Raw genomic sequence first — 47,311 nt, forward strand, 5'->3', positions numbered from 1 at the left:
TTTGAAAGACCGTATGCAAATGGCTGTTTTTGATGATCCCGAAATTGGAAAACCTGCCATTACACATTATAAGGTTTTAGAACGTTTTGGTTATGTGACTTTGGTTTCCTGTATTTTGGAAACGGGAAGGACACACCAAATTAGAGCCCACATGAAGCATATTGGGCATCCGTTGTTTAATGATGAACGTTACGGTGGTCATTTAATTTTAAAAGGAACTACATTTACGAAATACAAGCAGTTTGTTGAAAATTGTTTTAAAGCCTTACCAAGACAGGCTTTACACGCCAAAACACTTGGCTTTGTGCATCCAAATTCCGGAGAAATGATGCGTTTTGATACAGAGCTTCCGGATGATTTTAAGGAATGTATTGAAAAATGGCGTAATTATTCGAGGTCGCATCACGCAGAAGAGGAGGAGTAATTTTTATTCATTTATAAATAAACAAAAATCCCGTTTTGAGAGTTTTCAGAACGGGATTTTTTAGGTTTAGTATTTTTTATTCTTTGGGGCTAACGGTAAAATTCTGAACATTTTCTTTGATGTATTTTTCTTTTCCCTCCACTTTTTCGGCTGTTACATTTTTTAGCGAAATGTTACGAACGGGTAATTCTTTTTCTCCTTTGATTCTGGAAATAAATTGTACATCTTTGGCTTTTACATTTTTCAGATAAACATTAGCTATTGGTGTTAATTTGCGCTCAATAGTTGGAACTAAATCTCTCCATTGGTACAATACATCGGTTTCGATTCCTAGGATTCCTAAGTCAATTTTCCCCGAAGTAACATTTTGTATATAGATATTATTGACAAAACCGCCGCGGCGTTCGTTGGTTTTTATGAATAAAAGGTGGTTCAATTTAGCTCCGTCCACAACATTACATTTTTCAACAAAAACATTTTCAATTCCACCTGATAATTCACTTCCAAGTGCTACCAACTGATGTCCGTTTTTTACATTTAGATTTCGGATAATGATATTTTTTGAGGGCGTTTTTAAGCGCCAGGCATCTTGATTTCTACCTGATTTAATCGAAATAGCGTCATCGCCTTGATCCAGAATGCAATTTTCAATCAAAACGTTTTGTGACATTTCGGGGTCAATTCCGTCATTGTTATGACCATGTGCAAAAACTTTGATTCCTCTTATCACAATATCTTTTGAAAGATAGGGATGAACCGTCCAAAAAGGACTGTTGGTAATCGTAATGTTTTCCATCAAAATGTTTTCGCAACGGTTAAACTGAACAAATTGCGGACGAAAATTGGCCTTTCCGTTTACCATTTGGCGTTCTTCTACTGGTTTGTAATAAGAAGCCATCATGTATAAATTTTTTAAATTTTCCATATGTTCTTTAGGTCTGGAAAACCATTTTTTCCAAATATCCATTTTAGCTTTTATTTCTCCCTGACCTGTAATGGCAACATTTTTACATTGGTAAGCATAAATCAAAGGGGAATAATTATAGCATTCCATTCCTTCCCAAGTGGTGTGAACGGCAGGTAAATAATCATTTGGATCTTCAGAAAAAAGCAACAATGCTCCTTTGTTTAGATGTAGATTGACATTACTTTTAAAATGAATTTTTCCGCAAAGCCATTCGCCTTCAGGGATAATTACATTTCCTCCGCCTTGTTTATTAGCCTCGTCAATGGCTTTAGCAATCGCCTGACTGGTTTTTTCTTGGTTGCCTTTTAGGGCTCCAAAATCGGTGATGATAAAATTGGGGCATTTGCTAAAATCCGGTATGTTAATTTTAGTGGTGCCAAAGGGAGCTTTTACTTTTATTCGCTTAATTGCTATTTTAGAAGAATCAGTTTTAAAAGAAAAAAGACAAAGGGAAAGTATTAAAGTACTGTAAATAAAAATTTTTTTCATCCGGGAGTTTTTAGGTTAATTATATTGTAAATAAAATGATTGCTGTTCAATTGTAACTCCATTTTTTGTGAAGCAATACAAAAATATAAAAGCATTTTTTCAAAAGTATCCTGATATAAACCCAGACACCCCGCCTAAATTATTCTAAGCAGGGTGTTTTTCGGATTTGTAATCTAATTTAAGAAGCAGGTTCTAAATGCGTACTGATGGCAATTCTGTTCCAGGCATTGATGGTAATTACCGCCATGATAATTTGTGCAATTTGCTTTTGATCGAAAAATTGTTCAGCTTTTGCATAGGTTTCTTCAGATAATCCTTTGTTAGTAATTAAGGTGATTTCTTCTGTAATAGCCAGAATTACTTTTTCTTCTTCCGTGAATAACTGGGTTTCACGCCAGGCGTTTAAAAGAAAAATGCGTTGGGTGGTTTCTCCGTATTTAAGCGCGTCTTTAGTATGCATGTCTATACAAAAAGCGCATCCATTGATTTGAGAAGCACGAATTTTGATGAGTTCTTTCTGGATTTTAGACAATTGTGTTGTTGCTAAATAACCTTCTAAAGCATACATTGCTTTAAAAGCTTGTGGTTCTGTTTCGTTAATGTTTACTCGCATAATTGTTGTTTTATATTTTGAACAAAGCAAAGTTCAGTATTAAGAAACAGTAAAAACTTAAACTGGTTTAAGAACGGTTCTTTTTTCTGATTTCGCTTAAATATTCCGGGGAAAAACCGAGGAATGAAGCTATCAGATATTGCGGGATACGTTGGACAAATTCGGGGTGATTTTTACAAAGATGTTCGTAAAATTCTTCTTTAGTAAAGTCATATAAATATTTTATCCTCATTTGCGAAGCAGCATAAGCGCGTTGATAGATAAATCTGAAATAACGTTCCATTTTAGGGAATTGTTCGAGTAATTTTTCCTGAGCATTACGGTCTAAAACCAAAATTTCCGAGTTTTCTACGGCTTGGATGTAAAACGAAGTGGTTAATCCGTGTTCGAAAGCTATATTATCTGTAATCCACCAATTTTCAATAGCAAATTCGGTTGTTTGTTCGGTTCCTTTGTTATTGATAAAAAATTTTCTCAAGCAACCTTTTGATACAAAAAAATGTTGTTTACAGACGTTGCCTTCCAAAAGCAGATTCTCTTTTTTATTCACTTTAATTATTTTGAAATAATGCTTCATTGCATTGAAATTTTCATCGCTGATTAAAGTGAATTTATGGATATGTTTTTTTAAAACTTCATGCATGATAAATTCCTTTTTTGGGTATTAAAGTCAAAAAATCTTTGCTTCAATCACAAAGGTAAGAAAGCTGTTTTTTATGTGTATTCTAATTGTGAACGAATACTCGATAGTTGAAAAGTTAAAGTTGTGTTTTTTACATTTGTTTTAATAAATAAGCACTGTTGTTGTTAATTTGTGTTGTTGTGTCGATTAAAGAAGTGTAAAATTGAGTTTTTTTAATTTTGGCTAATTTGAAGATTATTTAGAGTATGAACAAATTAGCGACAATATTCATAAAATGCATCCTGACTTAAGGGTTGATTTTTGTTAAAATTAGTATAAAATATTTGAAAGGAATTCGGTATATTTAATATCATAAAAATTGGGGCTTATGAGTGAGTATAAGGATGAATCAAATCCCGATTATCGGGATTTAGTCACTAAGATAAAAGAACAGGAGCAACAAATAGAAGTATTACAAAAAGATTTAGATACCAAAAATGATTTTTTAAATGAAATAAGAAACACTACTCAAACTTCTTCCTTTTTAATTTATTCCCTGACTATTAATGCTAAAGGCGATTTTTATTTTCCTTACATTAATAATCAGGATGATGCAATTTTTGGTTTGAATTTAAAAGAATTGAAGGATACTACTGAGATTTTGGATCATATTCATTCAGATGATCGTTTGACTCTTGTAAATAATCTTCGTCATACACTAAATAGTTTGACACCGGTACAATTAGAATACCGCTATTTTCATCCCCAAAAAGGCTGTGTTTGGCATGAAATTAATGCTGTTCCGGCTATAAATAAAGATGGAAGTATCAGTATTCATGGTATGATTACCGATATTACTTCCCGAATACAGGCCGAACAAAAAATGAAACGTGCCAAACGCTTGTATCTTTTTATAAGCAGAATTAATCAGATAATTGTTCGTTCTCAAAATCAAAATCAGCTTTTTAACGAAGTTTGTTCCGCTGCGGTTGAAGAAGGTAAATTTAAAATGGCCTGGATTGGTGTCATAGATTTTGCTGCTAATTCAGTCATTCCGGTAAGTTTTGCGGGAGAAGACAATGGTTATTTGAATATTTTAAGGACAGTTAGTTTACAACTGGATCAAAAAGGAGGAACAGGACCGGCAGGTACAGCACTGCGGCAGGAGCGTTATTATATTTGTAATTCTATTGCCGACGATCCGATTATGGAACCATGGAGAGCGGAAGCTTTAAAAAGAGGTTTTCAGTCGTTGATGGCTATTCCCATTAAGAAATTTGATATAACAGTAGGTGTTTTTGTGATTTATGCCGCCGAGACAAACTATTTTGATGAAGAAGAAATTGGTTTATTGAAAAAGGCAACCGCCGATGTGACTTTTGCTTTGGAATTGTTCGAAAAAGAAGCACGAAGAAAACAGGCAGAAGAAGCCGTTGCCGATAGTGAAAAAAGATTCCATACCTTAACGGAAGTCTCTCCGGTGGGGATTTTCAGAACCGATTTAACCGGAGCAACAACCTATGTCAATCAGCGTTGGACTGAAATTGTAGGGCTTGATTTTAATGAATCTGTAGGGAATGGCTGGTATTTTGTAATTCATCCGGATGATCGGGTGAAATTTTATGAAGAATGGGGAAAAGTTACCGGTCAAAGAATTCGGTCTATCTTGGAATACCGTTTTGTTAAAGAGGATGGCAGTGTGGTTTGGGTAATTGGTCAGGCAACTCCTGAAACCAATTCTGAGAATCAAATTGTCGGGTTTGTGGGAACCATTACTGATATTACCGAAAGAAAGCAGGCCGAAGATAAATTTGTTCAAACCAATAAAAAGATGGAGGCCATTATTGAAGCCATTCCGGATATGATGTTTGAGATTGATTTCTCAGGCAAAATTTTTAATTATCATTCGTCGGATAATGATTTGTTATTAGTGCCGCCTTCGGTATTTATAGGGAAAAATTTGGTAGAAGTTTTACCTCCTGAAGCCGCATCGGTTTGTCTTTTGGCATTGAAAGAAGCTAATAATAAAGGAATTTCAAGAGGAATGCAATACAGTTTGATTTTACCCAATGACGAAGAACATTGGTTTGAATTATCAATCGCCCCAATGAAAGAAGGACAAACCTTCGAAAGTCATTTTATTGTAATTTCCAGAGATATTACCGAACAAAAAAAAATCGAAGAAGATTTACATAGAAATAAGGAAAGATACCGCGGATTACTCGATAATCTGGAAGCCGGAATTGTGGTTCATGATGCAGCAGGAACTATTATGATGTGCAATAGCCAATCGGCTAAATTGTTAGGCTATAGTGCGGAAAAATTGATTTCGAGTAAATCAGACAGCCTGAAATGGAATTTTGTTAATGAGGATTTTACTCCTATGAAAAAAGAGAATTATCCTGTAAATCAAATTATTCAGACCAAAAAACCACTTAAAAATTTTCCTTTAGGTATTGAAAGAAAATCAGATGAAACGGTTGTTTGGGTTTTGGTCAGTGGATTTCCGATGCTGGACAATCAGGGAAATATTCAGGAAGTAGTGATTAGTTTTATTGATGTTTCTGAGCAAAAAGAAATGAATCTTGAAATTCAAAAATCGAAGGAAATTGCGGAAACTGCTAATAAATCTAAAACCGAATTTCTGGCCAATATGAGTCATGAAATCAGAACACCTTTAAATGGGATTATCGGTTTTACGTCGTTGTTGATGGAGTCGCAATTAGACCGGAAACAGCAGGAATATACCCGTACTATTAATGAATCAGCGGCAACACTGATGGATATTGTAAATGATATTTTGGATTTTTCCAAAATTGAAGCCGGAAAATTAGATTTGAAAATTGAGGAGATTGATATTTTTGCCTTAATCAATCAGGTGATTTCTTTGTTCAAATACCAGGCGAGTCAAAAGCAAATTGGTTTAGAATTGCATATCGATACTAATGTGCCACAGTTCCTTTCTGCCGATCCGTTGCGACTGAAACAAATTATTATCAATTTGGTAGGAAACGCGATTAAGTTTACTCAAAGAGGGAAAGTAGAGTTAAATGTTCAGGCGGTTTCTTCGTCAGAAGAAGATTTTGTGTCTCTTGTTTTTTCAGTAAAAGATACCGGAATAGGAATTAAAGAACAAAATCAGGCAAAAATATTTCATTCATTTGTCCAGGAAGATACCTCTACGAGTCGTCAGTTTGGAGGAACCGGACTCGGATTAGCCATTTCCAATAAGCTTTTGGCCTTGATGGACTCCAAATTAGAATTAGAAAGTACTTACGGTCAGGGAAGTAAATTTTATTTTGCAATTGATTTAAAAAAATCCCAAAACCAACACCTTTCTCCATTAAAAATGAATGAAAAAGCAGTGATGAAAAATAGTTTAGGAGCTAAAAAAGTACTGATTGTAGAAGATAATGCCATCAATATGTTGTTAGCTAAAACTTTGGTGGAAAAAATAATTCCGGATAGTCTCATTGTTGAAGCCACCGACGGAGATGAAGCCGTTGCGCAGTATAAAAAAGAACAGCCGGATATTATTTTGATGGACATTCAAATGCCGAACAAAAATGGTTTTGAAGCGACTTATGAAATTCGAAAAATAGAACAAGGAAGTTTAACTCCAATTATAGCTTTAACCGCGGGAATTTTTGTCGAAGAAAAAGAAGAATGCTTAAAATCCGGGATGAATGATTATATCACTAAGCCGATTAGTGTTGTTGATTTAGAGTCGATTATGGTAAAATGGCTTACCGATTAATTGGTTTTTTTGTAACTCCATATCGCTAAAAAATTAATGATAACCGCATAAAATGTAATGATACAAAAGGGCTCGGCAATATCCGAAATCCGGGCTCCTTTAAGCATTACCATTCGGATGATTTCAACAAAATAACGTATTGGATTAAATAAAGTAATTTTTTGAGCCCAGTCCGGCATACTTTCGATAGGGGTAAATAAACCACTCATCAGGATGAAAATAACCATGAAAAACCAGGCAATAAACATGGCCTGTTGTTGGGTTTCGGTGTAATTAGAAATAAATAAGCCAATGCCGAGTACCACCAACAAATAAACAGAAGTAAAGAAATAAATTAGTCCTACATTGCCCAAAACAGGAATATCGAAAACAATTTTAGCAATGGTTAAGCCAATAGTTAAAATCAGTAAACCCAGAACCCAAAACGGAAATAATTTTCCGATGATGAATTGGTATTTTTGAATTGGTGTAACATTAATTTGTTCCAAAGTGCCGATTTCTTTTTCCCGAACAATATTCATCGAAGAAAGAAATAAAGTAATCATTGTTACCAGTAAAACCAAAATTCCCGGAACCATCAGGGTTTTATAGTTCAGCGTATTGTTGTACCAAAAGGAAGGAATGCTGATAATATTTTCCGAAGGAACAAAGTCTGCATCCTGATATTGAAAAAGCTCACTTCGTATTTTTTGATTAAAGCTATTGATAATTTGCAAAATATATACATTTTCAACACCGGCGGCGGCTCCGTCAATCGCGTTGATGCTGATGGATAAATTTGTTTTTTTATCTTTTAAAAGATTACGCTCAAAATGATTCGGAATTTCCAGAATCACATCGGTTTTCCCTTTTTGCATTTGCAGATTCGCTTCTTTTTTCGAAGAGAAATTTTCAAAGCCAATGAAATAATCCGATGCCTGAAATTTAGAAATTAATTCTCTGGAAGCCGTAGAACGATCGTTGTCAATGTATGAAAACCGAATGTTTTTGACCTCAAAACTCGCTGCATTAGATAAAATAAGCAGCTGTAAAAAAGGCATAACAAAAAGGATAGGCAACATGGTTTTGTTCCTGAAAATCTGTCTGAATTCTTTTTGTATGATGAATAATATTGTTTTCAAAATCGTCAGTATTAAAATTATTCCAATCTGATTTTATAGTTTTTGATACTCAAAAGAATAAAAAACAAAGTCATTCCAATCAGAATTAAAGTTTCTTTCCAAATAATTGCAATACCCGCGCCTTTAAGCATAATGGCTTTAATAATAATGATAAACCATTTGGCAGGGATAATATTACTGATAATTTGCAATGGTAATGGCATGCTTGAAATTGGGAAAATAAATCCCGACAAGATAATAATAGGCAGCATGAGTCCCATTAGCGATAGCATCATGGCGGTTTGTTGTGATTGAGCAACGGTAGAAATGAGAATCCCAAGTGACAAAGCCGTGATGATAAATAAAAAGCTTTCAAAAGCTAATAAGAAAACACTACCCTGAACCGGCATTCCAAAAACAAAAACGCCCAAAATAACAATGACAGTAGCATTGATGATGGAGAGAAAAATATACGGAAATACTTTGCCTAAAATTACCTGTAAAGGATTTAAAGGAGACACGAGTAAAACTTCCATCGTACCGAGTTCTTTTTCTTTGGTAATGGAAATAGAAGTCATCATAGCTGAAACCAGCATTAAAATAACCGTCATAACTCCGGGAACAAAGGTAAAAACGCCTTTGAGTTCCGGATTGTAATATAATTGAGTTTGTGTGTCAATCTGGTAATTTTCAGTTTTGATTTTATTGTTTTCCTGAATGTAATTTTGCAAAATAGCATTGGTGTAATTCGTAATGGTATTGGCTGTATTCGGATCGGAGGCATCGGTAATAATTTGAACTTTTGCCTGTTTTTGCGCTTGCAGATTTTTAATAAAATGATTTTCAAAAAGTAGTACAGCTTTAATTTTTCCTTTTTCAAAAATAGCTTTGATTTGGTTTTCGCTGCTTATTTGCTGTTCGATATGGAAATATTTGGAAGCACTTATTTTGTTGATGATTTTCTCGGTTTCTTTGTCTTTTGATTTGTCTAAAATGGCAATTTTTACATTGTTGATTTCATTGGTAATAGCAAAACCAAAGAGCATAATTTGAGCAATAGGCATTCCAAAAAGAATAAACATCGAGCGTTTATCTCTGAAAATATGGTAAAATTCTTTTTGTATAAAGCCTGAAAATCTTTTCATAATTATTCGATATTTCGTGCCAATTTCAAAAAAACTTCGTTCATGGAAGTTACGTTATATTGTTGTTTTAAATTTTTGGGAGCATCCAAAGCTTCGATTTTACCTTCGACCATTATCGAAACGCGGTCGCAATATTCGGCTTCGTCCATATAATGTGTGGTGACAAAAATGGTAGTTCCTTTATTGGCCTGAGCATAAATCATTTCCCAAAACTGTCTTCGGGTAATAGGATCTACGCCACCGGTGGGTTCGTCCAGAAAAACTATTTTAGGGTCGTGCAGCAAAGCCACCGAGAAAGAAAGTTTTTGTTTCCAGCCCAACGGAAGCGCGCCCACGAGTTTGTTTATTTCGTTTTCAAGTCCCAATTCGCTGACTAACAGAGCGGTTTTTTCTTTGATTTGATTCCGATTCAACCCATAAATTCCGCCAAAAAAAGTAATGTTTTCTTTGATTGTTAAATCGTCATACATGGAGAATTTCTGACTCATGTAGCCAATGTTTTTTTTGACCATTTCAGCATTGTGTTTCACATCAAAACCAGCCACTAAAGCTTCGCCTGAAGTAGGTTTAGAAATCCCGATAAGCATTTTCATTGCGGTAGTTTTTCCGGCACCATTGGCACCCAAAAAACCAAAAATTTCGCCTTTGTAAACATCAAAAGAAATGTTGTTTACAGCCGTAAAATGACCAAATTGCTTGCTGAGGTTTTGTGTCGATATGATTTTTTCCTGATTCACAATTTATTGATTTAGCATAGTAAAATCCATAAAAACATCTTCGATGCTGGTTTTGGCAACAGCAATATCAATTTCGCTGTGAAGTTGTTCTTTGAGATATTTTTCTAATTCTGTTGGGTCAAAATGGATGTTTTGGTCAATATAATGTACATGTTCGCCAAAGGCAAAAGCACTGTAATGACTTGGGTACTTTTTTAAATCCAAAATCAACTGGTGCTTGTTTTTGGTTCTGACCTTGTATATTGTTTTGTTGTAATGGGAAACAATGTTTTCCGGACTGTCAATTTTTAAAATTTGTCCTTTTTGAATCAGCGCAATCCGGTCGCATAAAGCGGCTTCGTCCATATAAGGCGTCGAAACCAGAATGGTGATTCCTTTTTTTTGCAGACGTTTCAGCATTTCCCAGAATTCTTTCCTGGAAACCGGATCCACGCCGGTAGTGGGTTCGTCCAGAAATAAAATTTTTGGTTTATGAATCAAAGCGCAACATAAAGCCAGTTTTTGTTTCATTCCACCGGACAAAGCACCGGCTCTTCTGTTTTTGAAAGGTTCAATCTGAATGTAGATTTCTTTGATTAAATCGTAGTTTTCTTCGAGTGTTGTTCCAAAAATAGTCGCAAAAAAGTTGAGGTTTTCGGTAATGGTTAAATCCTGATACAGGGAAAATTTGCCGGGCATGTAACCAATGTTTTTCCGGATTTCTTTGTAGTCTTGTATTACATCTAATCCGGCTACAGTGGCTTTTCCTTCATCGGCTAACAATACCGTAGTTAAAATTCTGAAAAGTGTTGTTTTTCCGGCTCCGTCAGGTCCAATGAGTCCAAATAATTCCCCTTCCTTTACTTCAAAAGAAATATCGGAAACCGCCAAAGTTTTTGGGTAAGATTTTGAAATATTTTCGACCTGAATACTCATTTTCAATAAGAATAACAATTAAAATGGCAATGACAATTTAAAACCACAAACAATCAACTTAACGGATCCACATTTCAGCCGGCATACCAATTTTTAAGGCTCCGTCATTTTTTACGGTAATTTTTACGGCATAAACCAGATTAACGCGTTCTTCTTTGGTTTGGATGATTTTGGGGGTAAATTCTGCCGAAGCCGAAATCCAGGAAACGGTTCCTTCGTAATTTTTCATTTCGTTTTCGGTATCGATTTTAACCGTCACTTTTTGCCCGATTTTTAGCTGTGGCAATTGGGTTTCGCTTACATAAACACGCAAAGTCATTTCGGAAATATCGGCAATTTTGTACAATGGTTTTCCAAAAGCGGTAATTTCGTTTGTTTCGGCATATTTGGCTAAAACTGTTCCTTTGACAGGATTGATAATCTTTGATTTTTCAATTTGATCCTCAATTTTTTTAATTTGAACAGCAATCGATTTGGCTTCATTGTCAATTGGAGCGTTTTGTGTTTTAGTGCTGTTCATCTGTTGTCTTAAAACATTAACTTTGCCATTTACTTCGTCCAACTGACGCTGCGTGGCAGCCGCTTCGGCAAACATATTTTGAATTCTTTTTTGTTCAATTAAAGCGGTTTTTAACTGTTCCTGTAAAACATTGTTTTGTGATAAAACATTTTCAGATTTAGAAGCAATGGTTTTTTGTGATGCAATTAATTGCATTTTGCTCAAATAGAGTTGGGTAGTGTCAATTAAACCAATTTGGGTATTGGGTCTCAGCAGATTTCCTTCTTCAGCAATAAAAGAAAGTAATTTTCCATTGGCTTCTGCTGAAATAGTAATTTCTGTGGCTTCAAAATTCCCGTAACCATCCGCTTTTTCGTTGTCTTTGTTGCAGGAAATGAATCCAATTAAGATAATAAGTGTTGCTATATTTTTCATATTATTTTCTTTAGTTTCCCTGAATAATGTTGTAATTGGCGTGAGCTAAAAGCAATTGGATTTCATGTAATTTTTGATTGATTTGTGCTTCGTAAAAATGAGTGAATTCCACAATGTAATCCGAAAGTGTGATGGCTCCGTATTTTAGCTGCGCTTCGGTGGCTTTCAAAACGCTGTTTCTTAATTCAATAATTTCATTATCCTGTGTGCTGATGGTTTCCAATTTTTGAATTTCTTTTTCCAATTCCTGGGATTGTAGCTGATTGTTTAGCAAAAAGTTTTCTTTTTCGGTCGCAATCATGTTTTTTGAAACAGCAAGTATTTCCTTTTCTGTTTTTGATTTGTTCCAGTCAAAAACATTCCAATTGGCTTTTAATCCTACGATATAAAAAGTTTGAAATGAATTGTCCAGCATATTCAGCCCCGGATTTCCATAACCAGCCTGACCAAAAGCTTTGAGTTTAGGAAGATTATTTTTGGTAATGATTTCTTCTGAAATATCCATTTGTTCGTTTTGAATCTCGTATAGTTGTAGTTCCGGTCGGTTGTTGGACTGGTTTAAATTCCGGTTTAAAACAGGTTTGTTTAAAATGATATTTTCTTCAAAAGTTGTATTGGTTAACAGCTCAAGACTTTCTAAAGCTCTTTTTTTATCAAATTTGATTTCGCTAAGTTGCTGTTGAATTTTTAAATTTTCAGCTTCCAACATTTTTTGATAAGAGGGAAGGAGCGCGCCAAATTTCACTCCGGATTTCACCTCGTTAATTTTTGACTGTAATTGTTTTTGTTTTGCCAGCAGAATTTCTTTTTGTTCCTGTAACAGAAAAACGGAGAAATACAGTTGGTTAATTTTTAATTTCAATTGGTATAAAGAAACGGCAACTTGTTGTTGTTGCAACTTGTTTTGAGTTTCCTTTATTTTAGTATTCATTTCATGCAATCCGCCGTTGTAGATAATCTGGTTTACATCCAGTGTGGCGCGATATTGATCTTTATTGAGTGGATTAATTGTGGCATTCGGAATTTTTATCGGAACCTGAGTTACCTCCGATTGATAAGTAGCCTGAGCATTCAAATCCACTTTTGGAAGATAGTCTTTATCCAGATTTTGGATTTCCAGTTGCGATTTTCTTGCCAATAAATCATTTTGTTTCGCCAAAGGATAGTTTTTATCTGCCAGTTTATAGCAATGTTCCAGAGATAATTGTTGCTGAGCTAACGCTAAGAACGGAAATAAGAATAGCAATAAGATTTTGAGGGTTCTCATTTTTTTATCGAATTTATGATGTCTTGTGCAATAATCGTTTTGCGTTCTTCCATCATTTGGTTAAACTCAGCATCATTGATGCGAAGAATACCCTTAACCATGGTTTGTGCTGCAAATGGAAAAACAGTCATCGAAAAAATATTTAACAATAATTGTTTTGGATTGAGTGGTTTGATAATTCCCTGCTCAATTTCCTGTTCAATTTGGGCCATTAAAACAGCAGGATGAGGTCGGTTTTCGTGATTTAAAATCGACATCACAAACTCCGGATTATTGTTCATCTCCTGAATAATAAATTGGGGCAAAAAAGGATTTCGGATTACAAAGTCAATGTATTCCTGAGTAAACTGATGGATTTTTTCAAAAACTGTTTTTTCCGAATTAAAAATAGTATTGATTTGCGGTGCGAGTTGGCTAAAAGCTTTCATAAAAACCGCCTGAAACAATTGTTGTTTGTTTTTAAAACAATAATGCAGCATGGCTTTGTTAATGCCGGCTTCATCTGCAATTTCCTGCATACGGGCACCGGCAAAACCTTTCTTCTGAAAAACAATCCGGGCAGCATTAAATATTTTCTCTTCAGTTGTCATTTTTGACTTTTAACTATTTGGTTTAACTATTTGGTTAACAAAGATAGAAAAAAAAGTAATCGAAATTACTTTTTCTCTTTTTTAATGAATGAACTGCTTAATAATCCGCCAATTAAAGCGCCATAAAGAGTAGCGTTCAAAGGTCTGGAAGTAATGACGCAAGTCCCCGTGATGCAGCCTACATATTTATAATACAAGTAGCCTGCGACAGCACCAATAAGTACTCCGAGGAGGGTTATCAGGAATGTTTTTTTGTTCATTATATTTTTTTTGATAAAATGGTATTTACAATGGTGCTTTTATCTAATACTCCCGATTGTCTCCACAATTGTTGTCCTTTTTGGAACAAAATCATTGTTGGAACGCCGCGAACCTGATATTGAGCCGCAATTTGCTGATTTTTGTCCACATCAATTTTTATAATTGAAATTTGATCTCCCAGTTGGTCTTTTACATCTTTTAAAATAGGACTTAACATTTTGCAGGGACCACACCAGGTAGCAAAAAAGTCAACCAAAATAGGTTTTTCAGATTGTATGAGTTCGTTAAAATTATTGTTCATTGTTGGTTTTGTTTTTAGGAATTGAACATCCGTTTAAGCTGCAACCTGTATTGAAAATAGCCTGAAACAGAAAAAAGGCAGCCATTACTCCAAAAAGAATTTCGTGGTATTGAAAAGCCTGTTGTAAGGAAAATAATCCGAATAGCAGGCGAATTATACGCATAATGTGCCAGTTGGAAAATAATAATTGTTTCATGCTTTTATAGGTTGGATTTTATATTTTTCATCATAAGAAACTATTTTTTGAAGTTGCAGTAAAGGAATTTCCTCTTGGCTTATGATTAGAATTTCTTCGAAATTGGTACTCATGCTCACGTTTAAAACTCCGGAAAGAGTCGCTATTTTATCCGAAACGGTTTTCATACAACCGCTGCAGGTTATTCCTTCAAAGGTATAAAGTTGTACCGTAACCGCATTATTTTTTTGGAATTCAAAAAACAATTCACTGTCTTTTCTCGGTGCTGCTGAATCCTGAGCCACTGCTAATTTTTCAAAATGAAATGCACCTTTAAAAAGCATTTCGTATTCTTTTTGGTTGCCACCAAAAGGAGGATTCACATCAAAATCACGATTAAAAAGTAAGCCGGCCAAAATTCCGTTTGGAGTTAAAAGCTGCTGCATTTTCCAAACATATTTTTGACGCATAAAAGGAGGTAGTGCACAAAAAAAGGTTTGTTCAATAATAACATCGTATTCGCTTTTGTGTTCAAAAAAGTCTCCCAGAATAATTTTTATATTAGCGTTATTGGCAAATTTTTCCTGTAACAGCGCAACTAATGTTGGTGCAATATCAATAACGGTAATATTGGTAAAACCTTTAGCTAAAAGGTATATGGCCTCATAGGTATTTCCGCATCCCGGAATCAGGATGCGGCTGTTTTTATTTTCTAAAGAATCAATAAAATTTTTGATGGGAGGTGCAATTTCACCTAAATCCCATCCGGTTGCTTTGGCTTTGTATTGTGCGTCCCAGTAGTTTTGATCCAACGGGCTTTCGCAGCTTACGGTACAGCATTGTTCTTTATTTGCAATCATTTTAATGACTTATTTTCTTTTTGTTTGTGTTAATTCCCCAAGGGGTATACATTGGACAAAAATTGATAGAAACAGTAATTAACAGGATTGCTGCCAATGCTAAGAAGAAGATACCTAAATTCCCTGTAACAACATTCGTAAAATATAATGTTGCAAATGTAATAGCGATAATCACACGGATTGTCTTGTCTGTTTTTCCCATATTATGTTTCATGATTTCTACAATTTAAGGGTTATTAATGCAATCGTATTATTATATAAATTTACGGATAAATCTGTTTAAAATCAAGTGGTTATAATTTTAAAGTTTTGCTTTGACATACAAAATCCGTTTTAGGTACAGTCGTTTTTGCAATAGCATTAAAACCGCCTTCTACTTCGGTAAAGTTTCTAAAACCTCTTGCCTGAAGAATTGATGCTGCAATCATGCTGCGGTATCCACCGGCACAATGAATATAGAAAGCTTCCTGTGGGTTGATGTCTTTTATCCAGTCGTTAATGTAAGCCAAAGGTTTAGAATAAGCTTCTTCGATATGTTCGGCAGCATATTCACTTTCTTTACGAACATCAACAATTTTGCTTTCGCCAATTTTTATTTCTTTGGCAAATTCTTCAGCTGTAATGCGATGAATGCTATCGATTTCTTTTCCGGCATTTTTCCAGGCTTCAAATCCGCCTTCTAAATGTCCCAAAATATTATCAAAACCTACGCGACTTAATCGGGTAACGGCTTCTTCTTCCTGATCAATTTCGGTAACCAAAATAATTGGTTGTCGTACATCGGCAATTAAAGCGCCCACCCAAGGGGCAAAATCACCTTCGATTCCGATATTGATAGATTGAGGAATAAATCCTTTGGCAAAAACACCATTTTTTCGGGTGTCTAAAATCAAGGCACCGCTTTCGTCAGCAACGGCTTCAAAGTCAGCAGCAGGAATTCCAACCATTCCCTGATTTAGCACTTTTTCAAAACTCTCATAACCTTGTTTGTTCATGGCAACGTTCATTCCAAAATAAGCCGGAGGAGGCAATAATCCATCGGTTACTTCTTTGATGAATTCGGCTTCGGTCATATTGGCTCTTAAAGCGTAATTAGTAGCTTTTTGATTTCCAATAGTTGAAACAGTTTCTTTACTCATGTTTTTTCCGCAGGCACTTCCGGCACCATGAGCAGGATAAACAATTACGTCATCCGGCAAAGTCATGATTTTATCTCTTAACGAATGATATAAAGTAGCTGCTAATTGTTCCTGAGTCATGTGAGCTGTTTTTTGCGCCAAATCCGGACGTCCTACATCACCAATAAACAAAGTATCTCCTGAGAAAATAGCATGCTCTTTGCCGTTTTTGTCAAGTAATAAAAAAGTAGCACTTTCCATGGTGTGTCCCGGAGTATGTAATACTTTAATGGTTACATTTCCAATTTTGAATTCCTGTCCGTCAGTAGCAATGATGGCGTCAAATTCCGGTTGAGCTGTTGGTCCGTAAACAATTGGAGCTTCGGTTGCTTTACTCAAATCCACATGTCCGGAAACGAAATCAGCGTGGAAGTGGGTTTCGAAAATGTATTTTAGTTTTACGTTATCACGTTCCAAACGATCTAAATAAGGTTGTACTTCACGCAGTGGGTCAATAATAGCAGCTTCGCCATTAGAAGTAATATAGTAAGCACCTTGTGCTAAACATCCGGTATATATTTGTTCTATTTTCATAAAAAATGATTTTTTTAATTTGATGTAACAAAGATAAAGCATAGTAAAAGTGCAGGAAGTGACTAAAGTTACATTATGTATTTTAATTGTATATTTTGTCAGAAAAACAAAAAGTAAATTAAAAAGTTTTTCTCAATAAGGCTTTTCAAGGCATTTGAGTTAAATTTGTGCTATCAAAAAAAACTTCGTATGGAAGAAATGCTCTTTTATGATCGAATGCAATTTGCATTTACCATCACCTTTCATTATTTGTTTCCACAATTGACAATGGGCCTTTCGCTGATTGTTGTTTATTTTAAATGGAAATTTCTAAAAACGAATGATCCGCATTACAACAAAGCTACTCATTTTTGGATGCGAATATTTGCACTCAATTTTGCGATGGGAGTAGTGACTGGTATTCCGATGGAATTTCAATTTGGAACCAATTGGGCTAAATTCTCCGAACTTACCGGAGGAATTATCGGGCAAACTTTAGCCATGGAAGGAATGTTTTCCTTTTTTCTGGAATCGTCTTTTTTAGGGATGTTTTTATTTGGCGAAAAAATACTGGGACATCGTTGGCATTTTGTAACCGGATTATTGATTTGTTTAGGTTCCTGGGCCAGTGGATTTTTGATTATTGCGACGCATTCCTGGATGCAGCATCCGGTGGGTTATGAAGTTTTGGAAAACGGAAAATTTGTATTGAATAATTTCCAGGCTTTGTTTACCAATGTTTGGTTGTGGCCTTCGTATTTGCATAATCAGGCGGCTTCGCTGGTTACGAGTTCTTTTGTGGTAGCCGGAATTGGGGCGTTTTATATTTTGTGGAATAAAAATGTATCCTACGGGAAATTGTTTTTGAAAACAGGAGTTGTTTTCGGATTGATTTCGAGTGTTATAGTTGCGATGCCAACAGGCGATTTATTGGCTAAAAATGTAGTAAAACACCAACCGGTGACTTTTGCAGCGATGGAAGGAATTTTTCATACTGAGGAAAAAGGAGCCGAAATTGTACTGATTGGGCAACCGGACGTCAAAGACAAAAAACTGGATAATAAGATTGCAGTTCCTAATGTGTTGAGTTTTTTAACTTACGGAAACTGGGATACCGAAGTAAAAGGTTTGGATCAATTTGCAGAAGACAGGCATCCAACGAATATTTCAGGATTGTATTATGCGTATCACATTATGGTAGGTTTAGGAACGCTTTTTATTGGGGTGATGGTATTGGCAGTTTTTCAATTGACACGAAAACAATTGTTTCAAACCAAATGGTTGTTATGGGCATTTTTATTTTTAATGCCGTTTCCGTATATCGCCAATACAACTGGCTGGTACACCGCTGAGTTAGGAAGGCAACCCTGGTTAGTATATGATTTATTACGAACTGCTGACGGGGCTTCGCCAACGGTTTCATCTGGAAATACCTTATTTACGCTGATGGGATTTGTTGGTTTGTATGCTTTACTTGGAATGTTGTTTGCAATTTTAGTTGGAAAAATTATTTATCAAGGTCCTGAACCTGTAAAAAAATAAAGTATGGAATTCTTTTGGTATATAGTGTTAATAGGTATTTTGGCAACTTATTTAGTGTTGGATGGTTACGATTTTGGAGCGGGAATCATTCATTTATTTTTTGCCAAAACAGAAAAAGACAAAAAAGCAATTACCAATGCGATTGGCCCTTTTTGGGATGCCAATGAAGTCTGGCTTATTGCTGCGGGAGGGGTTTTGTTTTATGCTTTTCCAACTTTGTATGCCGCTTCTTTCAGTGGATTTTATTTGCCGTTGATGATGATTTTGTGGTTGTTGATTTTTAGAGCAGTCGGATTAGAATTGCGCGGACAAATTCACAATCAAATGTGGGAAGCGGTTTGGGATAAAGCCTTTGGGATTGCGAGTTTCTTATTGGCTTTGTTTTTCGGAATAGCATTAGGAAATGTAGTTCGTGGGGTCAATCTGGGAATGGTTAACAATGGCGTTGCTACTCAGGAGCCTCATTTTTTCTTCCTTCCATTATGGAATCCTACATTCAGTCCGGAAGCTGCTGAACTGGGAATTATCGACTGGTTTACGCTTTTTCTGGGAGTGGTAAGTGTGGTGGCTTTGATGATTCACGGTGCCAATTGGATTATTTATAAAACCAATTCGTCTTTGAATAGCCAATTGAAAGAAGTAATTTTCAAAATGAATTTTGTGCTGTTGGTGCTTGTGATAGTTTCGCTTTCTGTTTGGCATATTATCGAGAAAGAGCCTTTTCATAATTTCTTGGATAACCCATTGCTTTTTATTTTTCCGATAATTTGTTTTGTGGGTTTGTTTGGTCTTTTTAAAGTCAAAACTTTCAAAAAAGACGGAACAGGATTTCTCTTTTCGAGTATGTTTTTAGTAGGAGGATTTACTTCGACCACGGCTTCTATTTTTCCTGTTGTATTGCCATCGACTAATAAAGTCAATCCATCTTTGACTATTTATAATGTTGCCAATGGGGATTATGCTTTGTCGGTGGGCGTGTATTGGTTTGCTATTGCCCTGGCTTTGGTAATTGGGTATTTTATTATTCAGTACAAAGTGTTTAATGGTAAAATGGATGATGTGGGTTATGGAGAGCATTAAGAAGTATTAAGTATTAAGATGGAGAATTTTCATTAGTATGAATTAATTGGAATATTAATTTTGTAACTTTGAAACTAAGAAATAACAATAATGGATAGTCAAACTTCAAAGATAGAACTGGTAAAAATGATTCTCAATATTGAGAATGAGAAATTCATTGAAAAAATTAAAGATTTTATTCAAAGAGAGACAGTTGATTTTTGGGATGAGTTAACTTTGATAGAGCAAAAAGAAATAGAAAAAGGAATTGAAGAATTGAACAAAGGTAAAAGAGTTGAATTCAATGATTTTTTGAAAAAGATTTCTTAATGAAAGTGTTTTTATCTGATCTGGCTGAAAATAAACTTTTAAAGTTGAATGATTATCTACTTGAAAATTGGAATTTGAAAGTTAGAAATGATTTTATAAAAAAGCTTAGTTCGAAAATTAATCAAATTTCAGAATACCCCGAAAGTTGTCCTCAATCATCAAGATATAAAGGTCTTTATAAATGCGTTGTTACAAAACAAACTACTTTTTATTACAGGATAAACAGTAATAAAAATGAAATAGAGATTATTACTGTTTTTGATACAGGACAAAATCCTAATAATTTAGAAAAGGATATAAGGTAAATCAGTATCTATATTTTTTATTAGTGAGCTTTATGAAAGCTTCGCGTTCTTTGCGGTTAAAAAGCATCACAGTAAAACCTCTTTGATAATAATATAAATCCCCATTACCAATACAAACCACCCAAAAATTGGTTTTAGTTTGTTGCCGTCTATTTTTTTAGAAAGTAAAACCCCCAGAAACATTCCGAAGAAAGCCATTGCCGAAATACTAAGTAAAAGTTTGTAATCAATAGGAGTGTTCAGGTATAAATCGCCGGCAAAACCTATAGCCGAGTTGATGAAAATAATTAATAACGAAGTTCCTACGGATTGTTTCATTGGTAAATTTGCAAAAAACAATAAAGCCGGAATAATTAAGAATCCTCCTCCGGCACCCAGAAATCCGGTTACAATTCCAACCAGAAAACCAATAATAGCAAGTTGGGTATAATTTGTCTTATAGATGGCTTCTTCAGTTTTACTCTTTTTTATCATCGAAATAGATGCGCTAATCATCAGAATTGCAAAAACAATCATGATTAGCAGATTTTTTGAAACCGCATAAGAAGCTATGGTGAAAAGGGTATTAGCAATTTTGGGAAAAATTACTTCCCGGATAATTAAAATGGCAAAAATGGAAGGAATAGCAAAATAAAGTGCCGTTTTTAGTTTTAAATTTCCCAGTTTGTAATGGCTGTAACCTCCGTAAAGTGCAGTTGTACCCACAATAAACAAAGAATAACTGGTTGCCAGTTCCGGATCAACTTTAAAGAGGTAAACCAAAATAGGAATGGTAAGGATGGAACCTCCGCCACCTATTAAACCTAAAGAAATTCCAATGACAATTGATGCTAAGTAACCGATATATTCCATGTTTTAAATTTTTTACAAAGGTTGGAAGTCTTTCGGGCAGCTACAGTAACATTTGTCACATGGATTATTTTTTTATATCATGAGTTCAATTTGGTTGCGGTGTAAGCGAACTAAACCACGTTGTTCCATCTTTTTTAGTAAACGGGAAATAACTTCTCTGGAGGTGTTGAGTTCTAAGGCAATTTCCTGATGCGATAAGTTTATTTCTTTGCAACCACAGGCTTTAGCATGACGTTTTAAATAAAATTCCAAACGCTCGTCCATAGCTCTGAAAGCAATATTATCGACCACTTCTAATACTTCTTCAAATCTTGTTCTGTAAGTATAAATCACAAATTCGTACCAGCTGCGGTGGTTCATCATCCATTTATCCATTAAAGTCAACGGAATAGTTACAGCTTCGACATCTTCAACTACTTTAGCGGTTATCTGGCTGGTTTGATTTTTTGAAGAGCAAATTAAAGAAATCGCACAGGCCTGTCCGGGTTCAAGATAATAGAGTAAAAATTCTTCGCCATCATCGCCTTCACGATATATTTTTAATTGTCCTTTGAGAATTAAAACGGTGTTTTTAATGTATTGCCCGGTGCGCATGACAATATCTCCCGATTTGAAGGTTTGAAAATTGCAATGAGCTTCAATTTCCTCAATGAGATCATTAGAGAAATTTGGGAAATTTTTTTTTAAGGAGATTGTAGTTTCTGACATGGTATTTTTTAAAAGGCTATATCTTGTTAAAATCTTATTTTTTTGATAAAAAAATAAGACTTTGGTAAAAGTAATTAAAAAAAGAGATAGTTATTGTTGCTTTTGTTAAGAATTTGAGGAGTGATTTGGAGAAGTCGGATTACAGATATTTTATTTATGATGATAATATTGAGGTAATTTTTAATAAAATAGTAGGGGATTTCAATTTTTGTTGATGATTACAATCTCACTAAAACGTTTTCTTTAAATTATTCGCTAAATCAAATTAGAGAGGGCTTTTTTTTTGCAAAAACATCGTAATTTTACAAAAAACACAACAGTATTATGAATTTAACACAAGAAGAATGGGTTGAGCAACTTGAACAAGATGACAACGCAGTAATTTTAGACGTAAGAACAGAGGACGAATGTGATGAAGGAATTATTCCTAACGCCATCAATATTGATATTCATAAGGGACAGGAATTTATTTCAGAAATTGAACAATTAGATAAAAGTAAAAATTACTATGTCTATTGTCGTTCGGGAGCCAGAAGTGCTAAGGCTTGTGAAATTATGAATGAATTAGGAATTGAAAATGCCTATAACTTACTGGGGGGTATGTTAGACTGGGAGGGTGAGGTAGTGGCTCCTTAAATCACTAATACACATTTTACACTAACTAAAACATTAGAATTGATGAATTCGATACCAGAAGAATTTAAGATAAAAACATTATTGCATCAGGATACCTATTTGGTAAACGGTGAATTGAAAAAATGGACAGGAAAAACGACTGAAGTTTATTCGACCATTTCGTCAACAGAAGAATATGCGCCTACTTTATTAGGAACTATTCCGTTTATGGGAGAGACTGAAGCCAAAGAAGTTGTTGAGTCGGCAAGCAATGCTTTTAATAACGGTCAGGGTTTGTGGCCTACCATGAAAGTTGCCGATCGTATTAAATGTATGGAAGATTTCGTGTCAAAAATGAAAACTACCCGTGAGGAAGTAGTGAAATTGTTGATGTGGGAAATCGGGAAATCATTAGGTGATTCTCAAAAAGAATTCGACAGAACGGTGGATTATATTTATGATACCATCGAACATTACAAACAATTAGACCGAAGTAATGCTCATTTTACCAAAAGTCAGGGGGTAAATGCGATGATTCGCAGAGGGCCAATTGGAGTGGTTTTGTGTTTAGGACCTTACAATTATCCTTTGAATGAAACGTTTTCATTGTTGATTCCTGCTTTGATTATGGGTAATCCGGTGATTTTCAAGCCTGCCAAAAATGGTGTGCTGTTAATTTCGCCATTATTAGAAGCTTTCCAATCCAGTTTTCCAAAAGGAGCCATCAATATCGTTTACGGTAGAGGTAGAGAAATTGCTTCTCCAATTATGAAATCCGGAAAAATCGATATTTTGGCTTTGATTGGTAACAGTAAATCAGCTATCGCTTTGCAGGATCAACATCCGAACAAAAACAGATTGCGTTTGGTTTTAGGATTAGAAGCTAAGAATCCAGCGATTATTTTACCGGATGCGGATTTAGATTTAGCTATTTCTGAATGTATTACAGGGACATTGTCTTTCAACGGGCAACGTTGTACGGCTTTGAAAGTATTGTATGTTCACGAATCTATTGCTGAAGAATTCAATAAAAGATTCTCCAAAGCGGTTGATGAATTGATTTTTGGAAATCCATGGGACAAATCAGTTTCTTTGACTCCGCTACCTGAAGTTGAAAAACCGGCTTATATTCAAGGTTTGATTGATGATGCTACCAGTAAAGGAGCTTCGATAATCAATGCTAAAGGAGGTCAGGTTTCAGAAAATTATATTTTTCCGGCAGTTTTATTCCCGGTAAATAAAGAGATGCGCGTGTATCACGAAGAGCAATTTGGACCGGTAGTACCTGTGATGACTTTCAAAGATATTCAGGAACCATTGAATGATATGGCAGAGTCTAATTACGGACAACAAGTAAGTTTATTTGGTAAAGACAGTAAAACATTAGCTCCGCTTATTGATGCTTTAGTGAATTTAGTGTGCAGAGTAAACTTAAACAGTTCTTGCCAACGTGGACCGGACGTGTATCCGTTTACAGGACGTAAAGATTCAGCAGTGGGAACCTTAAGTGTTTTCGATGCTTTGCGTTCTTTCTCAATCAGAACATTTGTAGCGTCTAAGGACAATGCTTACAATAACGAAATATTACAGGAATTATTGAATAGTAAAGAATCTAACTTTATTAATACCGATTATATTTTGTAATACTTAACTAAAAACAAAACTAAAAACGAAAAAACCGTTCCAATTTTGGAACGGTTTTTTTATGGATAAAAATGTTTTTTTTAGAGATTTAAAACGAAGTTATTTCGTGTTTTGGCATCGTATTTTTCTTTGTCAAACATATAAAGATATGATCCTTTTCTGGAGGAAAGCATGTCTTTTTCGTTTAACTTTATTAAAATGTCCAGCGAATTAATTTTGCTGATGAAATTTCTTTTGTCTAATTCTTTGTCCAGAATCGCTTCGTACAATTCTAATAATTGACGCATGGTGAATTTTTCCGGCAAAAGTTCAAAACCAACCGGTTTTGTAGAAGTTCTGTAGCGCAATCTTCTTATTCCGTGAGAAACCATTTCGTCGTGGTCAAAAATTAATTTAGGCATGTTAGAGATGCTAAACCATTCTGCACCGTGGTCTTTAGTTAATTCGGTGTTGTGGTTTTCAATGTTAATTAAGGCAAAATAAGCTACGGAAACGGTACGTTCTACAGGGTCGCGGTCAATTTCGCTGTAAGCATAAAATTGTTCCATGTAAATATTGTGAAGTCCCGTGTAATGGTTAAGTACTCTTGTGGCAGCGTCGTTTAAGGATTCTTCTTTTTTAAGAAATCCTCCCATTAAAGACCATTTTCCTTTTTCAGGCTCAAAATCTCTTTTGATTAAAAGAATTTTTAAACCTTCGTTGTCAAAACCAAATATGATACAATCGACAGAAACTAATACTTTGTCTTCGGCGCTATAACTGTTTAACATCTTAGTTGTTTATTTTTTGGGGTAAAGATACTCACTTCCGAATAAAGAATCCTAATTAATTAGTGTTGGAGAAACACTTCGTATGTTTTTTGAATTATCTGAAGGTTAAAAACAGATATAAGCCTGCTTTTTCTCCCAATGAATCGCGCAATATCGAAAAAGCTTTGGTGATATGCGCTTCCACCGATTTGATGGAGATATTTTTGTATTCCGCAATTTCAATATTAGTAAGTCCTTCTTCTTTACTAAGTAAAAAAACCTCTTTGCATTTAGGCGGAAGTTTTTGAATTTCCTGCTTTACAATTTTTATGACGCGTTCCAGCGAATGTTCGTCTTCATTTTCCATAATTGAATTAAGTGCGTCAATGTATTTTTTCTCTAATGGATACAGCGATTTTTGACTGCGGTATTGATCGATAAATTCGTTATAGACGGATTTGTATAGAAAATTAGAGAGTACGAAATCATCTTTTAGATTTTTTCTTTTGTTCCAAATACGCATAAAAACATTCTGTACAATGTCTTCAGATAAGTCGTGATTATGGGTAAAACTGTATGCGTACACACATAGTTTATGATGGTAGGTATTTACCAGATAGGTATAAGCTTTGGGCTCGCCAGATTTTAAAGACTGGATAAGTTGTGTGTTGTCAGAATATACCTCCTTCATTGGTTTGTGTAAAAATAATTAGCTGAATTTTTATGCAATGTAAAAAAAAATATAAAAAAATATAAAAAAAGTTAGGGTAGTGTGAAATTGACACGTATTAAGAAAGAAGAAAAAAGCATTAAAAATGATAAGCGCTGAAATTGAAAATATAATAGTTAAATTTTTAACCAAACAAGCTTCTGCTTCGGAGTTGAATGCGTTAGAAAAATGGGTAGCCGAATCGGATAATAAAAAAATATTTAAGGAGTATGTAAAGGTGAATTTTGCAATTGAATACAATATGATGGAATTTGATTCTAATAAAGTAATGAGTGAGTTGTTAGAAGCATTTGCTAAAGAACAGAAAGTAAGAAAACTTAAAAAACTACGTCAGCTTGTTTATTATGCTGCGGCAGCTGTTGTTTTAGGAGTTGTAGCGACGACCTATTTCTACAGAACCAATTTGGCTGAAACATCTATTGTAGTGTCTAAAAAAGTAGTGGTCAATAATGGTATAAAAGCCGGAACTGATAAAGCAATGTTAACGCTTGAAGATGGTTCGGTAGTGGTTTTAGAAAAAAATAAGACGTATAAAAAAGGGAATATAATTAGTAATGGCGAAAAATTAATTTGTAAAAATACCAAGAAGTCTGACGGCGCGGTTGCTTATAACTATTTAACAATACCAAGAGGAGGGCAATTTAAAATGAGTTTAGCTGACGGAACCCAGGTTTGGCTGAATTCTGAATCTAAGATGAAATTCCCAGTGGCATTTGTAGAAGGCAGTCTTAGAAAAGTAGAATTAATTTATGGAGAAGCTTTTTTTGAGGTGTCGCCAAGTTCAGAACATAAAGGAGCGAAATTTAAAGTTTTAAATAAAAATCAGGAAGTAGAGGTTTTAGGAACAGAGTTTAACATCAAGGCTTATCCAAATGAAGATAAAATTTATACCACTTTAGTAGAAGGTAAAGTCACTGTAAGTAACTCCAATTCGAAAAAACATTTAATTCCCAATCAGCAATCTGTTATTGATCTTAAAAACGGAGCCATCGCTATTAATGCAATCGATGCTTATAACGAAGTGTTGTGGACTAAGGGAATTTTTAGTTTTAAAGGAAAAAACTTAAAAGAAATTATGGATGTGATATCGAGATGGTATGATGTTCAGGTGATGTTTCAAAACACAGCACTTGAAAAAGTCAAATTTAACGGAGTACTCAGTAAAAACGATAATATAAACGAAATTTTAAAAATTATTAAAAAAACCAATTTTATAAATGACTATGAGATAAAAGACCGAACGATTACCTTAAAGTAAAAAAAAAAAAAAAGGGAAAAAAGTAATACCTGGACAGTACGCTACTTTTTCCCCATGAAACTTATTAATTAATACTATTAACCAATAATTATCAAATGTATGAAAATTGAAATTACTAACCATTTTTTCTTTTTGAAAAGAAAATTTTTACTAACCAGTATGAAAGCATTTATATTGTTTTTTTGTACGACTGCCTTTAGTTTTACTACGGGAAAGGTTTTTACCCAGAATGTGAAAATTATAGTTGACAAAGATAAGACTGTAACTATTGATGAAGTCTTTGATTTGCTAAGGCAGCAAACCGATTTTGTATTTATTTACCAAGAGGACATGTTTAAAGATGTTCCTAAAGTAAAACTTAAAAAAGGAATTATTAGTGCTAATAAATTATTGACTGAAAACCTGTCGGGGGGAGGTTTTCAATTCGAATTAACCGAAAAAAATAAAATTATTATTACTAAGGCTAAACCCGAAGAAAAGGTAGAGCAACAACGAATAAAGGTCACGGGAATCATCACCGATTCGAATGGCGCACCGCTTCCGGGAGTAAATATTTTGGAAAAAGGAACTGCAAACGGCGTGCAATCTGATTTTGACGGAAAATTTTCGATAGATGTTTACAGCTCTAATTCATCTCTTGTGGTTTCTTATATAGGCTATATAAATCAGGAAATAAAAGTTGGTAATCAAACGAATATTACTGTTAAACTTTTAGATGATTACGCCAAACTAGATGAGGTTGTTGTTATAGGATACGGTACTCAAAAAAAGTCTGATTTAACAGGTTCAGTAGCTGTAGTTGACGTTTCAGCGGCTAAAAAAACAGTTTCTTATGATGTTGCCAAAATGCTGCAAGGTCAAGCAGCTGGTGTAACTGTGCAATCATCAGGAGAACCTGGAAGTTTTGTGAATATTAAGATTAGAGGTATTTCGTCTTTTAAGAATAATAATCCATTATTTGTTATTGATGGTGTAATTGTAGACGAACCATATGATTTTGCTCCTGGAGATATCGAATCCATGCAAGTGCTAAAAGATGCTTCTGCTGCTGCTATTTATGGTGTGCGTGGTGCTAATGGTGTTGTAATTATTACAACAAAAAAAGGTAAGACTGGTAGAATTGATATTAGATACAAGTCGCTATTTGGTGTACAAAATGTGGGTAAAAAATGGTCGTTGACAAATGCTAAACAGTATCAACAAATTACAAGTGCTGCAGAAGTTAATCTTGGGTTGACTATTGCACCGGGTAATGATCCTTCAAGTCCTTCTTACATAAATAATGTAGATACAAATTGGCAAGATGCTGCTTTTAGAACAGGCACAATTGAAAATCACTCAATTAATTTGAGCGGTGGTTCTGAAGGTCTAGGATATAGTGTGAACTTGGACTATTTTAAAAATAAAGGATATATAGAGTCTCCTCAAGATTATCAAAGAATTTCTTCTAATATAAACCTTACTGGGAAAAAGGACAAAATTAGTTATGGTTCTAAAATAGCATTTACTCAATCAAACAAAGGGTCTTTTAATGAGTATAACGCAGGTCAGTCACCTATTAGTGATTTGTTAGGAGCAATACCTACTATGCCTGTTTATGATGCTAATCGTTTAGGCGGTTATGGTGGGACTGATAATGGTACTCAAAGAGCTATATCTATGAACGTCATTGGATTTAATAACTTGATAGAAAATACAACTAAACGAAATCATTTTTTAGGAAATCTTTGGGCTCAAGTAGAATTACTAAAAGGTTTAAAGTATAAAATTAGTGGAAGTTTTGACAGAGTTGATGTTCAAAATAGAAGATTTGAACCTCAAAGTGATTTAGGGTGGTATTATGTTACGGAATTTGCAGAATCAAATTTAAATGTTTCAAGTTCAAATTTATCTAAAACAATTTTAGATAATTTACTTACTTATGATCTATCAGTTGGTAAGCATAAATTTGATGCTTTAGTGGGGTACGTACAACAAAGAACTGATTTCTATAATCTTTGGTCTAGAGGAAAAGGATATGATGCAAATACTATTAGACAAATACAGTATGCTGGGGAATTAAATAGTATTTCTTCAGGAGAATACAAGTCGGTTGAAACTCAGTTATCATATATAGGTAGGTTGAACTATAATTATAATGATTTGTATTTTATTACGGGTAATTTCAGACAAGACAGGTCTTCTAAATTTGCCCCTGAAAATAATACGGGTAATTTTTATGGAATTTCTGGAGCTTGGAAAATTAGTAATGAAGAATTTTTAAAATTACCTAAATGGGTTAGTAATATAAAATTACGTGGAGGCTATGGTGAGCTAGGAAACAATACAATTGGTTTGTATGCTTATGCTTCAACAATTAATAGTTTTGCGGCATATAATTTTAATAATCAAATCGCAAATGGAACTACATCAGTGAGAACAACAGATCCAAATATTAGCTGGGAAACTACAGCGTCTACAAATGTTGCTTTAGATTTAGGTTTATTTGATGATAAACTGCAATTTACAGGAGAATATTATATTAAAAAGTCTAATGATTTACTTATGAATTTTCCTATACCGTATTCTACAGGTTCTATTTCGTATAATGGTGGTGGTTTTGCTGATCCAGATATTGAAACTAATGCTGCTTCTGTTCAAAATAAAGGTCTAGAATTTTCGGTTTCTTATAGAAATAATGATCATGCCTTTAAGTATAATATTTCAGCAAATGTAGGAACATTAAAAAATAAAGTACTTAGTTTAGGGACAACTGATTTACCAATTCCAGGTGCTGCTTCTAGGACAGCTGTAGGTCATTCAGTTGGTGAGCTTTATGCTTATCAAACAGATGGGATATTTCAATCTACAGATGAAATTGCAGCTTCTCCATCACAAACTAACGCAGGAGTTGGAGATATCAAGTTTAAAGATCAATTAACTGTTGATACTAACGGTGATGGTGTTATGGATACAGCAGATGGGATTATTAATGATAAAGATAGAGTTTACCAAGGAGTAACAATACCTAAATATAGTTTTGGTTTCAACTTTAGTTGTAATTATAAAAATTGGGATATGTCTATGTTTTTTCAAGGTGCAGGAGGAAACAAAGTTTTCAATGGGATGTATCGTAACTTAATGGCTGGGGATTATGGGAACCATAGTACTGATGAATTAAATTATTGGACTCCAACCAATACTAATACTAATGTACCTAGACCTATTATCGGTGACCCTAATGGAAATAGAAGAGATTCTAATCGATTTATAGAAAATGGAGATTATCTAAAGTTCCAAAATTTAGAGATTGGTTATGAAATACCTCTAAAAAATATTATTGCTATACAAAAAGCGAGAGTATATTTAAACGGACAAAATTTGTACACCTTTACTAAATACAGAGGTTATGATGCTGATTTTAATAGTAATGATGGATTATTGTCAAGAGGTTACGATGGAGGTTCATTCCCGAATCCTCGAACTCTATCTTTAGGTGTTCAAGTTGACTTTTAATATTGATTTTTAAATTATTAAACCATGAAATATAAAAATTTTAAATATATAACTTTGTTTTTATTGTTAGCTGCAATTACAGTTAGCTGTGTACAAGATGAAGATTTGATTCAAGTTAATCCAAATGAAAGTTCATCAGAATCATTTTGGAAAACAGATGCAGATGCAATTAAAGGCTTGAATGCCGCTTATAGTAGTTTACTTAATGAAGGAACCTATATGAGAAGTTCTCCATTATTGCTAGACTTAAAAGGGGATGATACACGTAGTAATAGTCCATGGGGATCTATGAAGAATGTAGGTTATTTTAACTCTAATGTTACTGATCCAGCTATTTATGGTTGGGCATATAGAGAATATTATCAAGGAATTAACAGATGTAATCAAGTTATACTTAAGGTTCCTAGTATTGTTTTCACTGATAGTAATTTAAAGGATAGAATATTAGGACAAGCTTATTTTTTAAGAGGTTTGTATTTGTTCCATGCGGTTAATATGTTCAAAAGTGTTCCAATCCCTTTGGATTTGTCTGTTTATCATCCACAAAAAACGCAAGCAGAAGGATGGGCACAAGTAATTAGTGATTTTAAAATGGCAGCTGATTTATTACCTTCTTCTTATGCAAATCTTACAGGTATAGACACTAAAGACTTAAATGGTAATCCAATAAAAGGACGTGCAACTAAAGGAGCTGCATTAGGTTATTTAGGTAAAGCCTATTTGTTTACCAAAGATTTTGATAATGCTAAAATTACATTTAAACAAGTTATCGATTTAGGCGTATATTCTTTAGTGTCAAATTATGGAGATAATTTTTCTGATTCAAATGAAAATAATGCTGAATCTTTATTCGAAGTACAATTTAGTAGAGCAGCAGGTGGAGTAGGATTAAGTTGGGGGGGAATACCTGCATCTGATTGGGGTAAAACTTCAGCAAGAGCCATTACATATGGAGCAAGAGCTTTTGGATTTACAGATGTGCAGCCAACTTTTACTTTGTTTAATGAGTTTCAAGTAGAGAAAACTAAAACAGGTGCTTTAGATCCTCGATTGGATGCTACAATTTATTATAAAAAACCAGGTGGAGCGACTCCAATTTATCAAACTACATTTGAGCTTCAATATCAAAATTCTCCTGCTGACTTAAATGATATATATTGTAAAAAATATGAAAATGGTGGAGGTGCTTTTTCAAACGAATATGATTGGCGTTCTGGTATCAATGAACGTCTATTGCGTTATGCCGATATATTGTTAATGTATGCAGAATGTCTAAATGAAACTGGTAACACTTCAGGTGCTTATACATATATTCAAATGGTTAGAGATCGTGCTAATTTACCAGATTTAGCTGTTGTTAAGCCAAGTATGAATCAGGCGCAAATGCGTGATCAAATAGGTCATGAACGTTTCTTAGAATTTGCTTTGGAAGGACATCGTTTTGATGATATTCGTCGCTGGGGATGGTTGCAGGATCCGGTTAAATTGGCTTGGTTAAAATCGAGAGATGTTGAATTTAATTCTTATACAACAGGAAGAGAGTTTTTCCCAATTCCACAATTAGAAATTGATACAAATAAATTTCCTTTTACCCAAAATGAGGGATATTAGAGTTTAGTGTATGTTGTTTTTTTATTCCATAATGGTAAGCTTTTTGAAGTTTACCATTGTGGTATTTTAACCTAAAAACCATATAAAAACACCATAATTACACTTTTGATTTTCAAAAGCGATATCTAAATCATTCCAATTCTAAATGCAATAGCACTTATGGAATTCTAATGCCTTAAAATAATTAAAAAAAACAGCAATGCAATTCCTCTTTTCTCGGTAAAGTTGAAAAGAAAATTAAAAAAGAAAGAAATGAGAAAATCAAATTTCATATTAAGAATAGCTTCTTATTTTGGGCTTATTTTAGTTGTACTTATCGCGGTAAGTTGCTCAAAAGACGATGCTGCAACAGATGAAACTATTCCACCAGTAGTTACTCCTAGTTTTTCAGGACCTACTTATGCGGATAACTATTCCTCAATTGCTTCTTGGAATACTAGATCGCAATGGAATTTAGCTAATGTTCATGATCCTTCTGTGGAAAAATCTGGCGACTACTATTATATGTATCAAACGGATGCTTCTTATGGAAATGCTCATGACGGACATGGACATTTTTTTTACCGTCGTTCTAAAGATTTGGTCAATTGGGAATTTATGGGGTCTACTATGACTACAGCTCCGGCTTGGGTTAAGGATTCCTTAAATAACAAAAGAGCGCGTATGAATCCTGCATTGCCTCCTATTGCTAACCCAAATTATGGATATTGGGCACCTTGTGTTCGAAAAGTAGGAAATAAATACCGTATGTATTACAGTATTGTGGTAGATAATCCCATTGTTGGTACTGATTTTAATACCTCGTGGTCAGAAAGAGCTTTTATTGGTTTAGCTGAAACAGATGACTTAGCTTCTAATGTTTGGACAGATAAAGGTATGGTTGTATGCTCTGAACCGGACGGTGTAAAGCCGTATTCTTATACGGGTACCAGAAATTGGGAGGATGCTTATTTTAAATACAATGCCATTGATCCTAGTTTTATAGAAACACCGGAAGGGGATCAATATTTGATTTATGGTTCCTGGCACTCCGGAATAGTTGCTGTTAAATTAGATCCAACAACTGGTAAGCCATTTCAATTAAAAACTTTGGCAGATTATGGTACCCGAATTGCAACCCGAAATGCTTCCAGTCGTTGGCAGGCTTCGGAAGGCGCTGAAATCATTTATAATCCGGATACCCAATATTATTATTTGTTTATGGCTTATGATGAGTTGTCCGTTGCTTATAATACCCGAGTTGCCCGATCCAGAAATATAACCGGACCTTATTATGGAATTAATGGTGCTAATGTAACTAACGGTGCCGATTGTTGGCCAATGTTGACACACCCTTATAGTTTTAATAATCATACCGGATGGGTGGGGATTTCACATTGTGCTATTTTTCAAAATCCGGATACCAAGCAATGGTATTACTCTTCTCAAGGACGTTTACCGGAAGGTGTTCCGGGAATTGCGGTTTCTAATGCCATAATGATGGGACATGTGAGAGCTATAAAATGGACAGATGATGGCTGGCCTGTTATTGATCCGGAACGTTATGCCGCAGTACCGGAAACTACTATTACTGATGCATCTTTCATCGGGGAGTGGGAGCAAATTACAATGAACTACCAATATCAAACTATTCAAAAATCGGTTAGGATATACTTAACTGCGGATAAAAAAGTTAGTGGGGCTATTACGGGAACCTGGTCTTATGATAGTACCAATAAAACTTTAACGGTTAATGGTGTTAAATGTAAGGTAAGTGATGCCTGGGATTGGGAATCTTCAACCAGAAAAGTAACAGTCACCTATTCCGGACTTACTGCAGATGGAAGACCTGTTTGGGGTAAAAAAGTAAATTAAAAAGCATGAACCCTTTCCATTTAAGAAAGGGTTTTTGTCAAAATACAAGCAAGACTTATTTTTAGTTTGTTTTAATCCTTTTATTTTACCTATATTTACAAATGTTAAACATACACTTATAACCAATCAAAAATGTTAATCAGAATGAAAAAAAATCTGTTCTTATTGTTGGCTTTTACTTTTTGTGGCCAACTTGCTTTTTCACAAAAAGAAACTACAACGCTGAGTATAAACAAAGCGGAAAAACCTGTTACTATTAACAAAAATATTTATGGTCACTTTGCAGAGCATTTAGGGAGATGTATCTACGGAGGTTTTTTTGTGGGAGATACTTCTAAAATTCCAAATACTAATGGAGTTCGAAATGATATTATTGCGGCTTTGAAAGAATTAAAAATTCCAAATCTAAGATGGCCTGGAGGATGTTTTGCCGATACCTATCACTGGAAAGACGGTATTGGTCCAAAAGAAAATCGTCCAACGATTGTTAATCAATGGTGGGGAGGCGTAACGGAAGATAACAGTTTTGGAACCCATGATTTTTTAAATTTATGTGAAGTTTTGGGTGCGGAACCTTATTTGGCTGGAAATATTGGAAGCGGTACGGTTCAGGAATTGGCAGACTGGGTTCAATATGTAAACTTTGGCGGGAAAAGCCCGATGAGTGATTTGCGTATCAAAAACGGTAGAAAAGAACCTTGGAAAGTAAAATTCTGGGGAGTAGGAAACGAAGCCTGGGGATGTGGTGGAAATATGACTGCCGAATATTATGCTGGAGAATACCGTAAATATGCCACTTTTATGTCGGATTGGGAAAATACAGGTGGAATTACTCGTATTGCATCCGGATCAAATGGTGCCGATTATAATTGGACAGAAGTTTTGATGAAAAATATTCCAACGAACATGTTAGGCGGACTTGGAGTACACCATTATGCTGTAATTAATTGGAACAAAAAAGGAGATGCTGTAGATTATACAGAAAATCAATATTTTGAAACCATGAAATCGGCGTTAAAAATGGAAGAATTGGTTACTAAACACGCCACTATTATGGATAAATATGATCCTGCTAAAAAAGTAACTATGGCTGTGGATGAATGGGGTGGCTGGTATGAAGTGGAAAAAGGAACTAATCCAGGATTTTTGTATCAACAAAATACCATGCGTGATGCTATGATTGCAGGTACAACCTTGAATACTTTTAACAATCATGCCGACAGAGTGCGTATGGCTAACTTAGCACAATGTGTTAATGTGTTACAAGCGGTAATTTTGACGGATAAGGCAAAAATGATTTTGACGCCTACGTATCATGTTATTAAAATGTATCGTGTGCATCAGGATGCCGAGTTGTTACCAGTAGATTTTAAATCTCCAGACTATACTTTGGATGGAAAATCACTTCCTGCAGTTTCTGCTTCGGCTTCAAAAGACAAAAGTGGGTTAGTGCATATTTCATTGGTAAATATTGATGCTAAAAAGGAAAATAAAATTGAGATTGATTTGGCTGAACTTGGATTGAAAAATTTCACCGGAACAATTTTGACTTCTAAAAAATTACAGGACTACAATTCCTTTGATAAACCAAATGCAATTGAACCAAAAGAATTCAAAGCTTTTAAAAATGCCAAAGGAAAATTAGAAATTACTTTACCTGCATTTTCAGTTGTAATGTTAGAAGCTAAATAAAATCATAATGAGAATTAAAAATATTGCATGTGGTTTAGGTCTTTTATCAGCAGTTGTTTCCTGTAAAACGGCTGCTGTAAAAGAATCAGCTCATACCGAAAATCAGCAATCGCTGAAAATGAATAATCCTATTATTACCGATAAATATACTGCCGATCCGGCGGCTTTGGTTTATAAAGACAAGGTATATTTATACACGGGACATGATGTGCCTGAAAAAGGAGTTCAATCTTACAGAATGAATGACTGGTTGGTCTATTCCACTTCAGACATGGTACATTGGCAAGAGCATCCGATCCCTTTAAAAACTTCTGATTTTGCCTGGGCCAAAGGTGATGCCTGGGCTGGGCAGGTAATTGAGAGAAACGGGAAGTTTTATTGGTATGTGGCTATTTCTCACGGTACAATCCATGGAAAAGCAATTGGAATTGCGGTTTCAGATAATCCAACGGGGCCTTTTAAAGATGCCTTAGGAAAAGCATTGATTACGAATGATATGACAACTAAAACTAAAATTAGTTGGGATGATATTGATCCTTCAGTTATTATTGATGATGATGGTCAGGCGTATCTTTTTTGGGGAAATACCGTTTGTAATTATGTGAAATTAAAAGAAAATATGATTGAAATGGATGGCCCAATGCAAACGATAGATTTACCAAATTTCACCGAAGCGCCTTGGATTCACAAACGCAAAGGATGGTATTATTTGTCTTATGCGTATCAGTTTCCTGAAAAAATTGCCTATGCTATGAGTAAATCCATCAATGGACCATGGGAATACAAAGGTATTTTGAACGAGGTGGCAGGTAATTCGAATACGAATCATCAGTCGATTATTGATTTTAAGGGCAAGTCGTATTTCATTTACCATAATGGTGTAATCCCGACAGAAGGAGGAAGTTTCAGACGTTCGGTTTGTGTGGATCGTTTGTATTATAACCCGGATGGTACGATGAAACGAGTAGTAATGACTTCGGAAGGAATTCAGGAATAAGATGAAAGTTTTTAAGATGAAATACCAATTTCTACTGTTGTTGCTTTTGATTTTTTTTGAATCAAATGCGCAAAGTATTTCTGTACACGACCCGGTACTCATTAAAGAAAAGGATACTTATTACCTGTTTTGTACCGGACGCGGAATCAGTGTTTTTAGTTCAAAAGATTTAAAAAATTGGAACCCGGAACCAGCAGTATTCAACGAAAAACCAACTTGGGTAGATGCGGTTGTTCCCGATTTCAAAAATCATATTTGGGCACCGGATATTTCATTTCATAATAATCAGTATTATTTATACTATTCGGTTTCTGCTTTTGGAAAAAATACTTCCGCCATTGGAGTGGCAACCAATGTTACTTTGAATGCAAATGATCCGAATTATAAATGGGTAGATCACGGTATTGTTATACAATCCTACCCCAACAGAGATGAATGGAATGCTATTGATCCTAATTTAATTATAGATGAAAATAATTCGCCTTGGTTGTCTTTTGGTTCTTTTTGGGACGGAATAAAAATGGTGAAACTAAATCCTGATTTATTGTCCATTGCGCAACCTCAGGAATGGTATTCGATTGCCAAACGTAAAAATACAACTTTGTCAGGTGAAACAGCAGCTATTGAAGCGCCTTTTATTTTTAAGAAAAACGGTTATTATTATCTTTTTACCTCTTGGGATTTGTGTTGCAAAGGCAAAGACAGTACTTACAAAATTGCCATAGGAAGGTCTGAAAAAGTTACCGGACCCTACAAAGACAAAGAGGGGAATTTATTGAGTCAGGGTGGTGGAACTATTTTGCTAAAGGGAGATGAGAATTATTTTGGCGTAGGCCATAATAGCGCTTATACTTTTGATGGAGTAGATTATTTAGTATTTCATGGATATAATGCTGTAGAAAACGGAAAATCTACTTTAGTAATAAAAGAAATAAAATGGGACTCGGATTTCTGGCCTTATTTATAATAGCTGACTTTCTTAAATAAAGTTAATAAAGTGTTTAAGGAGGAAAAATTCTTAATTCTTTTCAAATAATTTTAATTCAAACAAAGTATACGATGCAAACAAAGAGATTAAAAAATCTGGCATTATCAGCACTTGTTTTGGTAAGTGTAGCTTCCTGTAACGATAAAAAAGAGCGAAATGATAAGCTAAAAGAGGAAGTGGCTACAAATGCAAAATCAACCTTGTCTAATAAACCGATTGTGTTGCAAAGAGCCGATCCGTTTATCTATAAGCATACAGATGGATATTACTATTTTACCGGATCGGTGCCAACCTATGATGCCATAGAGTTAAGACGTGCCAAATCTATTGAAGAACTTCAAAAGGCCGAAACTTTTAGAGTATGGGAAAAACATAAAACCGGGCCAATGAGCCGTCACGTATGGGCACCGGAAATTCATTATCTGGATGGAAAATGGTATGTTTATTTTGCAGCAAGCCAAGAAGACGATATTTGGAAATTAAGACCTTATGTTTTGGAGTGTACTGGTCAGGATCCTTTACATGATAAGTGGATTGAGCTTGGACAAATGCAGGCAGCTGATGCAGATCCAAAAAGCTTTACCGATTTTTCTCTGGACGGTACTGTATTTGAGCATAAAAATAAACGCTATTTCTGTTGGGCAGAAAAAACAGGAGGACAGTTCGCCGCTTCAAATTTGTATTTAGCCGAAATGGAATCACCTATAAAACTAAAAACAGTGCAATTTATGCTTACCACTCCGGATTACGATTGGGAACGCATCGGTTTTTGGGTGAATGAAGGTCCTGCAGTTATAAAGAACAAAGGAAAAATTTACATTACTTTTTCGGCAAGCGCTACTGGTGCTTGTTACGCTATGGGGATGATGGAAGCAGATGAAAATGCTGATTTATTAGATAGAAATTCCTGGAAAAAATCAAGATATCCGGTATTAAAAACGGATGTAGCAAAAGGAATTTATGGACCAGGTCATAACTCTTTTACAGTTGATGAAAACGGCGAACCTTTAGTAATATATCATGCGAGGGATTATGAAAAAGCGGTAGGTGATCCAAAAGTAGTGCCAGCGACAGATAAAAGACCGTTGAAAGAAATTATTGCAGACCCGTTATATGACCCTAATCGTCATGCGAGAATGATGAAATTAAAATTTGATGATAATGGAAGACCAATATTTGATTATAATTAAGAAGTGTAAAGGTGAAACTTTTTAACATAACGATTAAAATTTATGCCCTTGTCAATTCTTATTTTATTATAAAAGAAAGATTAAAAATGAAATTAAATTTAATAACAAAAAGCACCCTTTGCAGTTTATTGCTTAGCAGTTTTTTGGCAAATGCTCAGAAAACTAATTTAGATATTGATTTGACTAAATCAATCACCAAAATTCAACCAACAATGTATGGTGTCTTTTTTGAAGATATCAATTTTGCTGCCGATGGTGGTTTGTATGCCGAAATGGTTAAGAACAGAACTTTTGGGTTTGATGCACCTCTTATGGGATGGTCACAACCGAATAGTAATGTGCATTCATTTAATATGGAGTCCGGGATTGCAACTCCAATGCGTACCTCTGAAAATCCTAATAATCCTGATTTTTGTAGAATTGTCATCAATAATGATAAAAATTATCAGATTTTAAATGAAGGTTTCAGAGGGATGGGAATTAAGAAAGATGCTAAATACAATCTTTCATTAAAAGCGGCAAATCATGATAATGCAATCAAAAAGATAATCATCCAATTTATAGATGCTAATAAAAATGTTTTAGGAGAAACAACGATTGTTCCTTCGTCATCAAATTGGAAAGACTATTCGGCTCAAATTATTGCAACTGGAACAGAAGCTAAAGCGCAGTTGAAAATTAGTTTTGAAGGTACAGGAACTATCGATTTGGATATGGTTTCGTTATTTCCGGAGGAAACCTGGAATAACAGAAAAAATGGTTTGCGTAAAGATATTGTTCAGTTATTATATGATTTAAAACCTGGATTTATACGTTTTCCTGGTGGTTGTATCGTTGAAGGAAGAACATTGGAAAACAGATACCAATGGAAAAAAACAGTTGGACCGGTTGAAGACCGTGAAACGATGATTAACCGATGGAATGTGGAGTTTAAAAACAAGCAGGCTCCTGATTATTTCCAGTCTTTTGGTTTAGGTTTCTTTGAATATTTCCAGCTTTCTGAAGATATAGGAGCTCAGCCATTGCCTATTTTAAGCTGTGGAATTGCCTGTCAGTACAACACAGGAGAATTAGTTCCAATGGAAGAATTAGATCCTTATGTGCAGGATGCTCTGGATTTGATCGAATTTGCTAATGGTGCTGTGACGACTAAATGGGGGAAATTACGCTCGGATATGGGGCACCCAAAACCATTTAATCTTAAATTTATTGGAGTTGGAAACGAACAATGGGGACCACAATACATTGAAAGATATAAAGTTTTTGCAAAAGCGATAAAAGAAAAATACCCAAACATAACAATTGTTTCCGGTTCAGGACCTTCTCCAGATGGAGCAATGTTTGATTACGGATGGGAGGAATTGAAAAAAATGAATGCAGAAATCGTAGATGAGCATTATTACAAAAATCCGGAATGGTTTAAGAAAAATGCAGCAAGATATGATAACTACGACCGAAAAGGGCCAAAAGTATTTGCCGGAGAATATGCAGCCCATCCTAAAGGAGTTGAAGATGGTTTTAAGGAAAATAACTGGTTGGCAGCGCTTTCAGAATCAGCATTTATGACAGGTTTAGAGCGTAATGCCGATGTGGTTCATTTAACTTCTTATGCACCTTTAATGGCTCATGTGGAGGCTTTTCAATGGGCTCCGGATATGATTTGGTTTGATAATTTGAATGCTTATGGAACGGCAAACTATTATGTGCAAAAATTGTATTCCAATAATAAAGGGACTGATGTTTTATCGATAACTAAGGATGGAAAAGCCCTGACAGGACAAAATGATTTGTATGCTACGGCAGCCAAAGATGTGAACCAAAAAGAACTGATTGTGAAATTGGTAAATACTTCAGATAAAACTCAGGATATTACAATTAATTTGTCAGGAAAAGGAGTGGAGTCTAAAGGAAAAATGATTGTGTTGACTCATGAAAAATTAGATGATTATAATACTTTGGCTGAACCAATGAAAATTGTTCCTGTTGAAAAAGAATATAAAACAGCCGGTAAAACAGCAGTTGTGAATATGCCTGCTTATTCTTTTGTAGTGTTAAAATTAAAGTTAAAATAAAGTAAATACGAACAGACTTATTTTTGAAACAAAAAATATAATAATTTAATAAAATTATATGAAGTGTAAGTGTTACACTTCATATAATTTTGTGCTATATTTGTAGCCATATTTTAAAAAATGAAGATGAAAAATTATGTAATAGGTTTAGATTACGGTTCAGACTCAGTTCGTGCCGTATTAATTGATACCGAAAACGGGCAAGAATTAGCCTCAGACGTTTGTCATTATAAGAGATGGAAAAACAATGAATATTGTAATCCGTCAATTAATCAGTTCCGTCAGCATCCTTTGGATCATATTGAGGGATTAGAATTAACAATTAAATCGGTTGTTGCTCAGGCAAATGTTAATCCGGCTGAAATAAAAAGTATCTGTATCGATACCACAGGTTCTTCTCCGATTCCTGTAACTGCAGAGGGAACTCCATTATCTTTAACTAAAGAATTTGAACACAATCCAAACGCGATGATGATTTTGTGGAAAGATCATACCGCTATCAATGAAGCTAACGAAATCAATGAATTGGCTGTTTCCTGGGGTGGTGAAGATTTCACTAAATACGAAGGAGGGATTTATTCTTCTGAGTGGTTTTGGGCAAAAATTCTACACATTATCCGTGAAGACGAAGCGGTGAAAAAGGCAGCTCACTCATGGATGGAGCACTGTGATTACATGACTTTTTTATTAATAGATGATAAAGATTTAGCTACTTTCAAAAGAAGTCGTTGTGCGGCAGGACATAAAGCAATGTGGCACGAAGACTGGAATGGTTTACCACCGGAAGAATTCCTGACAAAATTAGATCCTTATTTGGCTCAGTTAAGAGGGAAATTATACAATGAAACGTATACTTCTGATTTGGTTGCCGGAAAATTAAACCAGGAATGGGCAACAAGATTAGGGTTAACTACCGATACAATTATTGCTGTTGGAACTTTTGATGCACATTCAGGAGCTGTAGGTGCTAAAATTGATGAGCATGCGTTAGTTCGTGTAATGGGAACTTCAACTTGTGATATTATTGTGGCTTCTCATGAAGCTGTGGGAAGTAAAACGGTTAAAGGAATTTGCGGACAGGTTGATGGTTCTGTAATTCCGGGATACATCGGTCTTGAAGCGGGACAATCTGCTTTTGGAGATGTGTTGGCTTGGTTCAAAGATACTTTGTCTTGGCCTTTGAATAATTTAGTGTACACTTCTGACGTTTTATCTGCTGAGCAAAAAGCACAGTTGAAAGAAGAAGTAGAATCTAATTTCATCAAAACTTTGACAGAACAGGCAGAAGCTATTCCGTTGTCAGAAAGTATTCCAACTGCTTTGGATTGGGTAAATGGTCGTAGAACTCCGGATGCTAACCAAGGATTGAAAAGTGCGATGACGAATCTTTCTTTAGGAACTAAAGCGCCACATATTTTCAAAGCTTTAATCAATTCAATTTGTTTTGGTTCTAAGAAAATTGTAGATCGTTTTGAAGAAGAAGGTGTTCGTATTGATAGCGTTATCGGAATTGGTGGTGTGGCCAGAAAATCACCATTTATCATGCAGACTTTGGCTAACGTACTGAACAAACCAATTAAAGTTTGTGCTTCTGATCAGGCACCTGCTTTAGGAGCTGCAATTTATGCTGCTGTGGCTGCCGGAATTTATCCAAACGTAATTGAAGCAGCTAAAAAAATGGGAAGTGATTTTGAAAGCGAATATTTCCCTCAGGCTGATAAAATTGAAAAATACCAGGAATTGATGGATTCGTATTCTGAATTAAGTCAATTTGTAGAATCGATAACAAAATAATAAATAAAGATGAGTTCAAAATTTCAAGCGTTAAAACAAGAATGCTACGAAGCTAATATGCAACTAAACGAATTGAATTTAGTAGTATATACTTTTGGAAATGTAAGTGCTGTTGACAGAGAAAATGGCGTTTTTGCTATTAAACCAAGTGGTGTGCCTTATGAGGAGTTGAAAGCTGAAGATATTGTTATTGTTGATTTTGATAACAACATTATCGAAGGAGACAAACGTCCTTCTTCTGATACTAAAACGCATGCTTATTTGTACAAACATTGGCCAAATATCGGTGGGATTGCTCATACTCACGCTACTTATTCAGTGGCTTGGGCTCAGGCACAAAGAGATGTTCCGATTTTTGGAACGACACATGCTGACCACCTGACAGCTGATATTCCTTGTGCTCCGCCAATGGCTGATCACCTTATTGAAGGAAATTATGAGCACAATACAGGAATTCAAATCTTGGATTGTTTCAAAGAAAAAAATCTTTCTTATGAAGAAGTAGAAATGGTTTTACTTGGAAATCATGGTCCGTTTGCCTGGGGAAAAAATGCGGCTAAAGCAGTTTATAACTCAAAAGTGTTAGAGGTTTGTGCTGAAATGGCTTATTTAACTTTACAAATTAATCCGGCTGCTCCAAGATTGAAAGACTCCTTGATTAAAAAACATTATGATCGTAAGCACGGAAAAGATGCTTACTACGGACAATAATGGAGATTGTGAGCTAAATAAGGATATGTGTTTAAAATAAATATCGTTAATTAAACAGAGAGACATCGATAACAATAGAACAGATTAAGCTAATAGTAAATTAATGTTTTATACAATGAAAAAAGCATTATACATAATTGTCATTTTAATCATGTTTTCATGTTGTAGTAAAAATGATGACGAAACGATAAAAAACGATTATCCGGAATGCATAAAAAATCAAATAGAAACGTTCTTAACAAATTATCCTAAACCTCCTGATACTGGAATTAGAGCTAGTGTGAAAAAATACTCTTATAAGGGGCAAATAGTTTATGTTACAGATTTCAGTCCGGGTTTTCCTGACGGTGCTTCCGCTGTAATAAATGAAAGTTGTGAGGCAATTTGCCAGCTGGGAGGTTTTGACGGAGTACAAAATGACTGTGTCGATTTTGACAAAGCGACATTTATAAAAACAGTTTGGATAGATAAACGATAAAATAATTAAAAATTAAATTTAGATTAAAATGATAGATATTTCTAAAAAAGAAGTTTGGTTTGTAGTAGGTAGCCAAAACTTATATGGAGAAGAAACTTTAAAACAAGTGGCAGTACATTCTCAGGCAATTGCTAAAGGAATCGATGCTTCTTCTCACGTTCCTGTAAAAGTAATTTACAAATCGGTGGCAAAATCACCTAGTGAAATCACTGATATTTGTTTGGAAGCAAATACAAACAAAAACTGTATTGGTGTTATCGCTTGGATGCACACTTTCTCGCCGGCTAAAATGTGGATTAATGGTTTGAGTATACTTAAAAAACCATTATGTCACTTACATACACAGTACAATGCTGAAATTCCATGGGCTTCAATCGATATGGATTTCATGAACTTAAACCAATCAGCTCACGGAGACAGAGAGTTTGGTTATATCATGTCAAGAATGCGTAAAAAACGTAAAGTAGTTGTGGGTCACTGGGAAGATGCACGTGTTCAGCAAAAATTAGGAAACTGGTCCAGAGTAGCTTTAGGTTGGGACGAAATGCAAAACTTAAAAGTAGCGCGTTTTGGAGACAACATGCGTGAAGTTGCTGTTACTTGTGGGGATAAGGTGGAGGCTCAAATTCGTTTTGGTGTTTCTGTAAATGGATATGACTCTTCTGATATTGTTAATAAAATGAAATTAGTTACTGATGCACAAGTAGATGCTTTAGTAGCGGTTTATGAAGAATCTTATAATTTAGCTCCAAAATTACAAAAAGGAGGAGAGCAAAGACAATCATTATTAGATGCTGCTAAAATCGAATTAGGTTTAAGAGCTTTCTTAGAAGAAGGTGGTTTCGGTGCTTTCACGGATACTTTTGAAAACTTAGGAGAATTAAAACAATTACCTGGAATTGCAACTCAGCGTTTAATGGCTGATGGTTACGGTTTTGGTGGTGAAGGTGACTGGAAAACAGCTGCTATGGTTCGTGTTTTAAAAGTAATGAACATTGGTCTTGAAGGAGGAACTTCTTTCATGGAAGATTATACTTACCACTTCACACCTGAGAAATCGTATGTTTTAGGTTCTCACATGTTGGAAATCTGTCCTTCTATTACTGACGGAAAACCTTCTTGCGAAATTCACCCATTAGGAATTGGTGGAAAAGAAGATCCGGTTCGTTTGGTATTCAATTCACCTGCAGGTGACGCTATCAACGTTTCATTAGTAGATATGGGAACTCGTTTCCGTTTAATCGTGAACGAAGTAACTGCTGTAAAACCAATGGCTGATTTACCAAAATTACCGGTTGCACGTGTGCTTTGGGATTGTAAACCAAACTTGGATATTGCTGCTACTGCTTGGATTTTAGCAGGTGGTGCGCACCATACAGTATATAGCCAGGCGGTTACTACTGAGTTCATGGAAGATTTTGCTGATATTGCAGGAATCGAATTAGTAGTTATCGATAACGATACTAAAATTCGTTCTTTCAAAGAAACTTTGAATGCAAATGAAGCTTACTACCACTTATTCCAAACTGGATTGTAATCTTTTTTAGTAACTAAAATTATAAAGTCATAAAGTTGAAAGGAAATTCTTTTCAGCTTTATGACTTCTTCTATTAACCAATAAAATAAAAAAAACTATGAATTTATTAAGAAGTTGTGTTTTAGGATTGGCTGTTATTACGACAGCAGGACTTTCTGTTCAGTGTAAAGGAGATAAAAAAGAAAATCAAGAGCAAAGCGTTGTTCAAAAAGACAGTGTGAGTATTGAGAAATCAGAGTATGGTACTACTGCTAAAGGAGAAAAGATTGAAAGCTATAAGCTGAAAAATCAAAAAGGAATGGAAGTAGATATTATGACATATGGTGGAATTATCACTTCTTTAAAAGTGCCAAACAAAGCAGGTGTTTCTGAAGATGTGGTACTTGGTTTTAATAATTTCGAACAATACACTAAAGATAATCCGTTTTTTGGAGCTTTAATTGGTAGATATGGTAACCGTATTGGAAAAGCGAAGTTTTCATTGGATGGAGTTGAATACAAATTGGCTGTTAATGACGGTCCTAATAGTTTGCACGGTGGACCAATGGGTTTTCATAAAGTTATTTGGACGGCTGTTGAAGCTAAAGGTGGAGCTGATGGCGTTTTAAAGTTAAAGTATGTTTCAAAAGATATGGAAGAAGGTTTTCCTGGAAACTTGACTGTTTTTGTAACTTATACTTTAAAGTCTGATAATACTTTAGAAGTAGCTTATGAAGCTACTACCGATAAAAAGACAGTGGTGAACTTGACTCAACATTCTTATTTCAATCTTTCAGGTGATTTTACAAGAACTATTTTGGATAACATAGTAACAATAGATGCTGATAAATTAGTTCCGGTTGATGAAACCTTAATTCCTACAGGAAAATTAGATGATGTTGCTAATACACCATTTGATTTCAGAACGCCAAAAGCGATTGGTAAAGATATTGAAGTGGCTAACGAGCAATTAAAAAGAGGTAAAGGTTACGATCACTGCTGGGTGTTGAATAACCAGGACAAAGGATTCCGTTTTGCAGCTTCAGTTTATGAGCCTGTAAGTGGAAGAGTTATGGAAGTGTTTACTGATGAGCCGGGTATTCAGTTGTACACAGGGAATTTCTTAGACGGAACCTTGCCAACAAGAGACGGAAAAACCTATGCGCATAGAACAGGTCTTTGTTTGGAAACTGAGCATTATCCGGATTCTCCAAATCAAAAAGATTTCCCTTCTACAGTTTTAAATCCTGGAGAAACTTATAAAACTAAAACAGCTTTTAAGTTTTCTACTAAATAATGTAGTAAACAGAGTTAGTTTAAACTATACAGCCTGTCTCGTTCTAAATGAGACAGGCTTTTTTATGTTCTTTAAATTCGATACATATATAAGAGTATTTTTTTATTAGAAGCTATTCCTGCTATCCGCTACAATCTTTCCTGACTAAAGGTCGTCAGGAAAGGATTTCCGCTGCTATCAGGGCTAGGTGATTTGTTTTTTTATAAGAGAATGTTGTTCTTAATGTATATAGGGAGAATAAAAAATGAGGATCAAACTTGATTATTGAATATTTCCCCTCCATTGGAGGGGTGCCCGTAGGGCGGGGTAGTTTTATAATTGATTTATTCTAACGTATTTGTACTCTAAATTCAAGGAAACCCCCTTAGTAAACCTCTGTGTTTTCTTAGCGCATCTTTGCGAAAAAGCCATAAAACACGGTATTTATCCATCTAAACTCCTACAAACCCCAAAATATTCAAAAAATAAGTTTCACGTTTTCAGTAGATTAAAAAAAAGATTAAAAATACTTTAAAAAAGTCATTGTCAAAACGAATAAAGGTTCTACTTTTGCACCCGCAACAACGCAGACGTTCATAAAAATACTGACAGACTAAAGAATCAAATTAGAAATTAATTTCTAAAAAAGGTTTAAAAAAGTTTGTGAGATTTAAAAACAGATGTTACATTTGCACCCCGCAAACGAGCGACGTTCCTTGAGAGGCTGACAAGAAAAACGAAGAAAATGGAAAAGAAATTTTTCTAAAAAAAACTTCAAAAAAAGCTTGCCAGAAAGAAAAGAAGTTGTACTTTTGCACCCCGCTTCGAGAAACACACCACGGTGTGAAAAAGAAGCGAAAATAATAAAAAGACACGTTCCTGGACATATTGAATTGACAGCCGTCCCGATTACTCGGGACATAAAAAATAAGAGTAATAGAATTGCAAGATTCGAATAAAACCGATAGTTAACTTGAGTCGCAATAATAAAAGAGAA

Annotated in this window: 42 protein-coding genes (1 of these 42 running past the window's edge); 22 read left to right on the forward strand and 20 right to left on the reverse strand. The window is 34.8% G+C overall.

The window, feature by feature from the left end; all coding sequences use genetic code 11:
- A protein-coding gene (locus H599_RS0112800; RefSeq protein ID WP_026714496.1) for an RluA family pseudouridine synthase crosses the window boundary here: on the forward strand, positions 1-424 show its final stretch. 620 nt of this gene lie to the left of the window's left edge; 424 of the gene's 1,044 nt are visible here — the last part of the coding sequence; its start codon lies beyond the left edge, outside the window; it ends in the stop codon at positions 422-424.
- A 76-nt stretch (positions 425-500) separates the two neighbouring features.
- On the opposite strand, the gene H599_RS0112805 is transcribed toward H599_RS0112800, so the two are convergent.
- The 3 genes from H599_RS0112805 to H599_RS0112815 all read right to left on the reverse strand — a co-directional run bounded on the left by H599_RS0112805 (position 501) and on the right by H599_RS0112815 (position 3,136).
- Positions 501-1,880 (reverse strand): glycoside hydrolase family 28 protein, encoded by a 1,380-nt coding sequence (locus H599_RS0112805; protein WP_026714497.1) that lies wholly within the window; start codon positions 1,878-1,880, stop codon positions 501-503.
- A gap of 178 nt (positions 1,881-2,058) precedes the next feature.
- Positions 2,059-2,493: a carboxymuconolactone decarboxylase family protein gene (locus H599_RS0112810; RefSeq protein WP_035141605.1), complete on the reverse strand. Its 435-nt coding sequence runs from the start codon at positions 2,491-2,493 to the stop codon at positions 2,059-2,061.
- Positions 2,494-2,560: 67 nt separating this feature from the next.
- Positions 2,561-3,136, reverse strand: coding sequence for a Crp/Fnr family transcriptional regulator (locus H599_RS0112815; protein WP_026714499.1), 576 nt, complete (start codon positions 3,134-3,136; stop codon positions 2,561-2,563).
- Positions 3,137-3,503: 367 nt separating this feature from the next.
- On the opposite strand from H599_RS0112815, the gene H599_RS20375 reads away from it, so the two are divergent.
- Positions 3,504-6,872, forward strand: coding sequence for a PAS domain S-box protein (locus tag H599_RS20375; RefSeq protein WP_051590742.1), 3,369 nt, complete (start codon positions 3,504-3,506; stop codon positions 6,870-6,872).
- Here the strand turns inward: H599_RS20375 and H599_RS0112825 are convergent.
- The 13 genes from H599_RS0112825 to H599_RS0112880 form a co-directional block, all read right to left on the reverse strand.
- Positions 6,869-7,993: an ABC transporter permease gene (locus H599_RS0112825; RefSeq protein WP_026714500.1), complete on the reverse strand. Its 1,125-nt coding sequence runs from the start codon at positions 7,991-7,993 to the stop codon at positions 6,869-6,871. The genes H599_RS20375 and H599_RS0112825 overlap by 4 nt on opposite strands.
- A gap of 17 nt (positions 7,994-8,010) precedes the next feature.
- Complete coding sequence (locus H599_RS0112830) at positions 8,011-9,117, reverse strand: ABC transporter permease (protein WP_026714501.1); 1,107 nt, start codon at positions 9,115-9,117, stop codon at positions 8,011-8,013.
- 2 nt (positions 9,118-9,119) lie between these two features.
- Positions 9,120-9,854 (reverse strand): ABC transporter ATP-binding protein, encoded by a 735-nt coding sequence (locus H599_RS0112835; protein WP_026714502.1) that lies wholly within the window; start codon positions 9,852-9,854, stop codon positions 9,120-9,122.
- Positions 9,855-9,857: 3 nt separating this feature from the next.
- Entirely contained in the window at positions 9,858-10,769 is a 912-nt protein-coding gene (locus H599_RS0112840; RefSeq protein WP_026714503.1) for an ABC transporter ATP-binding protein, read from the reverse strand.
- Positions 10,770-10,827: 58 nt separating this feature from the next.
- The gene (locus H599_RS0112845) at positions 10,828-11,703 is read right to left on the reverse strand and encodes an HlyD family secretion protein (protein WP_035141607.1); all 876 of its coding nucleotides are present in this window, start codon (positions 11,701-11,703) and stop codon (positions 10,828-10,830) included.
- Positions 11,704-11,713: 10 nt separating this feature from the next.
- The gene (locus H599_RS0112850) at positions 11,714-12,970 is read right to left on the reverse strand and encodes a TolC family protein (protein ID WP_026714505.1); all 1,257 of its coding nucleotides are present in this window, start codon (positions 12,968-12,970) and stop codon (positions 11,714-11,716) included.
- Positions 12,967-13,560 carry a TetR/AcrR family transcriptional regulator gene (locus H599_RS0112855; protein ID WP_026714506.1) on the reverse strand — a complete coding sequence of 198 codons (594 nt, stop codon included), beginning with the start codon at positions 13,558-13,560 and terminating at the stop codon, positions 12,967-12,969. Before H599_RS0112855 ends, H599_RS0112850 begins: the two co-directional genes overlap by 4 nt.
- 65 nt (positions 13,561-13,625) lie before the next feature.
- Positions 13,626-13,820: a DUF6132 family protein gene (locus tag H599_RS20600; protein WP_081810564.1), complete on the reverse strand. Its 195-nt coding sequence runs from the start codon at positions 13,818-13,820 to the stop codon at positions 13,626-13,628.
- Positions 13,820-14,122: a thioredoxin gene (gene trxA, locus H599_RS0112860; RefSeq protein ID WP_026714507.1), complete on the reverse strand. Its 303-nt coding sequence runs from the start codon at positions 14,120-14,122 to the stop codon at positions 13,820-13,822. Before trxA ends, H599_RS20600 begins: the two co-directional genes overlap by 1 nt.
- The gene (locus H599_RS0112865; protein WP_026714508.1) at positions 14,112-14,318 is read right to left on the reverse strand and encodes a hypothetical protein; all 207 of its coding nucleotides are present in this window, start codon (positions 14,316-14,318) and stop codon (positions 14,112-14,114) included. The genes trxA and H599_RS0112865 overlap by 11 nt, the downstream gene beginning before the upstream one ends.
- On the reverse strand, positions 14,315-15,157 hold the full coding sequence (locus H599_RS0112870; protein WP_035141610.1) for a methyltransferase domain-containing protein: 843 nt from the start codon (positions 15,155-15,157) through the stop codon (positions 14,315-14,317). Before H599_RS0112870 ends, H599_RS0112865 begins: the two co-directional genes overlap by 4 nt.
- Position 15,158: 1 nt before the next feature.
- Positions 15,159-15,371, reverse strand: coding sequence for a YgaP family membrane protein (locus H599_RS0112875; protein ID WP_026714510.1), 213 nt, complete (start codon positions 15,369-15,371; stop codon positions 15,159-15,161).
- A 79-nt stretch (positions 15,372-15,450) separates the two neighbouring features.
- Positions 15,451-16,869, reverse strand: a complete 1,419-nt coding sequence (locus H599_RS0112880; protein ID WP_026714511.1) for an MBL fold metallo-hydrolase — start codon at positions 16,867-16,869, stop codon at positions 15,451-15,453.
- 189 nt (positions 16,870-17,058) lie between these two features.
- Here H599_RS0112880 and H599_RS0112885 point away from each other — a divergent pair, with 189 nt between their 5' ends.
- From H599_RS0112885 to H599_RS0112900, 4 genes are all read left to right on the forward strand, one after another.
- Positions 17,059-18,390 carry a cytochrome ubiquinol oxidase subunit I gene (locus tag H599_RS0112885; RefSeq protein WP_026714512.1) on the forward strand — a complete coding sequence of 444 codons (1,332 nt, stop codon included), beginning with the start codon at positions 17,059-17,061 and terminating at the stop codon, positions 18,388-18,390.
- A gap of 3 nt (positions 18,391-18,393) precedes the next feature.
- Positions 18,394-19,470 carry a cytochrome d ubiquinol oxidase subunit II gene (gene cydB / locus H599_RS0112890; protein ID WP_026714513.1) on the forward strand — a complete coding sequence of 359 codons (1,077 nt, stop codon included), beginning with the start codon at positions 18,394-18,396 and terminating at the stop codon, positions 19,468-19,470.
- 90 nt (positions 19,471-19,560) lie between these two features.
- A complete protein-coding gene (locus tag H599_RS0112895) occupies positions 19,561-19,779 on the forward strand; it encodes a hypothetical protein (RefSeq protein ID WP_026714514.1) in 219 nt (72 codons plus the stop codon).
- A complete protein-coding gene (locus H599_RS0112900) occupies positions 19,779-20,084 on the forward strand; it encodes a type II toxin-antitoxin system RelE/ParE family toxin (RefSeq protein WP_026714515.1) in 306 nt (101 codons plus the stop codon). Before H599_RS0112895 ends, H599_RS0112900 begins: the two co-directional genes overlap by 1 nt.
- A gap of 66 nt (positions 20,085-20,150) precedes the next feature.
- Here H599_RS0112900 and H599_RS0112905 read toward each other — a convergent pair whose 3' ends face one another.
- Entirely contained in the window at positions 20,151-20,936 is a 786-nt protein-coding gene (locus tag H599_RS0112905; protein WP_026714516.1) for a sulfite exporter TauE/SafE family protein, read from the reverse strand.
- A gap of 72 nt (positions 20,937-21,008) precedes the next feature.
- Complete coding sequence (locus H599_RS0112910) at positions 21,009-21,644, reverse strand: Crp/Fnr family transcriptional regulator (RefSeq protein ID WP_026714517.1); 636 nt, start codon at positions 21,642-21,644, stop codon at positions 21,009-21,011.
- A 324-nt stretch (positions 21,645-21,968) separates the two neighbouring features.
- Between H599_RS0112910 and H599_RS0112915 the strand changes: the two genes are divergently transcribed.
- Complete coding sequence (locus tag H599_RS0112915) at positions 21,969-22,280, forward strand: rhodanese-like domain-containing protein (RefSeq protein ID WP_026714518.1); 312 nt, start codon at positions 21,969-21,971, stop codon at positions 22,278-22,280.
- A gap of 42 nt (positions 22,281-22,322) precedes the next feature.
- Complete coding sequence (locus tag H599_RS0112920; RefSeq protein WP_026714519.1) at positions 22,323-23,903, forward strand: NADP-dependent glyceraldehyde-3-phosphate dehydrogenase; 1,581 nt, start codon at positions 22,323-22,325, stop codon at positions 23,901-23,903.
- An 80-nt stretch (positions 23,904-23,983) separates the two neighbouring features.
- Here H599_RS0112920 and H599_RS0112925 read toward each other — a convergent pair whose 3' ends face one another.
- A complete protein-coding gene (locus tag H599_RS0112925; RefSeq protein ID WP_026714520.1) occupies positions 23,984-24,673 on the reverse strand; it encodes an NUDIX hydrolase in 690 nt (229 codons plus the stop codon).
- 94 nt (positions 24,674-24,767) lie between these two features.
- Complete coding sequence (locus tag H599_RS0112930; protein ID WP_026714521.1) at positions 24,768-25,343, reverse strand: RNA polymerase sigma factor; 576 nt, start codon at positions 25,341-25,343, stop codon at positions 24,768-24,770.
- Positions 25,344-25,467: 124 nt separating this feature from the next.
- On the opposite strand from H599_RS0112930, the gene H599_RS19745 reads away from it, so the two are divergent.
- From H599_RS19745 to H599_RS0113005, 14 genes are all read left to right on the forward strand, one after another.
- On the forward strand, positions 25,468-26,640 hold the full coding sequence (locus H599_RS19745; RefSeq protein ID WP_051590743.1) for a FecR family protein: 1,173 nt from the start codon (positions 25,468-25,470) through the stop codon (positions 26,638-26,640).
- Positions 26,641-26,739: 99 nt separating this feature from the next.
- On the forward strand, positions 26,740-30,135 hold the full coding sequence (locus tag H599_RS19750; protein WP_051590744.1) for a SusC/RagA family TonB-linked outer membrane protein: 3,396 nt from the start codon (positions 26,740-26,742) through the stop codon (positions 30,133-30,135).
- A 24-nt stretch (positions 30,136-30,159) separates the two neighbouring features.
- Entirely contained in the window at positions 30,160-31,746 is a 1,587-nt protein-coding gene (locus H599_RS19755; RefSeq protein ID WP_051590745.1) for a RagB/SusD family nutrient uptake outer membrane protein, read from the forward strand.
- A 252-nt stretch (positions 31,747-31,998) separates the two neighbouring features.
- Positions 31,999-33,600: an arabinan endo-1,5-alpha-L-arabinosidase gene (locus tag H599_RS0112955; protein WP_026714522.1), complete on the forward strand. Its 1,602-nt coding sequence runs from the start codon at positions 31,999-32,001 to the stop codon at positions 33,598-33,600.
- A gap of 144 nt (positions 33,601-33,744) precedes the next feature.
- Complete coding sequence (locus H599_RS0112960) at positions 33,745-35,292, forward strand: alpha-N-arabinofuranosidase (protein WP_026714523.1); 1,548 nt, start codon at positions 33,745-33,747, stop codon at positions 35,290-35,292.
- A 7-nt stretch (positions 35,293-35,299) separates the two neighbouring features.
- The gene (locus H599_RS0112965; protein ID WP_081810565.1) at positions 35,300-36,289 is read left to right on the forward strand and encodes a glycoside hydrolase family 43 protein; all 990 of its coding nucleotides are present in this window, start codon (positions 35,300-35,302) and stop codon (positions 36,287-36,289) included.
- Between the two features lie 16 nt (positions 36,290-36,305).
- A complete protein-coding gene (locus tag H599_RS0112970) occupies positions 36,306-37,256 on the forward strand; it encodes an arabinan endo-1,5-alpha-L-arabinosidase (RefSeq protein ID WP_169736901.1) in 951 nt (316 codons plus the stop codon).
- Positions 37,257-37,348: 92 nt separating this feature from the next.
- A complete protein-coding gene (locus H599_RS0112975) occupies positions 37,349-38,467 on the forward strand; it encodes a glycoside hydrolase family 43 protein (protein WP_081810566.1) in 1,119 nt (372 codons plus the stop codon).
- A gap of 86 nt (positions 38,468-38,553) precedes the next feature.
- The gene (locus H599_RS0112980) at positions 38,554-40,539 is read left to right on the forward strand and encodes an alpha-L-arabinofuranosidase C-terminal domain-containing protein (RefSeq protein WP_026714527.1); all 1,986 of its coding nucleotides are present in this window, start codon (positions 38,554-38,556) and stop codon (positions 40,537-40,539) included.
- A gap of 126 nt (positions 40,540-40,665) precedes the next feature.
- Complete coding sequence (locus H599_RS0112985) at positions 40,666-42,333, forward strand: ribulokinase (protein ID WP_026714528.1); 1,668 nt, start codon at positions 40,666-40,668, stop codon at positions 42,331-42,333.
- Between the two features lie 9 nt (positions 42,334-42,342).
- Positions 42,343-43,044, forward strand: coding sequence for an L-ribulose-5-phosphate 4-epimerase (locus tag H599_RS0112990; RefSeq protein ID WP_026714529.1), 702 nt, complete (start codon positions 42,343-42,345; stop codon positions 43,042-43,044).
- Positions 43,045-43,159: 115 nt separating this feature from the next.
- The gene (locus H599_RS0112995) at positions 43,160-43,522 is read left to right on the forward strand and encodes a DUF6970 domain-containing protein (protein ID WP_026714530.1); all 363 of its coding nucleotides are present in this window, start codon (positions 43,160-43,162) and stop codon (positions 43,520-43,522) included.
- 28 nt (positions 43,523-43,550) lie between these two features.
- Positions 43,551-45,059 (forward strand): L-arabinose isomerase, encoded by a 1,509-nt coding sequence (araA, locus tag H599_RS0113000; RefSeq protein WP_026714531.1) that lies wholly within the window; start codon positions 43,551-43,553, stop codon positions 45,057-45,059.
- Positions 45,060-45,156: 97 nt separating this feature from the next.
- Positions 45,157-46,335 carry an aldose epimerase family protein gene (locus H599_RS0113005; RefSeq protein WP_026714532.1) on the forward strand — a complete coding sequence of 393 codons (1,179 nt, stop codon included), beginning with the start codon at positions 45,157-45,159 and terminating at the stop codon, positions 46,333-46,335.
- Positions 46,336-47,311: the final 976 nt, after the last annotated feature.

The organism is Flavobacterium daejeonense DSM 17708 (assembly GCF_000425425.1).
In the GTDB taxonomy this organism is placed as follows: Bacteria; Bacteroidota; Bacteroidia; order Flavobacteriales; family Flavobacteriaceae; genus Flavobacterium; species Flavobacterium daejeonense.

Coding starts and splice junctions, on each gene's coding strand:
- H599_RS0112805 (WP_026714497.1), bottom strand. CDS start 1,880: ATGAAAAAAATTTTTATTTACAGTACTTTAATACTTTCCCTTTGTCTT.
- H599_RS0112810 (WP_035141605.1), bottom strand. CDS start 2,493: ATGCGAGTAAACATTAACGAAACAGAACCACAAGCTTTTAAAGCAATG.
- H599_RS0112815 (WP_026714499.1), bottom strand. CDS start 3,136: ATGCATGAAGTTTTAAAAAAACATATCCATAAATTCACTTTAATCAGC.
- H599_RS20375 (WP_051590742.1), top strand. CDS start 3,504: ATGAGTGAGTATAAGGATGAATCAAATCCCGATTATCGGGATTTAGTC.
- H599_RS0112830 (WP_026714501.1), bottom strand. CDS start 9,117: ATGAAAAGATTTTCAGGCTTTATACAAAAAGAATTTTACCATATTTTC.
- H599_RS0112840 (WP_026714503.1), bottom strand. CDS start 10,769: ATGAGTATTCAGGTCGAAAATATTTCAAAATCTTACCCAAAAACTTTG.
- H599_RS0112845 (WP_035141607.1), bottom strand. CDS start 11,703: ATGAAAAATATAGCAACACTTATTATCTTAATTGGATTCATTTCCTGC.
- H599_RS0112850 (WP_026714505.1), bottom strand. CDS start 12,970: ATGAGAACCCTCAAAATCTTATTGCTATTCTTATTTCCGTTCTTAGCG.
- H599_RS0112855 (WP_026714506.1), bottom strand. CDS start 13,560: ATGACAACTGAAGAGAAAATATTTAATGCTGCCCGGATTGTTTTTCAG.
- H599_RS20600 (WP_081810564.1), bottom strand. CDS start 13,820: ATGAACAAAAAAACATTCCTGATAACCCTCCTCGGAGTACTTATTGGT.
- trxA (WP_026714507.1), bottom strand. CDS start 14,122: ATGAACAATAATTTTAACGAACTCATACAATCTGAAAAACCTATTTTG.
- H599_RS0112865 (WP_026714508.1), bottom strand. CDS start 14,318: ATGAAACAATTATTATTTTCCAACTGGCACATTATGCGTATAATTCGC.
- H599_RS0112870 (WP_035141610.1), bottom strand. CDS start 15,157: ATGATTGCAAATAAAGAACAATGCTGTACCGTAAGCTGCGAAAGCCCG.
- H599_RS0112875 (WP_026714510.1), bottom strand. CDS start 15,371: ATGAAACATAATATGGGAAAAACAGACAAGACAATCCGTGTGATTATC.
- H599_RS0112880 (WP_026714511.1), bottom strand. CDS start 16,869: ATGAAAATAGAACAAATATATACCGGATGTTTAGCACAAGGTGCTTAC.
- H599_RS0112885 (WP_026714512.1), top strand. CDS start 17,059: ATGGAAGAAATGCTCTTTTATGATCGAATGCAATTTGCATTTACCATC.
- cydB (WP_026714513.1), top strand. CDS start 18,394: ATGGAATTCTTTTGGTATATAGTGTTAATAGGTATTTTGGCAACTTAT.
- H599_RS0112895 (WP_026714514.1), top strand. CDS start 19,561: ATGGATAGTCAAACTTCAAAGATAGAACTGGTAAAAATGATTCTCAAT.
- H599_RS0112900 (WP_026714515.1), top strand. CDS start 19,779: ATGAAAGTGTTTTTATCTGATCTGGCTGAAAATAAACTTTTAAAGTTG.
- H599_RS0112905 (WP_026714516.1), bottom strand. CDS start 20,936: ATGGAATATATCGGTTACTTAGCATCAATTGTCATTGGAATTTCTTTA.
- H599_RS0112910 (WP_026714517.1), bottom strand. CDS start 21,644: ATGTCAGAAACTACAATCTCCTTAAAAAAAAATTTCCCAAATTTCTCT.
- H599_RS0112915 (WP_026714518.1), top strand. CDS start 21,969: ATGAATTTAACACAAGAAGAATGGGTTGAGCAACTTGAACAAGATGAC.
- H599_RS0112920 (WP_026714519.1), top strand. CDS start 22,323: ATGAATTCGATACCAGAAGAATTTAAGATAAAAACATTATTGCATCAG.
- H599_RS0112925 (WP_026714520.1), bottom strand. CDS start 24,673: ATGTTAAACAGTTATAGCGCCGAAGACAAAGTATTAGTTTCTGTCGAT.
- H599_RS0112930 (WP_026714521.1), bottom strand. CDS start 25,343: ATGAAGGAGGTATATTCTGACAACACACAACTTATCCAGTCTTTAAAA.
- H599_RS19745 (WP_051590743.1), top strand. CDS start 25,468: ATGATAAGCGCTGAAATTGAAAATATAATAGTTAAATTTTTAACCAAA.
- H599_RS19750 (WP_051590744.1), top strand. CDS start 26,740: ATGAAAATTGAAATTACTAACCATTTTTTCTTTTTGAAAAGAAAATTT.
- H599_RS19755 (WP_051590745.1), top strand. CDS start 30,160: ATGAAATATAAAAATTTTAAATATATAACTTTGTTTTTATTGTTAGCT.
- H599_RS0112955 (WP_026714522.1), top strand. CDS start 31,999: ATGAGAAAATCAAATTTCATATTAAGAATAGCTTCTTATTTTGGGCTT.
- H599_RS0112960 (WP_026714523.1), top strand. CDS start 33,745: ATGAAAAAAAATCTGTTCTTATTGTTGGCTTTTACTTTTTGTGGCCAA.
- H599_RS0112965 (WP_081810565.1), top strand. CDS start 35,300: ATGAGAATTAAAAATATTGCATGTGGTTTAGGTCTTTTATCAGCAGTT.
- H599_RS0112970 (WP_169736901.1), top strand. CDS start 36,306: ATGAAATACCAATTTCTACTGTTGTTGCTTTTGATTTTTTTTGAATCA.
- H599_RS0112975 (WP_081810566.1), top strand. CDS start 37,349: ATGCAAACAAAGAGATTAAAAAATCTGGCATTATCAGCACTTGTTTTG.
- H599_RS0112980 (WP_026714527.1), top strand. CDS start 38,554: ATGAAATTAAATTTAATAACAAAAAGCACCCTTTGCAGTTTATTGCTT.
- H599_RS0112985 (WP_026714528.1), top strand. CDS start 40,666: ATGAAAAATTATGTAATAGGTTTAGATTACGGTTCAGACTCAGTTCGT.
- H599_RS0112990 (WP_026714529.1), top strand. CDS start 42,343: ATGAGTTCAAAATTTCAAGCGTTAAAACAAGAATGCTACGAAGCTAAT.
- H599_RS0112995 (WP_026714530.1), top strand. CDS start 43,160: ATGAAAAAAGCATTATACATAATTGTCATTTTAATCATGTTTTCATGT.
- araA (WP_026714531.1), top strand. CDS start 43,551: ATGATAGATATTTCTAAAAAAGAAGTTTGGTTTGTAGTAGGTAGCCAA.
- H599_RS0113005 (WP_026714532.1), top strand. CDS start 45,157: ATGAATTTATTAAGAAGTTGTGTTTTAGGATTGGCTGTTATTACGACA.